This is a genomic window from Paenibacillus borealis (assembly GCF_000758665.1).
GTDB classification, from domain to species: Bacteria; Bacillota; Bacilli; order Paenibacillales; family Paenibacillaceae; genus Paenibacillus_AQ; species Paenibacillus_AQ borealis.
This window is the reverse complement of the sequence record NZ_CP009285.1, coordinates 7,836,896-7,894,566: the sequence shown is the minus strand read 5'-3', so window position 1 is coordinate 7,894,566 and position 57,671 is coordinate 7,836,896. Positions and strand designations below refer to the sequence as shown.

The following is a 57,671-nucleotide window of genomic DNA, read 5'->3' as shown; positions in this document are numbered from 1 at the left end:
GAAGCTTGAGCTTCTGCTGGTTCCGATGCGTACCGAAGGTTAAAGAACAATATCAGGAAAGGAGGGCCCAAGTTGGCAAAAGACGAAAATGTTAAAGAACCAGTTGTAAGCAGGCTGTTCACCCCTGACGGCAAGCCGATCCGCGTGTTGTCGACCTCGCTCGGCATTGCCTTGCTGGCCAATGCGTTATTTATTCCCGGAGGCGCCGGTGCCAGCGGGAGCACCGGCACTACAGGCGATGAACCCAAGCTGGTATCCTGGTCTACCGAGGAAGTTAAGAATTATTTCGATAAGAATGTAGACTGGAATATCCCCTATCCGGATGAGAACCAGGAAGAGACTGTCCAGGAAGGGCAGGGCGCGGTAACATCAGGCGGAACAACAGTAATCAACAACTACGGCGGTTATAACTCAGGATTCGGCTGGGATGATGTGCTCCTGTACCACATGCTGTTCAACAGCGGTTCGTTCTACTCTTCAAGAGGCTGGTACAATGACCGGCCGACGTATTACGGAGGCACACGGACTGCCTATAAGCCGCCAACCTACAGCAGCGGCAGCTTCCAGAATAAGCCGGTAGCCGGCTCTGTGGTGAAACCGAAGACCTCAACTTCATCCACCGGCTCCATCACCAGAAGAAATACCTCTTCGAAATCAGGCGGAATCGGCGGCACCTCCAGCGGGCTGGGCTCTAACAAATCAAGCTCGTCCACTTCGAAATCCAGCTCAAGTAAAAGCTCCGGCAAAAGCTCAAGCAAGAGCGGCTTCGGCGGATGATCCCGGCAGAGAGCGTTTTCGAATTTCTGGATCAGTCCGCTCTGGAGCGGGCGCCCCGGGTACAGCAGCTGCATAAACTCGGTTTCACCTGGGCTGACCTGGAGGAAGAGGAATATTGGCTGGATGCGATAGCTGTGATGCGTGGAGAGACCTATCAGGAGTTGAAAAAAGCCTCTTCAGGACTGTGGATGGTTCTGGATAAGGCGGTCCGCTATGTTCATCTCAAACATGACTTGTATGATCTGCTGGGAATTCCCCCGGTGCTGTGGCAGATGCTCGACGACTGCCCAATGCCTGAGCCGGGGCTGATCAGCCGGTATGCCCGATTTGACTTTGCTGTAGCCGGAGACGGGACTATTAAGCTGCTGGAGCTGAATGCGGATACGCCGACCGGCTATGTGGAGGCCTCTATTGCCACGCCGTGGATCTGCGCGGAGGCGGGCATCGGGAGTCCTAATGCCGCAATGAAGCAGCAGCTTGCCGCGGCCTGGGGTGTGGAACGGCCGGATACGGCAGCCTGTGTTGCCTACGGCAGCCATCAGGAGGACACCGGAACGATAGATGCACTGGCAGCACATAGCGGGCTGGATATCCGCTGCGTTGATTGTCTGGACCTTTGGATTGATGAGGGTACAGTGAAGGACGGGGAGGACCGGATTATTGAGCGGATGTTCGCACTCTATCCGAAGGAGTGGATGGCTGTGGATGAAGGCGGTGACGCCCTGGCCTACGCCATCGAGACCGGGAAGCTCCAGCTGTTCAACGGTCCGCACAGTATCATCCTGCAATCCAAGGGGCTGATTGCTGCCGTATGGGGGATGTATGAGCTGGGCCTGCTGTTCAGTGAAGAGGAACGCCAGGTAATCTCCCGCTACATCCTGCCTACGTACAATAAGGCGGTGTTCTCCGAGAGCTTTGTGTCCAAGTCCGTATTCGGACGGGAAGGCGGGTCCGTGCGGATTTTCGATGACAGCGGTACGCTTGAAATAGAGGATGAAGAAGGCTATGACAGCAGCCAGCTGTTCCCTGTGGTCTATCAGAAAAGAGCCGAAATGGCCCGGATTATGACGGCGGAAGGTGAGCTTCACCTGCTGACCGGCATGTTCGTGATTAACGGAACGCCCTGTGGGCTGCTCGGCCGGGCCGGCGGACCGATTACAGGCAATGCCAGTCATTTTATCGCGCTAGGAGTGAGGGGGCTTGAAGATGAACAAGGGTAGAGAGGGGCATGCCGCTGGACGAAGATTCCGGGGCGGGGCGCTGGCCGCAATGCTGCTTCTGGCAGTTATGCTGCTAAGCGCATGCTCGGGAAACAGCAACAGTGTGTTCCATACCGATACCGAAACGACCGACAGCGTGTCTCGGGTGCCATGGGATTACCGGGTGGTCGAAGGCAAGGTGGGCGATCTGATCGGCAGTGACATGACGGTACTGCCGGATAATGAGCTGCTGCCGAACGACGGGAATTATGCTACAGGCGACACCGTATGGACACTGCAGTTCATGGACGCGGAGCTGGTGACGGATGCCGATCAGAAGAACGATATCCGGTTGTCCTCCTGGACCACGCTCAAATCATACGGTGAACAGAAGACGGCAACGGAGGATCTGGCGAATCTGAAGGTATCCATCACGACGGATGTGGATCTTGTCGGGGTGTACAAAACCCAGTATCAGGATAAAACCAGAAACTTTGCCGTACTCGAGCTGCCTTCCGGCAACCGGATCAAGCAGCCGATTGATGACAAGCGCTATACAGCGCTGGAGAAACAAAAGACAGCCTCCGTCGTGCTGGAGGAAGTACATGATTTCGCCGACTATGATTCGGCCTATGCGAAATTCCGGGGGTGGGCTAATTGACGATCGTTATTAATCTGGTGGTTAGTATTCTGACCATTGTTCTGCTTCAGGTACTGGGTATGGTTATATTCACCCTGATGACTCCTTTTAAGGATATGGAGGAGCTGAAGAAGGGGAACGTCGCTGTATCGCTGGCCTTTGGCGGCAAGTTTCTGGCCACGGCGATCATTCTCGGCGTAGCGGCATATACGAATACCTCCATCTGGTTCATGATGCTCTGGTTCGCTGTAGGTTATGTGTGTCTGGTTGCGTCCTACTGGATCTTTGAGCTGTTCACGCCCGGCTTCCGGATTTCGGAACAGCTGCAGAAAGGGAATGTTGCAGTAGGCGTAACACTCTGCATGGTATTCATCGGAACAGCGTTTGCGGTCAGCAGCCTGATTATTTAGTAGACCGGCCGGGCAAGCGGACAGCTGCCAAGCTTGGAATGTTCAAGCGGCAGCCGCTCTGCCTGCTTAAGCTGTCTACCCGAAAGCAGGGATGAGCGTTGCATTTTCTAATCCGAATTTCCGGTAAGCTGCTTCATTTGAAAAAGAAGTCTATAGGTCTGATCATCCTGGCCTTTATCATTCTGAGTGCATCCACTGCCTTCCTGCTGGAGCCGGACACTTTTCACAGCTGGTTCAACGCCTTTTATTGGGTGATGACCACAATGGCTACCGTAGGCTACGGCGACTATTTCGCTACTACAGTCACTGGCAAGGTATTTACGATATTCTTATATATCTTTGGCATCGGTCTGCTCAGTCTGGTCATCGGTAAGATTATCGACGCCATGGGAGAGATGCAGCGCAGGAGAGGAGCCGGAACCTTGAGCTTTCACGGACATAATCATGTCGTACTGATTAACTGGAACCGCAAAACGCAGGCGGCTGTGGATGAAATTCTGTGTTATGACGGGAGTTGCAAGATCGTAATTATCGATGAGAACGGCCGCCATCCGCTGGAACAGCTGGAGCAGGTTCACTTCATTAACGGTGATGCCTCCAGTGACGATATCCTGCTGAAGGCGAACATCGGGAGCGCCAGAGCCGCGATCGTGTTCGGCGATACCCGCATAGACGAGGCCTCGCTGAGCGACGGCAAGACGCTGCTGATTGCCTCCAGCATTGAACGGATCGCCCCGCAAGTACATACCACCGTAGAAATCATGCAGGAGAAGAACATTCAGAACTTCAAGCATGTTCAGGTGAACGAGTTCGTGCTCTCCCATGATGCCATCTCCAGACTCGCGGTAAGATCTGCCCTGCAGGAAGGTAATTCCGAAGTAATTACCCAGCTGCTCAGCCGCCAGCACGGCGATGATATCTATGAGATTCCGCGCAGCCGTGCCTGGAATACCTATGGAGACGCCTTTCAGGATCTGCTGCGTCAGGGGGCAACCCTGCTGTCCGACCGTGGCGACCTTGGTATTAACCGCAAGCTGGAGCAGCCGATTCCGGGAGATGCCAGACTCTATATTGTTGCCGATGAGGTGACTTACCGGAGAATTAAAACAGGCTAAAGTATATACTGTAAACACAAGCAGGGCTGTTGGGGTCATTTTGATCCAAGCAGCCCTGCTTTTATTTGAAATAATGGGATTATCTATAAATTAGACACATATTGTTTGATAAAATAGTAAATAATGTGACATAAATTACCGTTATATTATTATGGCTGATATTAAGAATTGTCTTCTAAGGATGTGATGAATTGGGAAGCACGTTTAGCAAGGCTGCTGCTCTGGGGATATCGCTGCTCCTCTTAACCTCATGCAGCGGTAATCAGGCCCGGCCAGTGCCTTCTTCTGCGGTTACTCCTACGGGAACAATCAGGCCGGATGAGCCGATGCTTGACACGGCGGCTGAAGAACAGCAATTACTGAAATTCATAGATACGCAGCTTACTGGACCCTACGGGGTATACACGAATTGGCAGGAGACCGGTGAAGCGGCGGAGATGGCTACAGGCCATGAGATTCTAAGCGAATCCGCATCCCTTATGATGAGGGCGGCCGTGCTTAACGGCGATCAGGAGAGGTTTGACAAGCAGTGGACGCTGGCCCGCGATACCTTCGATATGGAGGGCGGCTTCAGCTACAGGTTCAGTCCTAAGCAACAGAAGCAATACACCGTCAATGCAGCGGTAGACGATCTGCGGCTGATCGGCGCGCTGTATGAAGCAGGACAGGCATTTAATCAGCCGGAGTATACGGAAGCAGCCGATAAATATGGCCGGAGATTCTATGATAATAATGTAAAAGATGGATATATGTATGATTTTTATGACAATATTTTCAAAACAACCAACGGGTTCGTAACTTTGTGTTATATTGATCTGAGTGTGTTGCGAAAATTGTCGATACCTAGCGAATTAAGCGGTATATTGTTGAATAATATGAGCGGTATTCTGGAAGACGGATATTTGTCCGACTCTTTCCCGTTCTATGAGACAAGATTTGATTACAAGACAGGCCAGTACAGTTCCGAACATATCAACACAGTAGAATCTTTGCTTACCATTCTTCATTTGGCCGAGAGCAACCGGCAGAAGCCGGCGAGTATCCGCTATATCAAAGAGCAGGTTGCGTCTGGAACGCTGTACGGGCAGTACACACGTGACGGCCAGCGGACGAATGATATCCGTTCTACGGCGATTTATGCACTCACGGCCATGATTGGCGCTGTGCTGAGAGATCAGTCTCTGTATGCGGCCAGTATTGAACGGATGAATGAATTCAGAGCCGTGAATGCTGCAAGTCCGCTGTATGGCGGATTCGGTGATGAGGCTGCCGGCCAGGCGTATTCTTTTGACAACCTGATGGCACTCCTCGCTTATTCCTATTCCAACCAACAACAATAGTAACGAAGGTGAATCCGTATGATAGACAACCCAGTGAAAACATCAATCCGGCCCAGCATAATGCTTGCAAGCCTTCGGATTACCCCGGCGTTTGCCGCGGCTTTTGGCGTATTGCTCATAACAGTCATTGCTCTCTTTACTGCGCCTTATGTGGGAATGGCGGATAACGGTGACTTTTTCCGGATTATTTATAGCAACGGACTATACTTCAACCTCCCGGATTATGACAGCCAGTATTTCGGGTATTTCGTGAAGCAGTTTGGAATCTACCAATACTATAACGAGAACAGCTCGATGCTGGTCTCCTCCCAGTCGCTGTTTATCAAGCTGGCGCTGCTCGTCAATAAGCTGATATTCAGCAAGGAAGTGTTCGATATCCGCTTTCAGGCCGCGATTTATACGCTCCTGTATGTGGCTGCTGTCTACCTTCTTATTGAAGCCGTCACGTTCAAAATGTCCCGGAAGCGGGGGATGGTTGTTGCGGTTCTGGCGATAGTTGTCTTCGGGGACACGGGGTATACCGCTTATTTCAATTCTTTCTTCGGCGAAAGCCTGGTAATGGTCACAATGATCCTGGTGTTTGCCTCATGGCTGCTGCTGTACCGCAAAAGATACAACGATTACGCCATGCTGGCGGTCCTTCTGGTCAGCACGCTGATACTAACGACCTCCAAGCAGCAAAATGCTCCGGTGGGCATGGTGATTTCCCTGCTCTCTGTCTCCCTTTTCTGGATCCGCCGGGATAAGCTGTTCCGCTGGATCACGCTTCTGTCCGCCGCTCTGATGATGTTCGCCGGTATTGCCACCTATCTTAATATCTCCAAAGAGTTCGTAAATATTAACCAGTATCATGCCATGACGCGCGGGGTGCTGATGGAATCAGAGAATCCGGAGACTGCGCTTCAATCCTTCGGGATCAATGAACAGTACGCGATCCTCAAAGAGAATACCTATTATGACCAATACGGGACAGTGGATGTGAAATCCGATTTGCTGGAGAAGGATTTCTACAGCCAATACGGTTTTGTCTCCATCCTGAAATATTATGTTACGCATCCGGACCAGTTGGGCTCGATTCTCGACACGGCTGCCGAAAGCGCCTATACAATCAAGCCGGCTGCCATGGGAAACTATGAAAAATCGGCAGGCAAGGAGTTTCGGGCGCAGAGCCATTTCTTCACTGTGTACAGTACGCTGAAGGAGAAACTGGCTCCCCGCACCTTTGCCTTCATCCTCCTCTGGATGGCTGTGATTACAGGTGTCTATATGCCTTCCTTCGTAGCAGCAGTCCGGGCGCGGGACTACCGGGGAATGCAGCGGCTGTTCGTGATTCTGGCCACAATGCTTGTCGGATTGTCCGGCATTGTAGTCTCCATTATCGGAGCAGGCGATGCCGATATTGCAAAGCATGAATTCCTGTTCACCTTAGCTTTTGACCTGATCACTTTCCAGGCCATAGCCAGCGTTATTGGCCGCGGAATCTCATCCCGGAAATCCATGCCGGCTGCACCGCCTTCCGTGCCGGCCCAGGATTATGCAGCCCTGAACAATGGGGTGAGCATTTGAAGCGCGGGGGGATCATCATTCTGCTGCTGCTGCTGGCAGGGAATCTTCTGCTGCCCGCCCCGGCAGCTTCCGCCGCCCCGGCAGCTTCCGCCGCCGCGCAGCATATTCTGCTGCTGTATGACAGCCTGGCAAAAGGTACGGGGAAGGAAGGGAATGTGGCAGAGCTGCAGCGGCTGCTCGCCGCCTACAGTACACAGGTTACGCTTAAGAATATATCCGATTATGAGCAAGGCAGCATGTCTACCTACTCCGGCATAATCACCGTCGTGAACAGTGCGGAGCTGAAGATTACGAATAGTGCTTATCTGCAGGACGCAGCCGGCTATAAAGGGTCTGTGATGTACGTCGGATACCAGCCGCCGGCCCGGGTACAGCAGGCTTTGCAGCTGAAGACAGAGGTATGGCATGGAGCAAGCGCAAGCCTCTCCATCGGCAGGTTCACCGGCATGCCGCTGGAAGTGGAAGAAATGCCGTATATCGCTGCTTCACAGGGCGACCGTACGTATGGGGAATGGTCTTTTGAAGACGGCGGGGCGAAAGTGCCTTATGCGGTAAGCAGCGGCGAAATTGCTTATGTGCCCTATCTGAAGCAGGGGGATTTAAGCAGCATGGCTGCGGCTTATGTATTGAAGGATTGGCTGAAATCCTCCGCCCAGCCCCGTACGTATCTGGTGCTCAAAGAAATCTACCCCTTCTCTGATCTGAGTCTGCTCGAGAAGACGGCAGACAAGCTGTATCAGAGCGGAATTCCATTCATCGCCAGTGTCCGGCCGGTGTTCGGCAACACCGACTTTCCGGCGATGAAGCGGTATCTGGAAGCCCTGAGAGCTGTGCAGTCCCGCAACGGCAGCATTGTAGTTAATGCTCCGGCGGTCAGACCGCCGATCAGTCTTAGTGACCGCAGTCTGCATGCGAAGATGAACAACTTCATCAATGTGCTGGTAGAGGGCGGTGTAGCCCCGCTGGGTATGGCTGCAGAAGGTTACTGGACGTATGACAAGGAGTATTCCACGGCGGGCATGGGCTTCTTCGACTCGGCGGTACTCTACGCGGATGAAGAAGCCCGATATATGGAACAGATGGACACTTCGGCGGTCTTCCCGTCCACCTTGTACAGTCTGCCGCTGGAATTCCTGCAGGGGATCAGCAGGACCGGCAAGGCGATGCCGGAGCTTCCGCTGAATGCGGCGGTTACGGTCGACTTGCCTGAGGATGAGGCTGCACTCGATAACCTGATGCAGAGTCTGGGTGAGGAGTGGTATACATTTGCCGATTATAAACGGGAAGTCCATAACGTTGCTACAGATATCAACACCATCGAAGCAGCGGATGGGGTAATTCACATCAACGGCAACAATCTGAATGTGGACTATACCCCGCAGGCAGTCATAGCTGATTACCAGTATCAGGAGGAGCAGGCTACAAGCTTCAACAGGCTTTTCAGCGTGCAGAACCAGTTTTTTATTATTGTGATCCTGATTGCACTGCTCTTGTTCGGAGGGCTGCTTACGATCGGTTACAGGCTGTACCGGAGGAAATATTTGAAATAAGGGAATCCGGAAAAATCAAACAACATTAGGAGAATAATATGACGGTCTCAGACGTGCTGATGGTCATTGCGGTGATCTGCATCTGGTCACTGCTGCTGGTGAATGTAGCGCTGATTATAGCGGGATACCTGTACTATATTGAAACTGAAAATAAGGCAGTGCCGGAGATCAAAGGTGAGTATCCGATGGTCACGATCATGGTCCCTGCACATAACGAGGGCGTGGTCATCAGCAAAACCGTTGAATCCCTGCTGGCGCTGGATTATCCGCATGACCGGTATGAGATCATCGTCATCAACGATAATTCTTCAGACAACAGCGCGGAGCTGCTGGGTGATATCCAGCGGAGGAACCCGCAGCGTAATCTGATCATCATCAATACCGATGCAGTTACCGGCGGCAAAGGCAAATCCAATGCGCTGAACATTGGCTTCACCCGCAGCAGGGGGGAGCTCATTGCTATCTACGATGCCGACAATACACCGGAACGCACAGCTTTGCGGTATCTTGTAGCGGAGATCATGAATGACTCCACACTGGGAGCGGTGATCGGCAAGTTCAGAACCCGTAACCGTGATGCAAGCCTGCTGACCCGGTTTATTAATATTGAGACCCTGTCGTTTCAATGGATGGCTCAAGCCGGGCGCTGGAAGCTGTTCAAGCTCTGTACGATTCCGGGAACGAATTTCATTATGCGCAGGTCGATTGTAGAGAGTATCGGCGGCTGGGATGTCAAGGCAATTGCTGAGGATACAGAGATTAGCTTCCGCATTTATATGATGGGATACCGGATCAAGTTCCAGCCCAAGTCGGTCACCTGGGAGCAGGAGCCGCAGACGGTGAAGGTCTGGTTCAAGCAGCGGACACGCTGGGCGAAGGGGAATATCTATGTCATTGTGAAGAATCTTCCGCTCCTCTTCGACAGACAGGCAGCGAAGATCCGCTTCGATATCCTCTATTATGTCTCGATTTATTTCCTGCTCCTGATCTCGCTGGTCACCTCTGATGTTCTGCTCGTTCTCCATGCGATGGGGTATGTTCATACGACCATTGCCGGACTCAGCAGCTTCCTGTGGCTGCTCGCCATTGTTCTGTTTGTAGTCGGGATCTTCGTTACACTGACGACGGAGAAAGGCGAGATGAGCCTGTCCAACCTGTGGATCATTCTGCTGATGTATGTTTCGTACTGTCAGCTATGGATGGTGGTCGCCGCTTACGGACTATATAACTACTTCAAAGACGTCATTTTCAAACGGGAAGCCAAGTGGTACAAAACCGAGCGCTATTAAGTGCCGGAGGAGAAGAAATAAGCGATACAGGAGATTCGGAACATGATGAAAAAACAGATATTGATAGGGCTGATTTGCCTCTCCCTTTTCCTGGTTCACATTCCTGCGGCACTGGCAGCAGCAGTGCTTCCCGGTGGCGCCAAGATGACATACGAGACTTCATTTACAGGCAGCGAGATCTCTCTCTCGGGCACAAGCTCCCAGCAGCAGTATTTCACGGTCATGGATTACTGGAACATCGATGCGGTGATGATTAATCTGCATTATCAGGTATCACAGATCAATGCGGATCAGCAGTCAAGTGTGACGCTGTCGCTTAACGGTATTCCGTTCCACTCCTTCAGACCATCTGGTGAGAATAACGGGGAGCAGAGCCTGAGCATTACGGCACCCAAAGGCTTCCTTAAGCAAGGCAGCAACACGCTAACCATTCAGGGCAATCTGAAGACGGGTACGGATGACTATCAGCTCTGCAGTGTAGATAATACGCAGGACAGCTGGCTGCATCTGTTCAATACCTCCAATATTGCCGTAAAGTATACGCCTAAAGTGATTACGGGCGGAATTGCGGATTTCAGTGCCAGGTTCTCGGGCATGGATACGGTAAAAAAAGGGGAAAGCCTGCTCGCGGTACCGGAGAATGCCAGCGGTTCTGAGCTGGAGAGCGCGACGTACGCCCTGTCAGGCTTCGCCAAAGGCAATACGCTGAACGACAAGACGATTCCTTTGCTGCCCTACCGCGAGGATACCATTGCGGACAAGCATGCAGTGGTGCTTGTAGCGATGTATGATCATCTCCCGGCCAGCTTGAAGAATCTCGTGAGCACCACGGCCGATCTCGGCACCCATGCCGTGATCCAGCTGGTGAACAAGGATTCCTCGCCGGTGCTGATCGTTACCTCCAAGGATGAGAGCCTGCTGATCAAGGCCGGACGCTTCATGGCCAGCGGGGAGCTGATGAGCCAGATCAGCAGCGACTTGAAGCTTGTGGATGATGCTACCGGTGTAGCAGACCCGGCGCCATCCATCAGCTCGAATGTTACGTTCACGGAGACCGGGGATAAGCTGAACGGACCGAACCATCAGGAGCAGACTTATTTCGTTTCGCTGCCGTCCAACCGCTCAATAGCGGATGACGGCAAAATCAGTCTCGATTTGCGCTATGCGGGGAATCTGGATTTTGAGCGCTCGCTGGTAACGGTAAGCATCAACAATACGCCGGTCGGCAGCAAGAAGCTGACGAAGGAACTGGCCAACGGTGATGTGCTGAATCTGGATGTGCCGCAGAGCCTGAACATTTCCGGCAATTTCTCCGTCACGGTAGCTTTTGATCTGGAGATGGCGAATACCATCTGCACACCTAATACGGAGCAGATGCCCTGGGCCTATATCAGCAAGGAATCCATGATGCGCCTGAATACCAAGGACCGCACAGAGCTGCTGCTGAGTAACTATCCGTACCCGTTCCTGCGCGACGGCATCTTCAACCGTGTGGCGGTTGTTCTGCCGCAGGAGATGGATGATTATTCCTATCAGAGCCTGGGCAATATCTTCAACATGCTCGGCCAATACGCCGGAGGCAATACCGGGGATGTCCATTATTACAGCGACGATGTGGCTGCTGATAATCTGAAGGACAATAATATCATTGCCATCGGTACCTATAAGAACAACAAGGTAATCCGGGACAACAATGACAGCCTTTTTTTCAAGTACAACAAAGACGGATCAACCCTGCTGTCCAATGAAAAAATAGCGATCGAAGAGCAGTACGGAGCCGGCATCGGAACGCTTCAGCTGCTGGATTCACCTTATGAGAGCGGACGGGGTCTGCTTGCGGTTACGGCGGTCAGCCCCGAGAGCTATTACCTGGCCTCGAAGCTGATTGCCAGCGAGAAAGACCGCTGGAAGGTATACGGGGACGGTGTAGTTACAGACAAAGACGGCCAGGTTAATGCTTACCGCTTCAAGACCCTCTCCGGTGCGGCAAAAGATTCAACGATCGCGCAGATTATCGAGCGTTCAGACGTTCTGGGCTTTGTGGTCGCGGCCGTACTCATCATCACGCTGGTCATAGTATCGCTGCTTCTCCTGCTCCGCAAACATATGAAGAAACGTGGTGATAAGCGTGAGACGTAACCGCAGCAGCCTGATCTCCGATCTCGGGTTTCTGGCCTTCCTGGTCCTGATGTTTGCCTGCACCGTGTTCATTGCCGGCTCCCCCGATCACTATATACAGAACATCATTATTCTGAATGTGGCCTTCCTGCTTGCGCTGGTCACATATTTCACCACGGTAACTGCGGGACTGACGCTGAATCTGGCGTTTATCTTCGGCTACGGCTTCTTCGTGGTCTATCAGACGGTGTCCGAAGGGGCAACGATTGGCGTAAATACGTACTTCTGGCTGATTATGACCCCGCTGATTACAGTCGTCATCTGGGTCTTCACCTCCAGCAGCCGTGAGCTGCAGGCCGAGAATGAGCGCCTGCAGAAGCGGACGGCCAATCTCGCCACGGTGGATGAGAACACGGATCTGCGCAACAGCATTTCGTTTCAGAAGGATGCCAGCCTGTTCACCGGGATATCGACACGTTATCACATTCCGCTGACACTGCTTGTCGTCAAGGTGAAATACTGGAATGAGATCCGCCGTCTGATTCCGGAGGAGCAGCTGTCCGAAGCGATCTATGATGTTTCCCAGCTCAGCCAGTCCAGTATCCGCACCAATGACGCGCTGTATCTGCTGGACAAGGAGGATGCCACCTGGGGGCTTCTGCTCTTCACGGACCGTGAAGGGGCCAAGATTGTCATTGAGCGGATCAAGCTCCGGCTGCAGGATCTGAATGATACCGAATTCTCCGGGAAGTATAAAGTGAACCTGGGTCTGAAGATCGGTGCGGTGGAGTACGAGGCCGACAAGATTGAGAACCCGCTGGATTTCATTGTTCAAGCCAAAAAACAGCTCGAATACGATGTATAATGCAGATTAGAGGTTCTTGTTTCAATCCAATCTGACAGGAGGACATCATTATGGATTTGGGTCTTGGAGGAAAGTCGGTACTAGTATCCGCCGCCAGCAAAGGGCTGGGGCTGGCAACCGCACTGGAATATGCGCGTGAGGGCGCGCGCGTGACCATCGCGAGCCGGAGTCTGCCGCAGCTGGAAACGGCGCGGCAGGCAATTCTGGAGGCCACGGGGCAAGAGATTGCCGTGGTGGACATGGACGTGACCCGCCCGGAGGATATTGTACGGGCGGTACGGACGGCCGCCGAATATGGAGGCGGCCTCGACGTGCTTGTCACGAACGCCGGCGGGCCTCCGGGCGGCGGCTTCGGGGATATGGCCGACGCGGACTGGAGCGGCGGCTTCGAGCTTACGCTGATGAGTACGGTCCGCCTGATCCGTGAGGCGCTGCCGCATATGCGCAGCGCTGGCGGAGGGCGGATTGTCAGCATCAGCTCGGTCTCGATCAAGCAGCCGATTCAGGGGCTGATTCTCTCGAATGTGTTCCGCGCAGGGGTGAACGCGCTGAACAAGAGCCTGGCCACAGAGCTTGCGCCCGAAGGCATTCTAATCAACAGTCTGGCACCCGGACGCATTGGTACAGACCGGATCCTCCAGCTTGACGGCAAACGTGCGGAAGCGGTGGGAACTTCCCTTGAAGAGGTTCAGGCGGAGGCGCTGAAGGGCATTCCTCTTGGGAGAACGGGGACGCCGGAGGAGTTCGGTAAGGCTGCGGTATTTCTCGGTTCTTTTGCCAACACTTATATTACCGGCCAGTCCCTGCTTATCGACGGCGGAATGGTGAAATCGCTCTAACGTTCATCTCTAAGGGAGTTGCGGAGCGGCCCGGTTCGGATGCTGATTTGCAGGGTGACAAAGTCTCCGATTTCCGGCTCAAAAGGTTGACTCCAGGCCCGCTTTCACGTATGATAGTATGGCGTGTAAAAATCGGAAGATTTACGCATCTCCCTTTGTCTAACCAGAATTATTAAATAGACCAAGAGATGGCTTCATAATACTATAGAAGTTGTATTAGTACGGAAAGGAGGTTATTACAATGAAAGAAGGCATACACCCTAAGTTCAACCAGGTTATCTTCTTCGATGCAAGCGTAGGCTACAAATTCCTGAGCTCGTCCACCAAGTCTTCCGGTGAAACGATGGAATGGGAAGACGGCAACACTTATCCAGTGATCCGTGTAGACTCCAGCTCCGCATCCCACCCGTTCTACACAGGTAAACAAAGAGATACCGAAACTGGCGGCCGTGTTGACAAGTTCAAACAACGGTTGGCTCAGAAGAAATAATGGTATTCCTACTATAGAGGATATTCCCGCATCCATGCAGATGGTGAAGGAGTGTCCTCTTTGTTTATATACGCTTGTTTAAGCGGCCTGTATAGCGGGTATTAATGCTTAGGTGGGAAGTGGAAGGTATCAATTGACGTTTGGAAGGGCATGCCTGCGTGTTTTCCGAAAGGTAGTTGATTAACCCATGTACTACTTGAAAAGACGGAGAAGATCGAGATTACGCCGATTCTACTCCGGTTTAGCACCCTAGCAACTGGATCCCTGCATAATTATAAATTCGCTTCTCACCTTTTGAAGGCTCTACGGGCTGCCCGTAGGGTCTTCGTGTATGTTCGGGCATCTCCTTCGGGCATCTCCATAGAAACGGCAGGCGGATGATTGTACTTTGGGTACAGATAGTATATTTTGACAGAATGATTCATTTGTACGAAAGAGTAGGATATAATAAGGCAAAGCTATCTCAAAAATAGGAGAAATATGACATGCCGTGGATGCAGGGTTATCCTTATTATTTGGTAATGGGCAGCGTTCTAAGTCTCTACATGGGCATCGGTTCTTTCAAGCACCGCCACACCCCGGGAAGATGCTACTTATGGATATTAATGCTGCTGGTCAGCCTGATATTCGCGGCTACGGCCGGAGAGATTCTGTCGGATTCCTTTCAGGTCAAGCTATGGTGGAAGAATTTGCAGCAGGGCCCGCTTTTTTTGAGTGCGATCTTTACCTATGTCGTTATTAAAGAGTATGTTTCCCGTTCCTCTGAGGGTTTGGCCAAGAGGCTTATTTACTTTTGTATCCCGGTTGTGCTTGACGTTGTGCTGATCTTTACCGATTCCTATCATCATCTGATGCGCAGTGAAGTCGGCCTCGCAACGGTGGCAGGGATTACGGGAATTGCCGTGAAGCCTACGGTATTAAGCATGACCCTTATCGCGTACGACCAGCTGTTTGGATTGTATGCTGTTTATTTGCTGGCGATCTCCCTCCTGAATGCTCCCAAATATTATTTCCGCCGTAATCTGATGCTGCTGTTCGGGCTGCTGATTCCTGTACTGTCGGTCTTTCTGCTTCCGCTGCTCAAAATTACGATTACCGGGTTCACCGCATTTACCTATCTTCCGCCCATCGTCGCTGCGTACCTGTCTTTGTTCCGTGATCCGCGGCTCTCCTTGTATCCGCTTGCCAAGAATAAGATCTTCGAGAATATGAAAGACGGCATTGTGCTGACGGACCGCTATGACCAGATTATTGATGTCAATGAAGCTGCGGACGCGATGCTCTCCGAACTGCTGGAGGAGAAGGCGGAAACCTGGAGGGGCCGAAGCATACATCTGCTGCTGAAGCGGTACGGCCAGCTCTCCGACCATTATGCCAAGCGGATTGAAGGGCAGTTCGAGATTGAGCCTTCCGGCAAGGATGGTGCCTGCTTCGGCATCGCACTCATTGCCACGGAGCGTACCCGCGCAGAGACCACAGGCATGCTCATGGTCTTCAGTGATCTAAGTGAGAAGAAGAGGTATGAACGCGAGCTGCTGCATCAGGCTACGGTTGATGATCTGACCGGACTGTACAACCGCAGGCATTTCATGAGGCTGGTGCAGAATTATTCTGTGCAGCACGGGGCGGGAATGGCGCTTCTGCTGTTCGATATCGATGATTTCAAGTTAATTAATGATACATATGGACATCTGGCCGGTGATCAGGCACTGGTAGATTTGTCCCGGAAGATTATGAACGTGTACCAGAATAACGGAATTTCCGGCCGGGTGGGGGGCGAGGAGTTCGCGGTCTGCTTCTTTGCCGGCAGCGAGGCCGAAGCCCTGAGGGAAGCGGAGAATTTCCGCGCTACCATGGGCAAGCATGTCGTCCTGCTGGAAGAGGGGTACAGCATCCAGCTGACCGTCAGCATTGGCATCGCCTTCACAGAGCGCAGCGACGTGACCTTCGAGGATTTATACCGCGAGGCGGACGAAGCCCTGTATCAATCCAAGGCTAAAGGCAAGAACAGGGTGACCCTAGGCCGCCAGCCCGCTGTGCGGCAGGCGGTCAAGGGTTAGCCGGGTTCGGACAACATACAGCAAAGCCCCCGGTTTCTGCCGATGCAGAAGCCGGGGGCTTTTTAATGAAACTGTAATCATTAATATTCTTTAGGGCTGTACGGTCTCCACGACGACTTTGAGCGCGGTTCCGATCGGTGGCAGACTCCGGGTCATTACAGGGGAGTAGAAGCCGATAACGGTATTACCTTGAACCAGAGCAGACTGCTCAACAGCCTCTCCGCTCTCATTCACCAGCAGCGTATCGTCCGTCAGGCGAAGCACGATCTCGCTTTGCGACAGGTCGCTGAGGGCATTGCCTTTGATGCGCAGGCTGAGTGAGCTGTCTTCGGCCTTGATAATCTCTTCAAGAGAGCCTTCCGTACCCAGCACATCAGCCTGAACCTTGGTATCCTGGACGGTTATCCGGTAAGCCGGGGTTTGCGGCGGCAGGCTGAGGGTGGCGAACATTGCATGCTCGGCCTCTACCGTCATACCGATCTGAAGATCGGCCAAAGCCAGCTTGGTGCCGTCGGCCTTCTCATATACCGTATCTCCGCTGACATTCAGTACGATCCCGGCTGTTCCGGTACCCTTGATCTGAATGGAGGAAGTGTTGCCGGAGTTCCGGATGGCGGTGATGACACCTGTCTCAAGGACATGCTCTGCGGCTGAAGTGATCACGATATTCTTCCCCTCCACACTAACTGTCTGATGCAGCACCTCACTTACAAAGGATGCGGGAACATACAGCTTGTCTGCCTTAGTCAGCGGTGCCGTTCCAAGTGAGGTATACATTTTATTGATCACATATCGGTCTTGCCCGCTCTTCACGGTTGTAAATATATTTCCTTTATTCAAATCTACAGCTTTGGTTGCCGTGTTCCAGGTAATCTTGAAGCCCAGTGACTCAGCGACGGTGCGCAGCGGAATCAGCGGTTCTTTGGTGCCGGAAGGCTGAAAGCCGGTGTCTGTGATGGCTGCGCCGTTAATGGCAATGGAATACGTGCTTAGTGAGGTGCCGGCTTTGCTCTGGGCAGCCTTGGTCTGATTTGAGTTTGTTGCTGCAGGGGCAGCGGAGACCACTCCGGTAGTGAGGGCCAGCGACAGCGTCAATAGTGCTGCGCTTGTTCTTAGAGAAGTTTTCATGGGACAGCTCCTTTAGTCAAGTTAGTAGGATGAATATGTGTTGTCTCTCTAACGCAGGCAGGGCTCAATATGTTGCACTGGATTACCTGGGCATATATAGTAAAATGAAAATATTAACAATTGCTGATAGCAGGCACTGGGGGGCGCTATGGAGGATTTCAGAGATCGGCTGAGGGCTGTACAACAGCAGCAGGACGGGCTTTTGAAAGAATACCAGGCTTTGATTGAGGAGTATGAGAGCAGTGATTTGGTTCATGAGAACGAGGCGCTGAAGAAGGAGAATGAAGAGAATAAGCTCATTCTCAGGGAGCTCAAGATTCAGGCTTCTATACTGCGGCAGGATAACTCGGAGCTGCGGACCGCACTGACGGAGCAGATTCTGGACGAGAAGCTAGGCATTCTGCGGGTATCGCGGCAGAAGCTGCAGACTTACTTTGCCTCGCAGAACAATGCCTACCTTGACAGGCTGACCTCCTTCGAGCTGGAGACCAGGCAGCGTATCGAGGTTACGTTCAGACGAGCCAAAGCCGGGCTCGGGCAAGACCAGGCGCAGATTGCCGCCATGCTGGGAGCAGTGCAAGGGAAGCTGAACGAGAGCATTCTGCTGCGCAGAAAGTGGCAGCGGGAGGCGGAGCAGTCACTGACTGGAACGCTTGACAGCCATATGGATGCCTTTGCCGCGGAGGGAGTCAGTGAGGAGACGCTGCTGCGCCGCCGTAAGCAGAACCGGATTGAAATGAAGATCGGGCTGAACTGGATCAACCGTCTGGGAATTCTGCTGCTGATTCTGGCGGTGGGTGCCGGGTTCAGATACAGTTACTCCACCTGGTTCAACGATTATATGAAGGGCAGTGCCTTCTTTCTGCTGGGCGCCATCATGCTGGGGGGCGGCGAGTGGCTGTTCCGCAAAGGCAGAGGGGCTTTTGCATTGGGTCTGATTGGAGGCGGAGTGTCCGTACTCTACGGCTCGGTCTTTTACAGCTACTTCTTATTGGAGATTATCGGTTTATGGGCCGGGATCGGTCTATCGGTACTGGTCACTCTATCCGCTGTGCTGCTGTCGCTGCGTTATGAGTCACGGACGATCTGTTCCATGGGACTTGTCGGCGGTTATCTGCCGCTGTTCTCTTATATAGGGGCGTTCGGGCTGGAAGGCAGCGCAGTATACGTGGCGATGGGGTATCTGTTCGTGCTGAACCTGCTCATTCTGCTGATCTCCCTGCGCAAGCGCTGGGTGATTGTCAGTTACATCAGCTTCCTGTTCAATATACCCTCCATGCTGCTGCTGATTAATCTCTCAGACAGCAGTGCAGCAGGTATGCTCTGCGCTGTGCTGACCTTCGCCATGTACCTGGGCATCACGCTCTGGTATCCGTTCAAATACAAGACGAAGCTTGCCTGGCTGGATTTCTGCCTGCTCGGCTGCAACACGGCCATCAGCTGTGCAACATTGTATATTCTTTTTCTGGATGCAGGTCTGGGCGAATTCAAGGGTGCGCTTGCCTTGTTCTTCTGTCTGATGTACCTGGGACTTGGCGTTCTGCTGGAGAAGCGGATGCCGCAGGAACGGGAGAGCAGACTGCTCTTCTACGCCACCTCTCTGACCTTTGCCGTACTGATGATCCCGTTCCAGTTAGGGACTGCCTGGTGGTCCATCGGCTGGCTGGTGGAAGGGGTGGTATTGACGGTCTACGGCCATCTGTACCGTTTCAAGGAGGTAGAACGCTCGGGCTGGGGGATTCTCCTGCTCTGCCTGGGGACGTTCTTCGGCATCGACGGGCTGCTGCGCGTGTCCGAGCTTAATCCTGTGGTCCGCTACAGCAATCCGTATTTTGAGCTGAAATACACCTTTATTACTGCGGGGATGGCTACTGTAGCCTTGTTCTATGCGGTCCGCCACTCCCGGGAGGAGAACCTGCTCCGCAGCTCACCTGCCGAGGTGCAGGCTATAGTCTGGTTCAAATATGCTGCGATCCTGAATTTCTATGTATATCTTGTGTATGAAGCCTTGCGTCTGTTCGACCGGGCAGTTCCGGAAGATATGGGACACAGTGCGTTCTACAAGCTGCTGCTGGCAGCCTTGCTCACGGCCGGCCTTGCCTACGTGCTTCCGAAGGTTAAGGTGCTCTATGATACGGCGGTCGGCTATATGGTCACGCTGATGTACGGGATCACTTATGCTATCTGCATCGGCATCACGCTCGGCATACCCAGCCTGCAAGGCGGATGGTCCGGAAGCTCCGGGGCAGATCTTCTGGTGCTGGGCCTGCTTATCCTCTTCAATCTGTTCGTGTGGTTCAGCGGCGGAAGACTGCTGCGGACAACGCTCCTGCGCGATTACAAGAACATAGAGCTGGTTCCGGTGGCTATGGGCATCTATCTGCTGGTGATGATTACTGCTTTCCTTGGGGTGCAGATCCGGCTGCATGATGGCGGACTGGCTTTCAGTCTGGTCTACCTGCTGCTCTCGGTGCTGTTCATTATGTACGGCTTCCGCAAGCGGTATCTGTACATCCGCCGTCTCGGACTGGGGCTGTCGCTGCTGGCAACCGGCAAGCTGCTGCTCTATGATCTGACCCTGCTGAACACCGGCAGCAAGATCGTTGCTTATTTCAGCTTCGGACTCTGCCTGCTGGGGATTTCATATCTCTATCAGCGGATATCGGCCAGAATGGAGGAAGCTTATGCGCTCGCAGAGAAAGACCGGCTGGAGAGCTAGAACGGCAGTGCTGCTCGCGGGGCTGGGCGGAATGATGCTGTTCACCTCCGCCTATCCTGCACAGGGCATGGCAGCGTCCGGCTGGGCGGAGAAGGCTGAGAGCGGACAGTGGAAGGTCTCGCGGGCCATCGGGATTCCTGAGCCGGCCCCTTATTATGAGCTATATCTGGATGAAGGCGTATACGCCTTGGCAGCAGAGGATTTGCGCGATCTGCGTATTACCGGCAGCACCGGGGAGCCGGTTCCTTATTATCTGGAGAGTGGAGAGGAGACGGTGGAGGCGCGCAGCACAGCCTATTCATCGATTCTGATTCACCGGGCGGACAAAGGGGCGGACACCCTGCTGGATTACCGGATTACACCGCTTGCCGAGCATGTGGATATTCAGGGAAACAAGCTGGTGTTTGAGCTTCCGGACGAGTCTTTCCTGAAGCATGTGGAGGTGTGGGGAGGTTATGACGGGAATGCCTGGGAGCCGCTGGCCAAAGGGGATTTATACGCTACGAATGGGTTAAGTGCGGACAGCATTGAGCTGGAGGGCAGCTACAAGTTCAGCTTTTACCGGCTCGTGGTAAAGAGCAATCCGGAGGGGCTGGATTTCCCCGGCCTGACCCTGGTGGACAGCAGCCGAGAGGTAAAGATGGCCGGATTCATGCGGCAGAAGACACCTCCGTATGAGATCAGCCAGGCGGAAAACCGGACCGAGATCGTCATCAGCAATAAGGACCGGCTGAAAATTACCAAGCTGACGCTCGGCAGCACCGGGAATTTCTCACGGCGGTATGAGCTCTATGACAGTGAAGGTATAAGGATACCAGTGGCAGGCAGCGGGGAACTGTACCGGCTCGATTTCAAGGATACCCGGATTTCGCAGACGGACATCCGGCTGCTTAACGCATCCTCTTCCTCCGCCCTGCGGATTCTGATTTATAATCTGGATGATGCCCCGATCTCCATTGCCGGCCTGAAGGCCGAATATCTGGTGGACCGGCTTGTCTTTGCGGGAGGAGAGCAGGAGACCGGGTCTTATTCGCTGATCTACGGCAATGCCCTGGCACTCGCTCCGCAGTATGATATTATTAACTTCAAAGACCAGATTGCAGGGGGCAAGCTGGTCACAGCCACGCTGGGTGCCGAGAATATTATACCCGAAGCAGCAGCAGAGCCTCCGGCACAAAGCGGATGGTTCCAGAGTGAGTGGGGATTCAACCTTATTATTATCGCGGTCTCCCTGCTGCTTATTCTCATAGTGGCCCGTAAGCTGGGCCGGACGAAATAGGGAGGGATGCCGGATCTATGTACCAGACTTATATTTTCGATCTATATGGAACATTAATTGATATTGAGACCGATGAAGAGCATCCGGGGGTATGGAAGCGGCTGGCCCTTCATTTCAGTTATCACGGGCTGCGCACGTCAGGGGCGGAGCTGGAGTCCCGTTTCCTTGCGGAGCGTGACCGTCAGCTTCAAGCCGCTGCACAGAAATGCCGTTATCCCGATTTTGTCATGGAAGAGGTCTTCCGTGCCGTGGCCCGCGACTTAGGGGGGAATCCCGGGCAGGCCTGGCTGCATGAGACGGTCAGATGGCTGCGGACCTTATCCATGAAGCATATCGCGCTCTATGACGGAGTACCGGAGATTCTCCGGACCTTGCGGTCGGGCGGCAAGAAGGTCTATCTGCTCTCGAATGGCCAGAAGACCTTCATTGAAGCGGAATTAACCATGCTGAACATTCTGCATTTTTTCCATGGTGTCGCCATTTCCTCCGAAGCCGGGATAAGCAAGCCTGACCCGCTTTTTTACCGCTACTTAGCGGATAACTATGGTGCCGATCTAAGTTCGGCGATTATGATCGGCAACGATCCGCGTACGGATATTGCCGGAGCGGAAACAATCGGCATTGATTCGTGTTATATTCATACAGCCTCCTCTCCGGATAACGTTCCGGTGAAGAGCACGGTGCAGATCTGGGATGGGGATATCCGCAAAATTCCGGGCTGGAGCCTGCAGAAATGAACTGGCAGAAAGAAGGATTACCGCATGACTCTGATTGTTATTGATATTGCAGCTATACTGGTGATACTTGTTGCAGCGGCGTATCTGCTTATGACCCTCTATCCGGCGTTTGGGCGGAGGGCAGGGAAGCAGGAAAAGGCACTGAACAGCCGCTCGCTTAATTATAGCAAGGGCAAATTTGCTTATCCGCAGATGACTGAACTCTTCGGCGAGAGAGCCGGCGGAGGCGGCGTGTCCATTCTGAAGGATTTCATTAAGGGCAATCCGCGGTCCAGACCGGCAGAGCCCCTGCAGCCGCTGCCGCTGCTCCCTGCATCCATCGGGCAGAGCCCGGGGACCCGTGTCACCTGGTTCGGCCACTCTGCGGTATTGCTGGAGATGGACGGGGTTACACTGTTCCTGGACCCTATGCTGGGTAACGCCCCGTCTCCGTTTCCGTTCATCGGCGGCCGCCGCTACAGCAGGCAGCTGCCGCTGGAGATTTCCCTGCTTCCGCAGATTGATGCTGTTGTGCTCTCCCATGATCATTATGATCATCTGGACTACGGCACCATCCGCAAGCTGAAGGATAAGGTGGGCCTGTTCATTGTGCCGCTCGGTGTCGGTGCCCATCTGCGCCGCTGGGGGGTAAGCGCAGAGAAAATCCGGGAGCATGACTGGGGAGATGAGCTTGCGTATGCAGGCCTGACCTTCACCAGCGCCCCGGCCCGGCATTTCTCCGGCCGGAGTCTGCTGGACCGCAACACTACACTATGGTGCTCCTGGGTGATCCAAGGGAAGAATACGAAGGTATTCTACAGCGGGGACAGCGGTTACGGGCCGCATTTTGCCGAAATTGGACGCAAGTATGGTCCGTTCGATCTCACGCTGATGGAATGCGGCCAATACGATCCGCGCTGGGCCGATATCCATATGCTGCCGGAACAGACGGTTGAAGCACATCTGGATGTGCGGGGAGGTCTGCTCATTCCGGTTCATTGGGGAGCCTTCACCCTGTCGATGCATGACTGGACCGATCCGGTCGAGCGTGTCGCAGCTGCGGCAGCAGCTAAAGGGGTGCGGCTGGCTACACCGAGAATCGGAGAGACTGTAGTAGCCGGGTCCGCGGAGTATCCTGCTCTTCCCTGGTGGAGATGAGGCTGCGCGCCTTGAAGGGACTTGTGGTACAATCATTGTGCATAAATGCCAAGGAGCTGACTAACGAAGATGAGTAATGAAGTGAATGAGCAGGAACTGGTGGAAGTATTGTCCGCACAGACGAAGGTTGATCCGGCCGTAATCCGGCTGGTGCTGAAGCACGAGCAGGCCTTCATCAACAAAGCCAAGGCCAATGCCAAGGGCGAGGTTGATATTGATAATGATGATTTGGTCGATTATGTTACTGCGCAGCGCGATGTTAAGCTGGACGAGCTGACTGTAGAGACTATTCTCGATGCTGAAATGGATTATTTGATGGACAAGGGACTGGCCGGATATATCGACTGAAACCCTATAGCTGCCGTGCGCGCGGTGCTCATGAGACACCGTGCGCACGGCACGATATTTTTATTTTGAAGTAATCCTTTGCTTTTAGAGAATTAGTGTGCTACAATGAAGTCAATCATAAATTTAACCCTTAATTCACATATTGTAAAAGGTTATCATTTGTGCGTATGAATCCTTTTCCAATGTGTGAATTTTTATTTGTTCGTACAATACGTAGGAATAAAAGGACATGTGTTAAATAAAACTTGGAGGTAATATCATGCAAACAGGTACAGTAAAATGGTTCAACGCAGACAAAGGTTTCGGTTTTATCGAGGTTGAAGGCGGAAGCGACGTATTCGTACACTTCTCCGCAATCACTGGCGACGGCTTCAAATCTTTGGACGAAGGCCAACGCGTTGAGTTCAACGTAACTCAAGGCGCTCGTGGACCACAAGCCGAAAACGTTGTAAAACTGTAGTATTAAAAAATAGACTGCCCTTAACACAAGTTGAGGGCAGCTTTTTTTTTGAACAGGCCAGAACAAGCTACCATCCTGCCACAACAGCCCTAGCGGGCTGGAAATATGTCTTTATTCGAAGGATATCCTTCCGAAGCGGGCTTTGTATGAACCGCATCAGGAAGTATGTGCTAACAAAGCTATTAGGAGGGGTACTTATGTATTTTCGTAAAAAAGCGCTGGAGGATCTTCCGCAAGAAGACACAGCCATTTGGTCCTGCACCAAGGAAGATTGCTCCGGGTGGATGCGCGACAACTTCGCCTTCCAATATGTCCCTACCTGCTGGCAATGCAACTCGCCGATGACCAGAAGCATGAAGATACTGCCTATGCTTGTGAATACGAATTTTGACATGAAGGCGATCAAGAAGGGCATTACCATCCGGTAAACTGCCACTTCCCGACGCTTTGTACAGAATCAGATTATAGCGCCAACACCATAGCAGTCAGTTCCCATCCGGGGACGGGCTATTTTTTTTGCCCAGGCAGCGGATGGGCCTCCGGGTTGACAATAGCGGGGAATCAAGGGATAGTTAGAGTGAGGATGAAGAATACATAATTGGAAAAAGGTCTCAATGGCGAGGGTGTGGTGTATTTATGAACAAATATCTTAGGCTTCTGCTCCTGGTTATGGTTATCTTGAATGCAGTTAATATTAAATATCGTCATCCAGTCCTGATTGTAGCAGTACCTGCTATAGCAATTATAATCGTTATTCTTGATATTTACCTGGAGCCCACCCGCAGGAAGGTGTTGATGTACAGCATCACCGCCGTCCTCCTGGGCTTGCTGTGGATAGCCTTGGATCGAGAGTGGATCACTCCTCCGCTGATGTTCATTTAGTCCCTTCTGCTGCAGCCCTTAAACAGCTCCTGGAATAAGGAGCTCTGCTTAAGGGCTCTTTGCTGCCCGGCGCCAGGCAACGATTTCTCTTGACAAACCCCGGGACTTTTGGAGAATAGAGTTGGAAACGCTGCCAAGGAAAGAAGGAATTCCGATGTTCCAGAGATTCAAAGAACTCAACACGCTGCGCAATCAAATATTCATCGGCTTTGTGCTGGTTATGCTAATCATTCTTCTGGTTTCAGGGGCGTTTGTATATGACCGGGTATCGGTTCTACTCAAAAATAATGCAGAGCGGCATATCCAGCAGACGGCGGTCCAGGCGAACGGACGGCTGAATGCGCTGATCGGCCAGATTGACAGCCTGATGGAGCAGGTGGCTAATCATCCTACGGTGCAGCAGCTGCTGCTGGAGGAGCTGAACGGCAATGAAGTGTCATTCAACCAGCGGCAGTCGCTGCTGCAGATTATCTCCAGCTATCAGGCGTATATGCCGAGCGTAGGATCTCTTGAGCTGTACACCGCCGACTACAGGCTGCTCTTCCCGATTAAGGATGGCAGTCTGGGGACAAGGATCAACGAACCTTATATCAGTGAAGCAAATATTCAGAAAGGCCGTCTGGTCTGGATCGGCGTCGATCCGCATGACAGCCAGAGCCTGCTGGCGATCCGCCAGGTCAGCCTGATGGACCGCTGGTTCTCGCGGGGGGGTTATCTGATGGCGCGTATCCAGCGCAGCTACTTCCAGCTGGATGATCCGATCTCCGGCAGTGACGGAGGCGAGTCCGTACTGCTGGTGAATGATGAAGGCCGGCTTCTGGGCAGCAGTGAAACGCCGGAGGCCGACCTGCTGCCGCTGCTGGAGAGCGTGGATCAGACGGTAAGCTTCCACGGCAAGGAGTATGTGCAGGTTAAGCTACGCTCGGATAAGACCAACTGGACACTGCTTGTGCTGACCCCGGTCAGTTATGTCACCAAAGGCTTATCCGTGCTGCGGACGGTTCTGCTGCTGTCAGGGGGGCTTGGAGCGCTGCTCTTCCTGATCATATCCTTTCTGCTGTCGACGATGATCACAAGGCCGATTATTCATCTGATCCGGGCTATGCGTAAATCGCGCTTAGGCGTGCTGACACCCAACTCGCAGAAGGTATCCACGATGGAGCTGAGGGAGCTGAACTATACCTACAACGGCATGGTGGCCAATATGAATGATTTGATCCGGGTCGTCTACGAGAAGGAAGTATTACAGAGCCGGACCGAGCTCAAAGCCTTACAGGCGCAGATTAACCCTCATTTTCTGTTCAACACCCTGGAAGCCTTTAACTGGTCGCTCGAAGAGAAGGGGGAGGAGGAATTAGCCGGATTGGTCGTAGTAATGTCCAGGCTGTTCCGCTATATCATTGGCACTCCCAATAACAAAGACGAGTGGGTTATGCTTAGTGAAGAGGTTGAACAGATCAGGCGGTATTTGAAAATCATGGAGATGCGGATGGGCGAGCGCCTGTCCTGGGATATCGTGCTGGACCCGCGCGAGGCAGCTGTTCCGGTACCCAAGCTGCTGATTCAGCCGATCGTGGAGAATGCCATCCTTCATGGAGTAGAGAGCCGCGTCGGCAACGGCAGTGTGGAGGTTACGATCACTCCTTCACCCCGCGACGGGTGGACTTCGGTGAAGGTGTCGGACAATGGGCCTGGTATGGATGAGGATACGCTGCGGGCGCTGCGCAATACACTGGAGGGCGGCCCATCGATCTCCGCCAAGGGCAACGGGGTCGGCCTGGTGAATGTGCAGCGGCGGCTGAAGCTGTATTACGGGGAAGAAGGCGTCAAGACGGAGGGTCTGATTATTGAGAGCAGGTTATCCGAAGGGACCGTTATTACTTTTGAAATTCCAAGCAATGGAGGATATACCTATGAGCCTGAGCAATAGGACGATTCTGATCGTGGATGATGAACCGAGAACACGGCAGGGAATTAAGCAGACGCTGGAAGTATGGGCGGCAGGCCGGTATGCCGTAGAGACCTGTGACAACGGGGTTGAAGCGCGCGAGCGGCTACGGCAGGAGCGGGTCCATCTGCTGATTACGGATGTGCGCATGCCCGAAGTCAGCGGACTGGACCTGATCCGTTCACTGCAGGACTCGGCGTGGAAGCCCGTTATTATTGTCATATCCGGCTATGCCGAATTTGATTATGTGCAGCAGGCAATGCGGCTGGGGGCCGTCAACTACCTGCTTAAGCCGCTGGACAAGTCCGAGCTGTTGTCCGTGGTTGAGGATGCGCTGAAGCGGGAGGAAGAGCAGCAGCGCCACGTGAAGCTGGAGAAGCTGGTGGATCACAAGCTGATGGAGATTGACCCGGATCAGGCGGGTATGGGACAGCCGGTCAAAGATGCGATCGCCTATGTGGAGCAGCATCTGCATGAACAGCTGACGATGGCAGAGGTAGCGGGACTCATCCATCTGAATGCCAGCTATTTCAGCGTGTTGTTCAAGGAGCAGGCCGGGGTATCCTTCAGCGAATATTTGGCACGTCTGCGAATTCAGCGGGCTAAGGAATTACTGCTCCAGACCTCACTGTCTATAGGGGAGATCGGGGAGCGTGTGGGCTACCGGACGGATAAGTATTTCATTAAGGTGTTCAAGTCACTGGAACAGTTAAGCCCAAGCCGCTATAGGCATAAGATGAAGGGCGGATCGCAGGAAATCCATTAAATGTGGAATTTTAGCCAATAAGTGTGGTCTTATATACCTCCGGGTACGGTGCTAGAATTTGATTGGTAGCGATTACATCAGGCCGCGTGATGTGAAATGGGAGGCTATAGCAATGCTGAGGAATAACATAACCAGGGGTCTGTTCCTGACACTTACATTGGCCCTTGTTCTGACAGGCTGCAGCTTTACGCGGGATAATAATAGTGCGGCGGCAGCCACCGATGCTTCGGCCCCAAAAATAACGATTCATATGATGCACTTATGGCCGGCTGGACTCTCCGCTCAGCAGAATAAGCTGGTTAGCCAGATCATTGAAGAATACGAGAATGAGAATCCTAATATTGTAATCCAGCAAGGCGTGCTGGAGAATGAGCAGTACAAGAATAAGCTGAAGGTGCTCTCTGCCTCAAATGACCTGCCTGATGTGGGGATAACCTGGGCTGCAGGCTTCATGGAGCCTTATGTAAAAGGCGGATTATTCGCTCCGCTGGATGACATCCTGCACGGTACCCGGCTAAAGGGTAAATTCGTAACAGGTACTACCGAAGCCTATGTGGTCGATAATAAGACCTATGCACTGCCGATTGAGCTGAACATCTCGCCGATATACTATAACAAGGATATTTTTGCAAAATATAATCTCCAGGTGCCTGCTACTTATGAAGAATTCAAGCAAGTGATAAGAACGTTATCCCAGCATGGCGTGGCTCCGGTTGCCCTTGGCAACAAGGACCGCTGGACCGGCTCGCTATGGTATATGTATCTCGCTGACCGTATCGCCGGCAGTGATACGCTGAAGCGGGCGACTAAGGGGACAAGCTATTTCGATGACCCCGGACTGGTCCGGGCTGCGGCTGAAGTGCAGACGCTGGTGGATATGAACACATTTAACAGCGGTTTCAACGGGCTATCCAATGATGAGGGCAAATCGGAATTCTTGAATGAGAAGGCGGCAATGTATCTGACGGGTACCTGGGAGCTTCCCAATTTCACGACCAATCCGGAGATCCCGCAAGACTTCAAAGATAAAGTAGGGTTCTTCAAATTCCCGACGGTGGAAGGCGGTAAGGGCAATATCAACAGCTGGGTTGGCGGTCCGGGTGTCGGACTGTTCGTAGCCGAAGCTTCCAAGGTTAAGGAAGAAGCGAAGGCATTTGTCGAATATTTCGTATACAAATGGGGAGAGGCCTCTGTAACCAGTGCAGGTGTGATTCCGGCGACCAAAGTGGATACCACGAATGAAGAGCTGCCGCAGCTGTATGTTGATCTGCTGAATGAATTAAACCATGCGAGCAGCATCACCCTGTTTGCTGATATCCAGATGAAGCCGAACGCCGCCCAGGTCCATCTGGATATGATTCAGGCGCTGTTCGGCAAAGCGATTACACCAGAGCAGTTCGCGGCCAAGCATAAAGAGGCTGTAGCCAAAGGAACCTGATAAGCTTACAACCTTAGTACTAAGGGATGCCAATTAGCCGGATTACACGGCCGGGGCATCCCTTATTTGCGAATCGGATAATTAGGGCAGTCAGACGTTCCTGCGGCAGGAGAAGCAGAAGAATTCCCCATCGCTATATTCAGCCTGTCCGAAATTGTATTTGGCCGCAAGCGCGGCCAGCACAGCATCCGCAGGGATCGGCTCACGCTCACTCGTATGGCCGATTCGTGCATGATGCTCCCGCAGGCCCTGGCGGGTTCTGGAGTGGGCAATCATGAAGGTCCCTCCGTCTTGCAGATTCCTCTCTGCATTGGCGAACAGCATATCCAGATTGGAGAAATGGGGGATGCTGTTATAGATCAGCACATACTGAGCAAGCATTCCGCCGGAGAATGGCTCCTCGAAATCCGCGCATGCGGTCCCGGCATCCGGGAAGCTCTTGCGCAGTTCTTGCAGCATGGCCGCTGAGATATCGAGCGCAAGGTAGCGGCTGGGGGTTATCTCCAGCTTATGGAGCGCTGCGGGGATGACCCCGGTACCCGAAGCTACATCCAGCAGGCTCTGGCCACTGCGGATGCCAAGCCTCTGCAGGACCTTCCCGGCCATGGACACATCCTCTTCGCTGTTGCTCCATAGTGGGGCCATTGCGCTGAAATGGGCAAGGTCGTCTTCTTCTTTGTGCCGGTTGGTTGTCATAGTCTTCATCATCCTTCCTGCCAGATCAATAGGATTAAGTATTCAAAAGGCGGCCCGCCCCAATCGCAGAGATCAGGGTGAACCGCCGATTTGTTGTTGCAGATTAATGCGCCGGCGCAGCACTCAGCGGCTCTGCCGCCTCATGCTGGATCAGGCCGTGCTTCTCCCAGGCTCTGCTCTTCCAGCGGAAGTACATGATAACCGCCCGCACCCATTCGTCGAACGCAGTGGCCAGCCAGACGCCGGCCAGACCGAGATCAAGCGTAAATACCAGGAAATAGCCCAGCGGCAAGCTCATGCATACCATGGAGATCAGGCCCATATAGACCGGGAATTTGGCATCACCGGAAGCGCGCAGCGAGTTGATGATGACCAGGTTGCAGGTGCGTCCGGTCTCAAGGAAGAAGCTGAGCAGGATGACCTGGGCGCCCATGGTTATAATCGTCTGGTTATCGGTGAACAGGCCCATCAGCGGCACGCGGAATAGAATGACAACCGCGTCCATAATTACGGTGACCAGCAGCGCCCATTTCACACTGGAGAACACCCGCGAGTAAGCTTCCTTGGGCCTTCTTGCACCCACGAGATGGCCTACAATGATCGAGGTGCCCATTGAGACCGCGACGCTGAACAGGAAGATGTAGCTGGAGATGTTCAGCGCGTACTGGCGGGTAGCCATGGCTTCAGCACCCAGATAGGTGATATATAAGGTGAAGACCAGCTGGCAGCACTGATAGATCACCGATTCAAAAGCGGACGGGATACCGATTTTGAGAATCTGCAGCACGTATTTTTTGGAGAGATGAATGTAATAGGTCCATTTGACCCGCACCTCCATAATCCGGTAGAGCAGCAGGAAGAACAGAATCAGACAGATGAAACGGCTGGCAACCGTTGAGATGGCTGCACCTTCCACACCGAGTGCCGGCAGTCCGAAATGTCCGAAGATCAGCAGGTAATTGCCCCCGACGTGGATCACATTCATCAGCAGAGAGACTACCATCGTCTGTTTCGTGAACCCGTGCGTCCGGATGGTGGTGGCCAGGGCGTTCAGCAGTGCCTGAAGGAAGATTCCGCCCCCGACAATATGCATATACGATTTGGCATAGACGAGAATATCGCCCTGCACATTCAGTGCCGTCAGCAGCGTGCCTCCGAACAGCAGCAGCACGGTGCTCAGAATAATCCCGACTGCCAGATTTAGCGTAACGGCATTGCCGGTTACCTTGGCTGCTTCTTTGGGCTGCTTGGAGCCGAGATACTGCGACACGACAATTGCTGCACCGTTCCCGATGACACTGAGCACGAGGATTGCTATGGCAATAATCTGATTGGCCGCCCCGACACCGGAGACTGCATCATCGGATACAGAGCTGATCATGAATGTATCTACACTCCCCATGAGCATAAACAGGAACAGCTCGAGGAAAATCGGCCAGGTCAGCTTAATTAAATTGAACTCTTTGGGTTTGCTTTCTTCCATAATAAACCTTACACCTTCTTGTAGTTAAAATAGGATTGCCGCCGGAGAATTTGTAAATCTAATGTATGGTAGCACAGCTTTTGTGAAAATGCAGTAAATTTAAGAAAATCCTGAATAAAATCAACCTTCGTTTTCAAAAAGACGCAGCGGACAGCCCGGCCCCCGCCCAATAGTATCCTTCAGGTAACTACATCACAATAAAGTGCCTACTTCCCTTATCGGCAGTATATCCCTAAACTTAGTACATCACTTACTAAAATATATTAACGACGAGGAGATTCTAAACATATGAAATTACAGCTTGCACTTGATCTGGTGGATATTGCGGGAGCCAAGGCTATTGTTGCGGAAGTGGCCGAATTTATAGATATCGTGGAGATTGGAACACCGGTTGTTATTAATGAAGGGTTGCATGCGGTAAAAGCGATCAAGGACGCTTTTCCGGCACTGACCGTCCTGGCCGATCTCAAAATCATGGATGCGGGCGGCTATGAAGTAATGAAAGCTGTAGAAGCGGGAGCAGGAATTGTTACCGTGCTTGGCGTGTCCGATGATTCAACGATCCGCGGCGCGGTGGAAGAAGCCAAGAAGACAGGCGCGGAAATCCTGGTTGATCTGATCAACGTGAAGGATCTGAAGGCCAGAGCGGCTGAAGTGGACGCACTTGGCGTTGATTATATCTGTGTGCACTCCGGTTATGATCATCAGGCAGAGGGCAAGAATTCCTTCGAGGATCTGAGAGCGATTAAGAGTGTGGTTACAAAAGCAAAAACAGCGATTGCCGGCGGAATTAAGCTGAGCACGCTGCCTGAAGTAATTGCTGCGAATCCTGATTTGGTAATCGTGGGCGGCGGTATTACCGGCGAAGCGGATCAGAAAGCGGCTGCGGCAGAAATGAAGCGCCTTGTAAGCCAGGCCTAAGCAGCTATGGATACGCTGGATTACGCACGGGAAATTGTGAAGGAGCTGCAGGGCTCGGTCTCCGGGCTGGACGCCGCAGAAGGTGAGGCCATGGCGGAGCTGCTGCTGCGCTCCGGGCAGATCTTTGTAGCCGGCGCCGGCCGCTCCGGCCTGATGGGCCGGGCATTCGCGATGCGGCTGATGCAAGCCGGGCAAGCTGCGTTTGTCGTCGGGGAGACGGTAACCCCGGGCATCGGCCCCGGCGATGTGCTTGTGCTGGGCTCCGGCTCCGGCGAGACCAAGGGGCTGGTGTCCATGGCGGAGAAAGCCAAGGCTATCGGCGCGGCTGTGGTGCTTGTGACCATCAGCCCGGATTCGTCACTGGGTCGTCTCGCTGATTATACAATCAAGCTGCCGGGTTCGCCCAAGGATCAGACTGGCGGGAGCTATGCCACCATCCAGCCGATGGCCTCCTTGTTTGAACAGACGCTGCTGGTATTCTACGATGCCGTCATCCTGCGGATGATGGAGCAGACGGGGCAGACCACCGGCAAGATGTTCGGCAAACATGCGAATCTGGAATAACGTAATGTAAAGACAGCCTGTCCGGAACTTCCGGGCAGGCTGTCTGCATTTTAAGGGTGCCAGGCGATGGCACTGCTGATGTTGATGCTGCTGCCGGAATTGGCAGCAGCACTGTCTATTATGGCAGGTGGCAGGCGGAATCTGCCTGTCAGGCACCTGGATCAGCTTACCGCTTAAGCAGATCCTCGCGGATCGGTGTGAACACATCAAGCAGCGCCGAATCAGCTTCAAGCGCGGTTACCCCATGCTTGGCGTTAGGCGGAATATCTATGCTCTGGCCTGCCGACAAGGCGTATTCCTTGCCGTCGATGCGGAAGACGAAGCTGCCGCGCAGACAGTAGCTCATCTGCTCATGCACATGGCTGTGCTCATAGCCCTCAGCGCCTTCCTCGAAATGAACCTCCATCATCATCAGACTGGCTGCCGCATTCAGAATGCAGCGTTTGACGCCCGGCTCAGCCGGTTCCCATACTCCTAAATTACTCATTGTTTACTTCCTCCTTGTAGGTGTTGTAGTGCCAAGCCGCGTGAACGGGACGAAATACTGCCTTTTATACAACACTTTTGGATTAGGGCAGATATTATCAGGGAAATGTTGTATTCCGTGCAGGATTATATAGAAGTTACTGGAGCCCTGCCGCAAATAGCGGATCAATCGGGAAATTCCTTATTGCGGGACGGCAATTTGGATCGTTCCCGGCTCAAGGGTCAGGATATCCTCCGCCGCATGGCCGTCAATCGCGGCTTCCGCACCCTCCGTGCCGAGCACCCGGAGCGGGACGCCGCCGGGAATACGGACGCGGCGGGTGTGCCCTGAGCCGTTGATGGCGGCAACGCACCATGCACCGTCTGCGCGGGAAATCTTATATACCCGCACGCCTCCGCCGGCGTCTTCGCACAGCAGCGGCTCCAGCCCCAGCAGGGGCGCTGTTGCTGTGTGCGGATGCAGCAGCACCACATAGTCTTCGCCCGCGTTGCCGTGCACCCGGAAATGCTGCTGCGCCGCCAGCGGATAGGCACCGCCTACGGCACCTTCTCCGGCAGTGATGACCGGACTAACCGGTTCTGCAATATGCGCACTCAGCCTCATGCCGCCTAGAGCTGCGGCCTCAATTCCCTGCCCCGAGATATCAGCCTCTGTACTCAGGGTATGCAGATTCCACACGCTGTCTGCCCCGCCCTCAATCCGGTCCCAGACCAGATAAGCGTCAAAGCCTGCTTTGATATACAGGAAATTCCGCTCGTACTCACCAGCAAGTGTATCCGGGATCAGGCTTCTGGCATAATCCAGCTCCTCTGTGAATAGGACCTCCCGGCAGACGCTTTGCAGCGGGCCGTCAGCGTAGCCGCCTGAACCGTCAGCAAACTGGACGATATTATGCGCCGCGCCTGATACATACCAGTGCCGGTCCCCGTTGTAATAACCGCCGGTTCCGGCATCAAGCGTCAGCGGAACCCCGTCCGCCCAGATGGAGAAATGGCCTTCGTCATGATGGGCGTGATAGGTCAGCGGCGAAGCCTCGTAGATGGCATAGTTCCGCAGGTTCTGCTCCCCGCTGCGGAAGATGGCGTAGCCGATGCCGGGATAATGGACGGAGTGGAGGGCGGGCTGCTGCTCCGGCAGATCCGGCTGCGAATACAGCAGTGCGACCAGCGGCAGAGGGAAAGCTCCGGTATCCTGGACCGGTGCGCCGCCGTGCTTCCAGGTCCAGACCATTTCCGCTGACAGATGCGGATCTTCCTCTGCATAGAATGGAGCCGCGTAGCCGAGCAGGCGGAACCATTTCTCCTGTACATTGGCATCACCGACGGCAGGCGTCAGCAGAACAGGTCCGGCATCATGACCGCCCTGAATGATATCCTCTGCGGTCACGATGCCGATCAGGAAGCGGTACATCGCTTTTACCTTAGGGTGCCTGAAATAATCCATACCCTGAAGCCGCTTCAGCAGCACGAAGAACAGGAAGTACCGGTGCAGAACAGCGCCGTGATAACGTACATTCTCCGGCCAGGCCCCCTCCTGATCCACTACTTCCGCCAGCTGCCAGTCTACTACGGAGCAGGCATGCTCCAGGTAGCCGGCGCTCTCAGGCTCCTGCGGGAAGAGCAGCGCATAGACCCCAAGCCCGGTTGCCCGGTCCGCATTCCAGTTGCTGCGTTTGCCGCCCTTCTCGTCCGGGAAGGTCTCCAGATCGAACCGGTAGTAGGCAGTGTCCATCATCATCGCTGCAATATAGCGGAGATCAGAGTGCAGCACCTCTATTTCCCCGGCAGTTAGCGCTCCGCTTCCGGCAATCTGGTCATAGATGACCGAGACCGCGGCCAGTCCCCGGCCGATATGCACAGCGCCATAGGTATCATCATCATGCCAGCCGTCCCGGCGGAAGATATCCATGCCCTGCCTCATATCGGCCAGCATGTACTGCAGCTTGCGCCCCGCCCGGGCGGCATAATGATCTTCACCGCTCACCATATACAGGTTGCCCTCAGCACCGGCAGCCTCCAGCAGATAGGCCCAGTTGGTCAGCGTGGGCCGGTTGAAAAGCGGTCCGCGCTGCTCCGGCCCGAGCGGCAGTCCGTCTTCGTCCAGAAACGTAACCCCGGTGCGTATGCCGCCGTTATCAAGCGGAGCTTCCAGGCTGAGCTCCGTCTGGATGCCGTAATAATCGCCTGCGGTTACCGGCAGGCGTTCTTCGTACCGCAGCACAGTAATGCCATCCTCCGCCTCATTGCTGATCCGCACACAACGCACTTCTTCCTCCGGCTCACCTCCAGCCGGAGTTATACCGGAGGGCTGCAGGCCGCTTCCGCCGCCGGCCAGCTGTTCAAGCGCCACTCTACTGCCGCTTCCCGGCTCCTGCGTCCAGCCCTTCAGCGCCTGGCGGAAGTCGCCGTTAATCAGCGCCACCGGCAGGCCAAGCTGGGAATGCGTCAGCCGTACGCCACCGATCCGGGCAACGCCCCGGCCCTGAACCTGCACGGCCAGCTTCAGAAAGGCAGTACCGTCAGGTACCTTGAAGACAAACGGCTCCACCCGGAAAGCGCCAAGCCCGCTAAGCGGAACTGCCGCCTCACGGGCGGCAAATTGCCCGGCCAGCTGCTGCTGCCTGCCGTATTCTTGCGAAACCGCAGGATACAGCGATATTCTGGCGCGGATGTTCTCCAGTTGCCCATGTTCATAACAGCCGAAGGGGCGTGCTCCGGCTACGTCGTTAGATGCTGGATTCATTGGCAGATTTGAGCCTCCCTGTAATTGGTTAGTTCAGTTGACTTTCTTCTTTAAAGTATAGCGGTCTGAACGCGGACCCGGGATGGGTAAACGGGGGAAGGAGAGGGGACAAAGCAACTGAAATCATCCCGCAAGGCAGGGCTCCGGCTATGAAGCCGGATTTCATGAAAAAGTGAATTTCTCCCCCTTAGTGCAGTCGCTTTCTCCCTAACTGTGTCTGCACAGCGGGACTTATGATTAAGGAAAGAAACGCGAGCCGAATAGACAGGAGGAACAATCAATGAATGGAACGAAACGGCAGATAAACGCCTGGACCTTTGTAGCACCGAGTTTGATTCTGACGCTGATTTTTGGAGTGTATCCCGTCTTTTGGGCATTGAAGTACATGTTCTATGATTATCAGGGCTTTGGTACACCGCTATTCATCGGCCTGGATAACTTTGAGCGCCTGTTCCGGGATAAGGATTTCTGGCAGTCAGTGGTGAACACCTTCATCTACGCTGGTGGCAAACTGATCATTACGATCCCGTTGTCCTTTGTGCTTGCTGTAGTGCTCAACCGCGCCCTGAAGGGACGCCAGCTGCTGCGGGCCATTTATTTCCTGCCTACCGTAATCAGTGCTTCGGTAATGGCGATTGTGTTCTACGTTATTTTCAACTCCTACAACGGAATGGTGAATCAGCTGCTGATGGGGGCCGGAATTGTATCCGCTCCCATAGACTGGCTGGGCGCCAAGCATGCCCTGGTCACGGCAATTATTATCGCGATCTGGGGCGCAGTCGGCAACTATATGCTGCTCTTTATCGCGGGGCTGCAGAATATCCCGGAGGATCTGTATGAAGCTGCTTCCCTGGACGGCGCCGGGCCGCTGCGCAAGATGTGGAGTATTACCGTGCCGATGCTGGGACCTGTGCTGCAGATGATCATCATGCTGGCGATTACCGTATCCCTGAAGGGCTACGAGAGCATCATGGTGCTTACGGAAGGCGGGCCTTACGGCAAGACGGAAGTCATGTATCTCTATCTCTATAAATTGTTCTTCCCGGTATCCAGCGGAGGATCAAGCATCCAGCAGTTCGGTTACGGCAGCGCGGTCGGATTTGCTACGGCGGTTATCGTCGGCATCATCACCCTGATTTACTTCTATGTATCCAAGAAACTGAATGATATCTACTAAAAGAGAGGAGAATGAACAGTGAGCACAATGCATGCGGAAACGAAAATGGCTTCTGCGCAGACCAGCCGTTCATTAAAGAACAAGGCGCTGCTGTCCCGGATATTGTTGTGGATTTTCCTGCTGATCGTAGCAGCGTTTGCATTATTCCCCATCATATTGGCGTTCTTCGGATCACTTAAGTCCAATCTGGAGCTGACGACAGGAACTACTCTGCTGCCGAAGGAATGGATCTTCGATAACTATGCGCAGGCCTGGACATCCGCTAATTTCGCAAGGTTTACCTGGAACAGCGTATTTATAAGTACCTTTACGACATTAGGGACTTTATTGATAGGAACGATGGCTGCCTACGCGGTAGCAAGGGTGGATTTCTACGGGAAACGCCTGTATGTGGTCATTCAGTCCTGCACCCTGTTCATCTCCATCGGTGCCGTTGTGCTGCGCCCACAGTTTGATCTCATGGTCTCACTGAATCTGCAAAAATCGCTCTGGGGCGTCATCATCATCCTGATCAGCGGTCATGCCACTGCATTCTTCATGCTGATCGGTTTTGTGCGGGCAATCCCGAAGGAACTGGATGAGGCGGCGTTTATTGACGGCTGCAACTTCTATAGCGTATACTTTCGTGTTATCTTGCCGCTCCTGACACCGGCACTCGGCGTTACAGCGCTCTGGACCTTCCGCGGAGCCTGGAATGAATACATTCTGCCGCTGGTATTTACGATGACGCAGCCTGGATTACAGACGCTCACCGTAGGCCTGGCCGGGTTGAAATATGGTGTCGGCGATGCGGCGCAGCCCCAATTAATGCTTGCCGGCGCATGCCTGTCGATGCTGCCGATGATCATTGTCTATATTTTTGCCAACAAATCATTCATGCAGATGACAGCGGGCTCCGTGAAGGGCTAAGCGGGCTAAGGCTAACGCGGTGCTCCACCGGCAGCCAGTCTTAACGAAGGATGTGTAATCATGCTGAAGGCCTGGCTGTACCGGACCTCGCTGAAGAAAAGAATATGGCTGACATTCACCGGGCTGACCGTCTTTTGTATCTCGGTCACCGGCCTGTGGGCCTATTCGATTGCTTCGCGGGCCATGGAACGCAACTCCATCGACCTGAACCGCAATGTGCTGAACCAGTCCGTTAACGTACTGGACCAGAAGCTGAAGCAGATCATTGTGGCGTCCTCCACCATGATGCTGAGTGAAGCGTATAAGCAGACGATGCGGGATATACAAGCGGATAATACCGACCGGTTCTTTGCGAACTTCTCCTTATTGCAGGGCCCCTTCACACAGGCGGAGCTGACAGAGAACTCCATTGAATCGATCCTGGTCAGTACACCGGACGGGGATTTCTACTCCGCCGGCAATCTGCGCAGAACAGCGACTCCATTTATGGAGTCTTTGCTGTATCAGCGGATCAAGGATAATCCCGAATCGAATTGGGTGGAGAGCCATGAGGACGAGCTGTTCGCGGGCAATCATCATGTAATCTCCCTGCTGCTGCAGCCGCTGACGGAGAGCTATGTGCCGGATGTCTTCCTGACCGTTAATGTTAAGGAGGATATTCTGGAGGATGCCGTCAGCGGAGGGGCGAGCCTGGGTAGTGCCAAATTTCTGCTGATCAACAAGGACGGAGCCAGTGTCTTCGGAGATAAGGAGCGGCCGGAGTGGTCCCGCTCAGCGGTATTTATGAACAAGCTGCTTCAAGCGGACAGCGGTAACTTCGAATATGCTGCAGGGGGTGGGACGATGCTGGTCAGCTATGCGGACTCGCGGTATGCAGGGGACTGGCGGCTGGTCAGCTACCAGTCGAAGGAGGAGCTTCTTCAGCCTGTGCGCAGCATTCAGTGGCTGGTGCTGATGATCATGGCCGTGTGCATTGTTATCGCGCTGCTGCTGGCGAGATACCTCTCGGCACTGCTGCTCGGGCCGCTGCTGAAGCTGCAGAAGACGATGTCGCGGGTGGAGCATGAGGATCTGGACGCCCGCTTCCAGAGTCCGTTCCAGGATGAGATCGGGGAAGCGGGCCGCAAATTCAACCAGATGCTGGACCGGATCAGCGGGCTGATTCTTGAGGTCAAAGATACGGAGAAAGAAAAACGGAAGGCGGAGATCAAAGCGCTGCAGGCGCAGATTGAACCCCATTTTCTATATAACACGCTCAATACAATCTTATGGAAATGTGAAATGGATGAATATGAAGATGTGAAGAAGATGGTCATTTCATTATCCGCGCTGTTCCAGCTGGGGCTGAACAACGGGCAGGAGATTACAACTCTGGGCAAGGAGCTGGAGCATGTCCGCCAGTATCTGAACCTCCAGCAGCAGTGTTATGAGGGAATGTTCGAATATACGATAACTGCGGGAGCGGAGCTGCTGGAGCTGCCTGTCCTGAAAATTATTATTCAACCCCTTGTGGAGAATTCCATTCTCCACGGGCTGAAAGAGCATCGGGGCGAAGGTATGATTACGATTTCCGCGGCCGTAGAGGCGCAGCATCTCGTGATCCGGGCCACTGACAACGGGTCGGGCATGGATGCGGAGAAGCTGAATGCCTGCCTGAAGGAGCCATCCGGCAGCGGAGGGTATGCACTGTCCAATATCTGCAGCCGTCTGCAGTTATATTACGGCAAGGAAGCCTCGTTAACCTTCCGCAGCCGCCCGCACATAGAGACTGAAGCTGTCCTCTCAATTCCAATGGAAGGTGGAGTTTATCCTGAGCCACGCTGAACCTGTAAAAATATGTATTGTAGATGATATTCCGGCTGTGGTCCGCGGCTTGTCCCAGCGGATTCCCTGGGAGGAGCATGGTATCGCCGTCGCGGCAACGGCGGCCAACGGCGAAGAGGGACTGCTGCAGATCCGCAAGCACCGTCCGGATATTGTGCTGACCGATATCCGGATGCCGTTTACGGACGGGCTGGAGATGATGAGGCTGATTCTGGCGGAGCAGCCGGGGATCAAGCTGATCTTCCTGACAGGCTACTCGGATTTCTCTTATGCCCAGGAGGCGGTGAAGCTCGGGGCTTTTGACCTGATCGTCAAGCCCTTTACCAAGCCGCAGGTGCTTGAATCTGTTCTGAAGGCCAAAGAGGTGCTGGAGCGTGAACGCTCGCAGGCTGAACAGATGCGGGGGATGGAGCAGAAGCTGCGGGAGAGTATGCCCTATCTGCGTCAGGAGTATATGCGTCTCCTGATCCGTTACGGCAGCAGGCAGCAGCACCGCAGCCAGCAGTGGGATTTCTATGCGATTACCATGAACAGCCGCGACTTTTGTGTAATGGTGGCGGAGATCGATTTTTTTGCCGAGCGTACAGCTGCCCTGGGGATATCTGAGGTTGAGCTGATCCGCTTCGCGGTGCAGAACATTCTGGAAGAAACGATTGGCGGGTATACGCAAGGGCTCGTGTTCCGCGAGCATGTCAATCAGTTCATTATCGTTATGAATCCCCCGGCGGAGCTTGATGCGGAGCAGCTGGCCGAGCAATGCCGGGAGAACGTCTGCCGGCATACGTACCAGACCGTGTCTATCGGACTCGGCGGGGAAGTGGAGGAGGCCGGTCAGCTATCGGTATCCTACGCCCAGGCGCTGTCTGCGCTGACCAATACGTTCCTGACCGGCGGGAACAGCGTATACCGCTATGTGGAATCACCGGAGAGGGATGCCGCGCTGCCCAGATACTCTTTTGACAAGGAGAAAGAACTGCTCTATTGTCTGCGTTCGGCTAATCTGGCTAAGGCGGAAGAGCAGCTGGACAATATTTGGAGTGAGTGGCTAAGTGCTCCCGTGCTGCCCGATCCGGCGATCGTCAAGACGATGTGTCTGGAGCTGGCCCATTCGATCCACCGTGTATTCTCTGACAAAGCATCAGACGCTGAGGTCAAGCTGCTGGAGAAGAAGCTGGCAGATATGAATACCTCCGCCTCATTCGAGGAGCTGCGGGGACAGATCCGTGAATTCTGCCGCCAGGGCTGCTCTTATGTGCAGATCCGCCAGTTCAGTGATGCGCGTGTGCTGGTGGAGCGTGCCATCGCCTACATCAATGAGAACCTGCACCGCAACCTTGCGGTTGCCGATTGTGCGAGAGAGGTTCATCTCAGCCCCAGCTATTTCTCCAATCTGTTCAAGAAAGAAATGGGGATGACACTCGCCCAATACATTATCAGCCGCAGAATGGAGAAGGCCAAGGAACGGGTGCTCGAGGGCATGCAGGTTCAGGATATTGCCATCTCGCTGGGCTATGAGGACCGTCCTTATTTCACTGAGCTGTTCAAGAAATATACCGGCATGACGCCGACCGACTTCCGCTCCAAATACACTTCGGAGGTACAGCGCGGAAACAGTGATTTCGTCTCCCCTGAATAGTTGTTTTCTCCTTCACTTACAAACGCGCAGTCATTCTATAATTTTTATATGAAATGAATGCGATTACACAAAGAAAAGGGAGGGTTTCAAGATGAAAAGAAATCAATGGATGCTGGCAGGTGCTTCGCTGCTGCTGGCAGGATCGCTGGCTGCATGCTCCTCGTCAACTGCTTCAAATAATACAAAGGCGGAGGGCGGGGATACCTCCGCCGAGCAAACCAAGCTGGTCTACTGGTCCATCGACCGTCATGATTCTGATTTCATTGAGCAGAAGATCAGTGAGTACGAGGGGCTTAATCCTAATGTAGATATTGAATTCAAAGTGATGGCTGACAACTACGCCCAGTCGGTGGATATCGCCTTCTCCAGTAAACAGGCGCCGGATATTCTGCGCGTGGATACAGGCAATGTACCGGCCTGGGTCAAAAAAGGCTATCTGGAATCGTTCGACAGCTATATCACGCCGGAAATGAAGAGCCGGTTCGAGAGCGTGCTCATTAATGAGAAGAATATGGTTGACGGCAAAATCTACACCCTGCCGAATATTGGCCAGTTCTGGCGCCTGATCTATAACGTTGATCTGTTCGAGAAGGCCGGGATTACAGAGCCGCCAGCTACACTTGCGGAAATGGTGGAGGATGCCAAGAAGATTACTGAGGCGGGTAAAGACAGCGGTGCATACGGCTTCGCCGGTAATTTCAAGAGCGGAAGCGGATTTGAGCGCATTGCCCATCCGATCACAACCCTCAGTAAAACAGAAGGAACGGAAGGCTTCAACTTCCAGACTGCTAAGTTCGACTTCGGCATGTACAAGGAGACGCTTGAAGCCCTGCGGCAGATCGTAGTGGACGGCAGCATGATGCCGGGTTCGGAATCGCTCGATATTGATCCGCTGCGGGCACAGTTCGCTCAAGGTAAAATCGGGATGTATTTCAACCATTCTGTTGAGCCTAGCGTGTACAAAACTCAATTCCCGACGGAAATCCGCTGGGCGGCAGCACTGCCTCCGACCGTAGACGGCCAGCAGAACGGTGCCAGCCAGGTCATCTCCGGCAGTTATCTGGCGATGAGCAAAGACTCCGGGCAGAAAGAAGCCGCCTGGAAGTTTATCGAGTGGATGTACAGCGATGAGGTGCAGATCGCTTACCAGGAAGGCGGATACGGGGTTTCTGTTATTCCTTCCGTTGCTGCCGCAGCGAAAGCTCCGGATATTCCGGGAATCGAGGACTTCCTGCCGACGAAGTTTGACGGAATCTACCCGGCAACTCCATTCACAGCTACCGAAGGACGTCTGGAAGGAACGAAGAAGATGGACGTGTTCAACAGATATATTTTTACCGGCGGAGATCTGGACAAGGATCTTCAGGATCTGAACACACGTTATAACGCGGCCCTGGACAAAGCCAAAGCTGCAGGCGACACTACGATTGAAGCCCAGCCGGACTTCAGTGCAGCCAGCCTGCAGGGAAGCCTGGTCAAGGAATAGTAATAATTCCCATATGCAGTATACAGACCGCAGGCCGCTGGCCTGCGGTCTGCTTGCGTATATAGAGTCTGCACCGGGAGCGTCTGCCGGCGGGTGTGCAGTCCCCGGGTGTATTGTAGTATGATATTAAAGAACGAAAGGAGGGACTTCTATTGGCAACTGAGATTAAAGACCGTATCAATCTGAAGGAAATCAACTGCGAGAAGGAGCTTACGCTTGCTGTCATCGGCGGCAAATGGAAGCTTATCATATTGTGGCACCTGGGTCTGGAAGGAACCAAGCGTTTCAGTGAATTGAAGAAGCTGATTCCGCATATTACCCAGAAGATGCTGACCAATCAGCTGCGTGAGCTGGAAGAAGATCAGCTGGTATTCAGGCGGGTGTATGCTGAGGTCCCGCCGAGAGTAGAATACTCTATGACGGAATATGGGCATACGCTGATGCCTGTGCTGCGCATGATGTATGACTGGGGCAAGAATTACGGGGAGAACGTTATTTGGAAGGATGATCCTGACCGCGACAGATCGATGAAATGAAGTTCATATAGATATAGACAAATGGAGGAGATGGATAATCATGCTGAAGACAGAATACAGCCTGCTGCTGGAGTCGTTCAAGTTCGCGAACGGCATTGAATTGAAGAACCGTGTTGTGATGGCGCCGATGACTAATTTCTCCTCAAATGAGGATGGAACCGTGTCCCGGCCGGAAGTGGAGTACTACATCCGCCGTTCCAAAGGTGTTGGAATGGTCATTACCGCATGTGTATATGTATCACGCGGCGGGAAAGGCTTCCCTGGAGAATTCGGTGCTGACCATGACGGGCTGATTCCGAGCCTGCGCGGGCTGGCCGAGGCCATTAAGGGTGAAGGGGCGAAGGCGGTTCTGCAGATCTTCCATGGCGGGCGCCAATGCCCTCCGGCGCAGCTGCCGGACGGGCAGACAGTCAGCGCAAGTGATGTGCCTTCCGAGCTTCCGGGCGGCGGACAAGGACCGGTTCCTCGCGCACTGACGGATGAAGAAATTACCGGAATTATCGCTGATTTCGGAGAAGCTACACGCCGGGCGATCGAAGCCGGATTCGATGGTGTGGAAATTCACGGTGCCAACGGCTATCTGCTGCAGCAGTTCTTCTCCCCCCATTCCAACAGACGTGAAGACCGCTGGGGCGGCGATCTGCAGAAGCGCCTGGCCTTCCCGCTGGCTGTTCTGCGCAGTGTCAAGGATGCTGTGAAGCAGCATGCACAAGGGGAATTCCTTGTGGGGTACCGTTTCTCGCCTGAAGAACCGGAAACTCCGGGAATTACGATGGCTGAGACCTTTGCGCTCATTGATGCGCTGACAGGAGAAGGGCTTGATTATCTGCATGCTTCCCTGATGGAGCTGTGGTCGCTGCCGCGCCGGGGAACGGAAGACAGCCGTCCGCGGATCGAGCAGATTGTAGAGCGTGCGGGAGGCAAGGTTCCGGTAATCGGAGTAGGCTCGCTCTATACTGCCGCTGATGCGCTGAAGAGTCTGGACAGCGGAATCAGTCTGGTCGCTCTGGGCCGTCCGCTCCTGATTGAACCGGACTGGGTTCAGAAGGTTGCCGAAGGGCATGCAGAGGAGATTAAGACTGAGCTGGACCCTTCTGCTCAAGCTGAGCTTGTTATCCCGGACCCGCTCTGGAATGCACTGATTCATACGCCGGGCTGGCTGCCGGTGAAGCAGTAAATATAGACGGCGGCTGGTCTGCGTCTATAACATATCTATAACCTCTGGGCGCCTTTATTTAAGGCCTCCAGAGGTTTTTTGCCATATTGGCATAAACGTGGAAATACATATATGATACAATCGTATTAATTAACGGGGCATCCTACAATGAGGAGTTTGCAGATATGAATGTACAGGGGAGAAACGGGAGTTCAGGCGATGCGGAAGAGATGAGGCGTGAGGGAGAAATGGATTCTTTTCAGCGGACGCTTGAGGTTATCGGCGGTAAATGGAAAGGAGTTCTGCTCTACCATCTAATCAGCGGTACGAAGCGGTTCAATGAACTGCGCAGATTGTGTCCGGGAATTACGCAGCGGATGCTGGCCATGCAGCTGCGGGAGCTGGAGCGTGATGGTCTGGTTCATCGTGAGGTGTACCCTCAGGTGCCCCAGAAAGTGGAGTACTCTCTGACGGAGTGGGCCCGGGGCCTGGAATCCGGCCTGCTTAGTATCAAGCACTGGGGAGAAGGATACAGGGAGGTGCTGGCCCAATGTGAACCTGAGCAGCCGCCTGCCGGCGGCCGGGCGGGAGAAGACTCTGCGGGAGAAGCGCCGCGCAGCACAAATAGCCCCGAATAAGCGAGGTGCGCTTTATCCGGGGGGATTTGTGCTATGCAGGAGGCTTTAAGCTTGTTGCTCAGCCAGACGGGCGATCTCTACGATAACCTGAACAGCCTTCAGCATTACGTCTGCAGAGGCATATTCAAATTTGCCGTGGAAATTCTCGCCGCCGGTGAAGATATTCGGTGTCGGCAGTCCCATATAGGACAGCTGTGAGCCGTCAGTCCCCCCGCGGATCGGGCGGATCACCGGCGTAATTCCCAGACCCTCCATCGCTTCCCGGGCGATATCAACGATTTGGCGCACCGGCTCGATTTTTTCACGCATATTATAATACTGGTCATTCATCTCCAGCACTACATTGTCTGCTCCGTAAGTAGACTTGAATTCATCCACAATGGCGGCGATATGGGCTTTGCGGTTCTCGAAATTCTCGCGGTCAAAGTCACGGATGATATACTGCAGCTTGCTGTGCTCGGCGTTGCCCTGCATGGAGATCAGGTGGTAAAAGCCCTCATATCCATCCGTGAATTCAGGCGCTTCACCCGCAGGAAGCCGGAGGTGGAAGGCCATGGCGATTTTGGACGAGTGGATCATCTTGCCCTTGGCGGTACCTGGATGCACGTTGACCCCATGGAAGCTGATTTTGGCGGCAGCGGCATTGAAGCTCTCGTATTCCAGCTCTCCGAGCGGACCGCCATCTACGGTATACGCATAGGAAGCGCCGAATGCCGCAACGTCGAACTTATGCGGGCCGCGTCCGATTTCTTCATCCGGGGTAAAAGCGACTCTGATCTTGCCGTGTTTGATCTCCGGATGTGCGAGCAGATACACCATCGCCGTAACGATCTCCGCGATACCTGCCTTGTTATCTGCCCCCAGCAGGGTAGTGCCGTCAGTGGTAATCAGCGTATGCCCCTTGTAGCCGCTCAGCTCCGGGAAGCTCTTCGTAGTCAGAACGATGTTCAGCGCCTCATTCAACACAATATCGTTCCCGTCATAGTTCTCGACAATCTGCGGCTTCACATTCGTGCCGGTGAAATCGGTCGCCGTATCCAAATGGGCCAGGAAGCCGATCACCGGAACATCCTTGTCCGTGTTGGCCGGAAGTGAAGCCATGACATAACCATGCTCGTCCACTGTAACTTCCGTCAGTCCGAGCTCCTGCAGCTCCTCTACCAGCTTATGGGCAAGCACCATTTGGCCGGGGGTGGAAGGGCAGGACTCACTATCCTCATTCGATTGGGTATCCATTTCAGCATAGGAAATAAAACGTTTGATCAGCTCTTGTTTCAATTCAGGTCATCTCCTCTTTATCTTCGTATGTCTATATTATCACGATCCGCCAGAGGTCTCATCCCCGTGCGGCCTTCCAAAGAGAGAAATGCCTGTTTACGGCTGCTGTACCAGCGGCTGGCTTGCAATCAGCTTAGCCGAGAGCAGATAACGGTCAGGAGCTGAACCAACATATGAGAAGGGATAGCAGGTTATCAGGGTAAGGACGGGGTGTTCGCTTGCCTTAATCGCTCCCCGTGCTTCTGCGTCTACAATCCTGCTCCCTGTGATTTCATAGGTGAACTTCCCGTCCGCCGTCTCGAGCTCAATGATATCGGACTCCTCCAGATTCCCGAGGCTCCGGAACACCGTATCGCGGTGTCCTGCCAGTACGCTGTTGCCGGGGGAGCCGATGGCTGCACTCCCTTCGTCATGCCCTGCCCCTTTTTTTAGAGCTGCCCGTCCGGTCCCTTCCAGAATAGCCACCCGTTTGTCCAGCTTTGGAAAATAAATCTCTCCAATAACCTCTCCCTCCGTATACGCGGGATTGGCACCGCCTTGTTCTGCAGGAGGGCTGATCATACCGTCAGGCAGCGGAGTCTCTTCCTCTGTTGCTGGGGGGAGCTGGGCTTCCTCCCTCTTTTTCTCCCAGGTTTGCAGGGCTTCGCGGGCTTCTGCGGGCGCTTTGAAGATCTGGACGGCGGAATACAGCATGACGCATAAAGAGAGTATGAAGATTAGCTTCACGGCCATGGATATACCGGAATGCTTCTTCATACTCTCTCCTCCAGCCTTCTGTGAAATATTATTTCTTCGATCCCAGCTTGCGGATGGCAATCAGACTGATAATAGCTACGGCCATGCTGGCCAGAATCAGATTGTACCAAGGTTCCGCGGTATCCGGCAGCTTGCCGTCCTCATCCGGACCAGCGAGCGGAAGCTCGTCATCCGTAAGGTTTACCCCATCCTCCGGTGAAGGCGCCGGTGTACTGCCGGCAGTGACCGCTCCGGCATCTGGCGTAGCAGACGGGCTGTTGCCGCCACTGCTATCCCCGCCGCCCAGCGGTACCGGCGCTTCACTTACAGCCACCTCATCAACTGCCGGTGTTGCCGCAGCGGTTGGAGAAGGAGATGGTGTAACTACAGGTGCCGTGCTGGATGGTGGATCCGTCGGTGCTGGCGTTGCTGTTGGCGTTGCTGTCGGCGTGCTGCCAGGTTCCTCTGGTGTTACCGTGGCAGTCGGTGTTGCCGTAGGCTCAGCTGTAGGGACTGGTGTAGGGACTGGTGTCTCTGACGGTACCGGCGTTGCCGTGGGCTCAGCTGTCGGTGCAGGCTCTGCCGTAGCAGTGAATTCAAAGGCTACACTCACTGTCTTCCCCTGAAATTCATTGCCGGCTTCAGGCGGGAACAGCACATCCATCTGGATGGCCTCTTGCTCCGCTCCTTCAAGCGAGCCGATAGTCACCCGGCCTGCTGCCTCGCTCATTACCCCTGAATAGATGATTACTCCCTCTTTTTGCAGGGTCATCTGCAGAATATCGTACAATTCAGCATCGCCGGAGAGGAATTTGAAGTCTACAGAGTAGTCAAACGGGTCATTTCCGTCATTGATGATCTTATAATCTGAAGCCATGTTATCTCCCGGCTGCATATTGTTCATAGTCGCAGTGCTGGTCGTATGCGAATTTACGGTCAGCTTAATCGTGTCCTCAGCGCTGACCCCTCCGGCATGCCACACAACACCTGCCAGCACGACTAGAATATAAGCGCCTAACAAGGACGCGCGATAGCTCTTCTTCACTTTCCCGCCCCTCTCTTCTGGGAAGTCATCTTTACTCTATTTCTAGTTCACTGCCCGCTTACAGTCCGCATTTCTTATCCTACAACCGCCTAATTCTGCAGTTTCCAGCCACGATCCGCCACGATTCATGCCTGCCTGCGCATGCTTTGTCGAATAAAGTGGTTTTTCAGAGAACCACTACGAAATAGGGCGATAGTATCCGCTAGAACGATTATGAGGAGCGTAAAACGGCGTCTGTTCGTTATAACGAATAACTACAGTATAATCAAAATTCAAGCTAATTAAAAACAGTGAAATTGATTATAATCGGTTAGAAAAGGCGGTTTGTTGTGTGAAAATAGAGATTATTTCCTGAATACTGCTATTAACTCATTATTTCTACGTATATCAATAAATATTCGGTATTTTATAGAGAACGATGGATTGTTAATCTGCAAGTGAAGAGAACAGTGGCGTTTTCATACAAACAAATAGCCCATTTAAACTACATTTACGGAGTTTTCCGTGTGTAGTTAAATGGGCTAGGTATGTCTGATAGACAGGATCGGTTTATTTCTCCTGCAGCAGCTCAGATACCAGCTTATACGAGTGCAGACGTGCGGAGTGGTCATAAATCTGTGAAGCAATGATCCACTCGTCGGCAGCAGTCTCCTCAAGAATCTCCAGCAGCCGTTCTTTGATAAGAGACGGATCTCCAGCAATGGAATATTGCTGTTTGCTTAACAGCATCGACTTCTCCTGCGGTGTCCAGATACCATCCAGGCTGTCCACCGGAGGCTGGAGCTTGCCGGTACGGCCGCGGATAATATTCAGGAATTGCTGCTGCTGGGAGGTAGCCAGTCTACGCGCTTCCTCCACCGTATCTGCGGCGGTTATTCCCAGTCCGATCATGACATGGGGCTTATCGAGCACCGAAGAAGGCTTGAAGCTGCTGCGGTACAGATGCAGTGCCGGCAGCAGGTAATCCGGTGCAAAGTGGCTGGCAAAAGCAAACGGAAGACCGAGCTGGCCTGCAAGCTGGGCGCTGAAGCCGCTGGAGCCCAGCAGCCAGATCGGAATATTCAGTCCTTCGCCGGGAACTGCGCGTACACCGAGCGGGCGGCCGCCCGCCCCGTTAGCATCGAAATAAGCCCGGAGCTCGCTGAGTTGCTCGGGGAATTCGCTGCCGTCGCTGCCAAGACCGCGGCGCAGCGCTCTGGCAGCTGCCTGGTCGGAGCCGGGGGCCCGGCCGAGGCCAAGATCGATACGCCCGGGATATAAGGACTCCAGGGTGCCGAACTGCTCGGCGATAACAAGCGGTGCGTGGTTGGAGAGCATAATGCCTCCCGAGCCGACGCGGATACTCTTGGTTCCGCCGGCTACATGTCCAATCACAAGGGACGTAGCGGAGCTGGCAATGCCGGGCATATTGTGATGCTCCGCCAGCCAGTAACGGTGGTATCCCCATTCTTCGGCATGACGTGCTAAATCAAGTGTGTTATGAAATGAATCCGCGGCTGTTCCGCCCTCGCGAATAGGGGCTAAATCCAGCACGGAGAACGGAATGTCGTGCAATTGCTTCACCATAATCCCTCCTATAATGGATGCTTCAGCATCAGTAAGCAGTATTTGCAGCTATGGATTGATCTACCCGCCAATTATAACATGAAATAATATTATTTACACACTTTAAGTAAGCGGTGAGGGGAGGCGTGGAGAGGAAGAGGCGTGGAGAGGAGGGGAGAGGATAGAGGAGAGACGAGGAGAGGAGAGGGATATTCCAGATGAGCAATCTATGCAGGTTGAGCCGGTATTCTCCTGGATTAGCCCCGGGCTCATTGCTTGAATCCTCAGGCTGGCTGCGACGATAACCTTATCTAGGCTCTATATAGACTGAACTTAAGATTACAGCATAAACCTTCAACATAAACCTTCAACATGAACCTTCAAACATAAACTGACTAAGCCTTCATTCTTTGTTTATTTGATCTTCAAAGCGGCTACTGTTACCGCAGGGATTTCCACGGTTTTATTCGCTTTCTGTGGCAGAGAGTCAGTAACTTATTATAAAATCCTGCCCAAAATACAACATTTTCCTCCACATACTGGCCCAAATCCAGAATTGTTGTACAAAAGGCAACATTTCACCTTTTTCAAGCGGCTCAACAGGATTATTCTTGTATTTCATACAACAATCCTTCCGATCACCCCGCTATCCATCAATCAAAGTTGCAGAACGTACAACATTTCTGTCTACAGTGCTTCCTAAGCAGTCTCCACTCTGCCGCAAAAGAATCATGTGTAAGGCATTGATGCATTACGCCAGTCCGCAGCGACTGACCGGTAATTTGAATGGTTGTTGTCTGAAGTGCGGTTTATATAATTGTATTGTGTGCGACTGTAGCGAACGCTCATTATGCTGCGGGAATTATTAAAAATGAACTAACCACTGTTTTTAGTTGTACAGAATACATTTCACCCGGCGAATCCGGTCTTTCGGCGGTTTTAACTGCTGAGCTTTCAGACTCGTTACTCTCAACAGCAAGCGTTGTTCAGCAAGTTATCGCTACATTCGTAAGTTCACTCCATATAGCTGTAGCGATTAATGTGCTAAAGCTACATAATAATCTGCGGCGTAAGGGTAAGAGGTAAGAGATAGCGTTTAATTGAGAAGCTTTTCAAATAGACAGATGAGCTTAAGAAAGGCGCGTTATCCATTAGCCGAATAAGCATAATCCGCAGCGGGGGAATACAATTCCGGGTAATAATCATCTGATATACCTCCCGGATAAAATGAAATGTAAGCGCATAATAAAGGTATTGCCAATTTACGGATGCCTTGCTATAATCGCTTTGAAAAGCTTTTCTAAAAAAGGAAGTCAGAGCTATGAAGCCAACAATTAGAGATGTAGCCAAGATGGCTGGTGTATCTATCAGCACGGTTTCCCGTGTAATGAATGCGCCGGACACGGTAGTTGAGAGTAAACGCAGCCGGGTGATGGAGGCCATAGAAGCGCTGAAGTATCAGCCTAATGCGTTTGCGCGCGGTTTGATTTACAAGAAGTCTTTTACACTGGGGCTGCTCATTCCCGATATTGAGAACCTCTATTTCGCAGGGGTGATCCGGGGGATGCAGGATGCCTGCATTAAGCTCGGGTACAGTCTGATGATCTGCAATACAGACCGTGACAAGGAGCGGACGCTGTCTTATATCGATACCTTCCATGAGAAGCAGGTGGACGGAGTCGTATTTGCCAGTGACGTGTTGTACACGGAGTATTACGAGAAGCTGGTAGGCTGCAGAATTCCGTTTGTGCTGGTCTCCTCCCACTCTGATGAGTATGAGGTGGCTTCGGTGGAGGTCGATGATGAGAAGGCAGCTTATGATGCGGTGAAATTCCTGATTGAGCTGGGGCACCAGGAGATTGGAATGATCGGCTTCAATCATGATAATTCGGTGTCCGGTCCGCCGCGTTTTGCCGGATTCGTCAGAGCGCTCAAGGAATTTGGTCTGGAGCGCAATGTGGAGAAGGTTAAATACGCCAATCACCGCTTTGAACAGGCCTATCAGGCATCGCATGAGCTGTTCAGTGAGTATCCGGAGCTGACCGCCGTATTCTGCGTGGCCGATGAGTTTGCCATGGGAACGATCTCTTATCTGAAGGACCGCAATATTCTGGTGCCGGGCCAGGTGTCAGTGATCGGTTTCGACAATCTGCGGATGTCCGGCATGTTCATTCCGAAGCTGACAACGATCGCACAGCCGATTTATCAGCTGGGTTACCGGGCTGCGGAGAAGCTGCATGAATTATTGACGACCGGCTCAGTGGCTGTCATGAAAGAAAAGATGGAGCATAAGCTGATTGTAAGAGAATCCTCGCGTGAGAAGTGAAACCTGCCTGTGATGGGATTGAAGCGCTGCTGCCTGGGTAATGGAAAGGCAGAGCGGGTTCTTTATCTGAATTTGAAAAGCTTTTCACAGAAATTCAGCAGATTAATGTAAGTTATTATGGTTAGTTTATACGGAAATCCGCTGAAAATACGGTTGCCAGAAGCTGAGCGGTGCAGGAATACCACAAATTAAAAATAAAACGTGGGAAATATGATTTTACAGTATTGGAAACGCATACAACATGTGATATTATGGAAAATGTAAGCGCTATATTTGTGATGCTGATCCAGGAAATAATCAATTTTTGCATACAAATTATCGTATTCTGAAAAGCTTTGCAAGGAGGTGGTCCAGTGCTCATCCGGTATTTATTCCGGGAATAAAGCTGACCTAATGCAGTCTCTAAAAACAATTAAAGGGGATGTATGAAACAATGAAGAAGGCTCCAGGACGTAAACTGTCACTCGCTATGGTGCTGTGCTTATCCTTCACCATGATGCTCAGCGGATGCGGCGGGAATAATAATAATGCTGCACCAACGAATGCACCGGCAGCAACAGAGGCTCCGGCAGCAACACCAGCTGATAACAACCAGGATTCGACAAATAATGCGGATGCTACAGCTGCCGGAAGCCCGCTGGACTTAGCGATGAAGGGTGAATATAAAGGGACTAAGGTAACCATGTTCGGCCCGTTTGTAGACGCCGACCAGGTGAAATTTGAGAGCAGCATTAAAGAGTTCGAAGAAAAAACCGGCATTGATATTCAATATGAAGGCTCTAAGGAATTCGAAGCTACGATTAACATCCGTGTCGACGGCGGCAACGCTCCGGATATCGCTGATTTCCCGCAGCCGGGACTTCTGGCTTCCATTGCCAAGACTGGTAAGGTGGTCGATCTGACCGGTGTGCTGGATCAGGAGAAGCTGACAGCTAATTACAATAAGAGCTGGCTGGATATGTCCACTATGGACGGCAAAGACGGCAAGATTATGGCCGGAATCTGGAACCGCAGTAATGTGAAGAGTCTGGTCTGGTATCCGAAGAAGCAATTTGACGATGCCGGATACACGGTTCCGCAGACTTGGGATGAGATGATGGCGCTGACAGAGCAAATTGCCAAAGACGGCGATCCTGCCTGGGCGATCGGCATTGAGAGCGGCGCGGCTACCGGCTGGGCAGCCACCGACTGGGTAGAGAACATTATGCTACGTACCACAACTCCTGAGAACTATGACAAGTGGGTAGCCGGAGAACTGCCGTTCACTTCTCCTGAAGTGAAGAATGCAGTAGACGTGATGTCCAAAATCTGGCTGAACAAGGATTATGTATACGGCGGCGCTAAATCCATCGTAACCACGGCCTTCGGGGATGCTCCGAAACCAATGTTCGAGAACCCTCCCAAAGCCTGGTTCAACTTGATGGGGAACTTCATTACCAGCTTCTTCCCGGAAACAGCCAAGGTTGATGTAGATTATGACTGGTTCTACCTCCCGCCGATTGATGAGCAATACGGCAAGCCGGTCCTGGTAGCAGGCGACATCTACGCGATGTTCAATGACCGCCCTGAAGTACGTGCAGTAATGGAATTCTTCACTACCGGCGAATCGATCAAGAGCTGGGTACAATCCGGCGGTGTAGTAGCTCCAATGAATGATGCCCCTCTGGACTGGTATCAATCCGAATCCGACCGCCGGATGGCGCAGCTGGTGCAGGATGCATCGACTCTGCGGTTTGACGGCTCTGACCTGATGCCGGGTAAGGTGGGTGCGGGCACGTTCTGGAAAGGCATGACCGACTATGTGAGCGGAACGGCTACTCTGGATCAGGCACTGGAGCAAATCCAGTCCGGCTGGAACAACTAAGAAACGTGTAAACGGACTTAGGAGCAAAAATGATGAAGAGGGGCAGACAGCAGTGATGAATCCTGCCCCTCTTTTTTTTGTTAAAGAATGCTTATGTAGAGAGTTTTGCTGCGCAAAACTTATTAGGAGGAACTGATATGGATGCACAAATAAAGCCGGAGGCCGGTGCCCCAGGTACGCAGGCCAAGCAGAGAATCAGCGGCCGGGCGGTGCTTTTATCGCTGGGGGTGCTGCTTGCCAACATTGTGATCAACGGGCTGATTTTCTTGTTTTTCCGCGATTCTACGCTTAATCCGCTGCTGACTGCGGTGCTTGCCGTGCTGTGGGGCGTGCTGGGTGTATATCTGATCTATTACACCTTGACCTGGGCGGTTGAGCAATATCCCGATCGTATCCGCAGGAAAGTGCTGCCCTACGTATTCGTCGGACCCGCGGTGATTATCCTCGGCTGGCTGTTAATTCTGCCTGCGCTGCGGACCCTGTACTTAAGCTTCTTCAATGCTTCTTCAGAGAAGTTCGTCGGACTCAGCAACTATGCCGCGATCTTCAGCGATCATCTGATGGCCACTGCACTGCGCAACAATCTGCTCTGGGTATTCGTAGGGACGCTGGCCTGTGTATGCTTCGGGCTGCTGATTGCCATCCTTGCCGACCGCAGCAGTTATGAACGTATTGCCAAATCGATTATTTTCATGCCGATGGCCATTTCTTTTGTAGCCGCAGGCGTGATCTGGAAGTTCGTCTATTATTATCAGCCGGGTGATGAGCAGATCGGACTGCTGAACGCGATCGTAACCTATTTCGGCGGCGAACCGCAGGCCTGGACGAGTATGCTGCAGCCCTGGAATAACTTCTTCCTCATTATTATCCTGATCTGGATGCAGACGGGGTTTGCCATGGTTATCTTTTCAGCAGCGATCAAAGGTGTTCCCGATGATATTCTGGAAGCCGCACGGGTGGACGGGGCCGGTGAGGTGAAGATCTTTTTCGGCATCATGATTCCGTTTATCTCCTCGACAATCCTGACCGTAACCACAACCATTATTGTCTTTACCTTGAAAATATTTGACGTCGTCATGGTGATGACGGGTGGTCAATACGATACAGAAGTAGTAGCGACGCAGTTCTACCGGCAATTCTTCATGTACCGCAACTTCGGTTACGGCTCAACACTGGCTATCGTACTCCTGATCGCGGTATTGCCTGTTATTCTTATTAATCTGCGGCAGTTCCGCAAGCAGGGGGGATTCTAATGGTCGGCAAAAAGAAAAGAAAAAGCAGCAAAACCGTTGTTAACCTGATACTGGGCGTCATCTGCTTCATCTGGATTCTGCCAACGTTCGGGCTCTTTGCTTCTTCCTTCCGTCCGGCTGCGGATATTCTGCAGACCGGCTGGTGGAAGGTATTCCCCCATCAGGAGTGGAAGGCCGGCGAAACGCTGCAGCTGTCCAAGGACGTCGATCTGCGGCAGCCGATTGAGGTGAACGGCAAGACCTACAGTGATGATCAGCTCAAGGCGGGCGTGAAGGCGGATGACAGCCGCCTGATGTGGGAGAACCGCAGAGCGCGCACGGTCAATGTGCAGGAGCAGGGCTGGAAGGCTACGCCTGACCTGACTCTCGATAATTATAAGAATGTGCTGTCCGGCAAGGAGTACAAACTCAAGGAAGCCGACGGAAGTGAAACGGTGCAGAAGGGCAGCGGATTATCGCAGGCGTTCTGGAATACGCTGACGATTGCCGTTCCGGCTACGGTGATTCCGGTGCTGATCGCCTCTTTTGCCGCATACGCCTTCGCCTGGTTACGCTTCCCCGGACGCAAGACGCTGTTCGTCATCATTATCGCGATGCTGGTCATTCCGATACAGGTTGCGCTGATTCCGGTGCTGAAGGATTACACGTCGCTGGGACTGAACGGCAGTTATCTCGGCATCTGGCTGGCGCACACGGCCTTCGGCCTCCCGCTGGTTACGTACTTTATGTACAACTTCATCAGTCAGCTGCCGAAGGATCTGTTTGAATCGGCCTTCATTGACGGCGCCAGCCACTTTACCATTTTTAGCAGACTGATTCTGCCGCTCTCTGTACCTGCGCTCGCCTCCATTGGAATCTTCCAGTTCCTCTGGGTGTGGAATGATTATCTGGTGTCGCTGATCTTCATCGGCAACCAGCCGTCGGTGCAGGTGATGTCGATGAAGATCGCCGATCTGGTCGGCTCACGCGGCAATGACTGGCATCTGCTGACTTCGGCTGCGTTTATCTCGATGCTGATGCCGCTGGCGATCTTCTTCCTGCTGCAAAAGTATTTCGTCAGAGGTCTGATGGGCGGCTCGGTGAAAGGCTGAGTTTTTGTCTTAACGGCAGATGCCGGATGTGCATGACTACCGCCATTGTAGGCGGCAACGTATAGAGCGGAGGTCTGTCCCCGGAGTATCCTGCCCGGCGGTCAGGAGAAGTCCGCAATCAGGAGGAGAATATAGAGATGAAGATGAAGCCCTATGAACATCCGCCGGCATTATATCCTTACCGCGAGTGGAGTCTCGGTGAGGAACACTACGAGGATGAGTACAATCAGCGGAGCGAGAGCGTGTTCGCACTCGGCAACGGATATATCGGCATGCGCGGAAATTTCGAGGAAGGGTATCATGGCAAGTTGGGCACTTCGGTAGCCGGAAACTATCTGAACGGATTCTACGATTCTGAGCCGATTGTCTATCCCGAAGGGGCCTTCGGGTTCCCTTCCCGGAATCAGGCGATGCTGAATGTGACCGATGCGCGTATGATCGAGCTCAGCATTGAAGGAAATGATTTCCGGCTGGACCACGGAACAGTGCACCGGTATGAACGCCGGCTGGATATGCAGAGCGGTATTCTGCACCGGGAGGTGGAGTGGGAATCCCCTGCCGGCCACCGGGTGCTGCTGCAGATCCGCCGGATGGTTTCACTTGCGCACAAGCATCTGGCCGCCATCGACTATGCAGTGACAGCGCTGAACTTCTCCGGCACGCTGAAGTTTGAATCGGCTGTGGACGGCGAGATCCGGCAGCCGGAGGCCACCGATGACCCGCGGCTGGGGGCAGGCAGTGCTGAACCGAGCCTGCTGCTGGAGGATACCGGCTATGACGCTGCCACCCGGAAGCTGTGGATGAAGCAGCGGACACGGCATACGCAGTTTGCGCTGCTGACCGCTGTAAGCCATGTGCTGCAGGCGAAGTCCGGGCGCGAGATGAGCCACCAGCTGATCGGGCAGCGGGTATCGGTATGTTATGCCGCGGCGGTACGCAGCGGTGAGACCGTGAGACTCACCAAATATATAACGTATCACACCTCCAAGGATTACATGGAGGAGGAGCTGCATAACCGGAGTGCCGGGGTATTGGAAATAGCCGGAGAGCTTGGGTTCACCGGTCTGGCTGAGGAGCAGCAGGGGTACCTGGACAGCTTCTGGGCACATACGGATGTGGAAATCAACGGTGATCCGGCGCTGCAGCAGGGCATCCGCTTTAATGCTTTTCAGCTGCTGC

Annotated in this window: 51 protein-coding genes (2 of these 51 running past the window's edge); 41 read left to right on the top strand and 10 right to left on the bottom strand. The window is 53.2% G+C overall.

Annotation, left to right across the window (positions count from 1 at the left end):
* The 15 genes from PBOR_RS33545 to PBOR_RS33475 all read left to right on the top strand — a co-directional run.
* Positions 1 to 43, top strand: partial view of a hypothetical protein gene (locus PBOR_RS33545; protein WP_042140406.1) — the end only. Its footprint begins 164 nt before the window's first position; 43 of the gene's 207 nt are visible here — the last part of the coding sequence; its start codon lies off the left edge, out of view; the stop codon is at positions 41 to 43.
* Between the two features lie 29 nt (positions 44 to 72).
* Positions 73 to 777: a hypothetical protein gene (locus tag PBOR_RS33540; RefSeq protein WP_042218375.1), complete on the top strand. Its 705-nt coding sequence runs from the start codon at positions 73 to 75 to the stop codon at positions 775 to 777.
* A complete protein-coding gene (locus tag PBOR_RS33535) occupies positions 774 to 1,997 on the top strand; it encodes a glutathionylspermidine synthase family protein (protein ID WP_042218373.1) in 1,224 nt (407 codons plus the stop codon). Before PBOR_RS33540 ends, PBOR_RS33535 begins: the two co-directional genes overlap by 4 nt.
* The gene (locus tag PBOR_RS33530; protein ID WP_042218372.1) at positions 1,984 to 2,637 is read left to right on the top strand and encodes a hypothetical protein; all 654 of its coding nucleotides are present in this window, start codon (positions 1,984 to 1,986) and stop codon (positions 2,635 to 2,637) included. The genes PBOR_RS33535 and PBOR_RS33530 overlap by 14 nt, the downstream gene beginning before the upstream one ends.
* Positions 2,634 to 3,026: a DUF350 domain-containing protein gene (locus tag PBOR_RS33525; RefSeq protein WP_042140402.1), complete on the top strand. Its 393-nt coding sequence runs from the start codon at positions 2,634 to 2,636 to the stop codon at positions 3,024 to 3,026. The genes PBOR_RS33530 and PBOR_RS33525 overlap by 4 nt, the downstream gene beginning before the upstream one ends.
* Before the next feature lie 98 nt (positions 3,027 to 3,124).
* Positions 3,125 to 4,141, top strand: coding sequence for a potassium channel family protein (locus PBOR_RS33520; protein WP_042218370.1), 1,017 nt, complete (start codon positions 3,125 to 3,127; stop codon positions 4,139 to 4,141).
* Positions 4,142 to 4,332: 191 nt separating this feature from the next.
* Entirely contained in the window at positions 4,333 to 5,481 is a 1,149-nt protein-coding gene (locus PBOR_RS33515; RefSeq protein ID WP_052429760.1) for a hypothetical protein, read from the top strand.
* A gap of 60 nt (positions 5,482 to 5,541) precedes the next feature.
* The gene (gene wsfD / locus PBOR_RS33510; protein ID WP_245647975.1) at positions 5,542 to 7,047 is read left to right on the top strand and encodes a glycan biosynthesis hexose transferase WsfD; all 1,506 of its coding nucleotides are present in this window, start codon (positions 5,542 to 5,544) and stop codon (positions 7,045 to 7,047) included.
* Complete coding sequence (locus PBOR_RS33505) at positions 7,044 to 8,597, top strand: hypothetical protein (protein ID WP_042218367.1); 1,554 nt, start codon at positions 7,044 to 7,046, stop codon at positions 8,595 to 8,597. The genes wsfD and PBOR_RS33505 overlap by 4 nt, the downstream gene beginning before the upstream one ends.
* 38 nt (positions 8,598 to 8,635) lie before the next feature.
* Positions 8,636 to 9,886, top strand: a complete 1,251-nt coding sequence (locus tag PBOR_RS33500; RefSeq protein ID WP_042218365.1) for a glycosyltransferase family 2 protein — start codon at positions 8,636 to 8,638, stop codon at positions 9,884 to 9,886.
* 42 nt (positions 9,887 to 9,928) lie between these two features.
* A complete protein-coding gene (locus PBOR_RS33495; RefSeq protein WP_052429759.1) occupies positions 9,929 to 12,025 on the top strand; it encodes a cellulose biosynthesis cyclic di-GMP-binding regulatory protein BcsB in 2,097 nt (698 codons plus the stop codon).
* Positions 12,015 to 12,869, top strand: coding sequence for a diguanylate cyclase domain-containing protein (locus PBOR_RS33490; RefSeq protein ID WP_042218363.1), 855 nt, complete (start codon positions 12,015 to 12,017; stop codon positions 12,867 to 12,869). The genes PBOR_RS33495 and PBOR_RS33490 overlap by 11 nt, the downstream gene beginning before the upstream one ends.
* Before the next feature lie 50 nt (positions 12,870 to 12,919).
* Positions 12,920 to 13,708 carry an SDR family oxidoreductase gene (locus PBOR_RS33485; RefSeq protein ID WP_042218361.1) on the top strand — a complete coding sequence of 263 codons (789 nt, stop codon included), beginning with the start codon at positions 12,920 to 12,922 and terminating at the stop codon, positions 13,706 to 13,708.
* A gap of 241 nt (positions 13,709 to 13,949) precedes the next feature.
* On the top strand, positions 13,950 to 14,198 hold the full coding sequence (locus PBOR_RS33480) for a type B 50S ribosomal protein L31 (protein WP_039304788.1): 249 nt from the start codon (positions 13,950 to 13,952) through the stop codon (positions 14,196 to 14,198).
* Between the two features lie 485 nt (positions 14,199 to 14,683).
* The gene (locus tag PBOR_RS33475) at positions 14,684 to 16,258 is read left to right on the top strand and encodes a sensor domain-containing diguanylate cyclase (RefSeq protein ID WP_042218358.1); all 1,575 of its coding nucleotides are present in this window, start codon (positions 14,684 to 14,686) and stop codon (positions 16,256 to 16,258) included.
* A 90-nt stretch (positions 16,259 to 16,348) separates the two neighbouring features.
* Here PBOR_RS33475 and PBOR_RS33470 read toward each other — a convergent pair whose 3' ends face one another.
* Positions 16,349 to 17,386 (bottom strand): copper amine oxidase N-terminal domain-containing protein, encoded by a 1,038-nt coding sequence (locus tag PBOR_RS33470; protein WP_042218356.1) that lies wholly within the window; start codon positions 17,384 to 17,386, stop codon positions 16,349 to 16,351.
* Positions 17,387 to 17,534: 148 nt separating this feature from the next.
* Here PBOR_RS33470 and PBOR_RS33465 point away from each other — a divergent pair, with 148 nt between their 5' ends.
* From PBOR_RS33465 to PBOR_RS33415, 11 genes are all read left to right on the top strand, one after another.
* A complete protein-coding gene (locus PBOR_RS33465) occupies positions 17,535 to 20,105 on the top strand; it encodes a DUF2339 domain-containing protein (RefSeq protein WP_042218354.1) in 2,571 nt (856 codons plus the stop codon).
* Positions 20,071 to 21,384, top strand: a complete 1,314-nt coding sequence (locus tag PBOR_RS33460) for a DUF3999 family protein (protein WP_042218351.1) — start codon at positions 20,071 to 20,073, stop codon at positions 21,382 to 21,384. Before PBOR_RS33465 ends, PBOR_RS33460 begins: the two co-directional genes overlap by 35 nt.
* Before the next feature lie 17 nt (positions 21,385 to 21,401).
* Positions 21,402 to 22,121: an HAD family hydrolase gene (locus PBOR_RS33455; protein ID WP_042218349.1), complete on the top strand. Its 720-nt coding sequence runs from the start codon at positions 21,402 to 21,404 to the stop codon at positions 22,119 to 22,121.
* Between the two features lie 24 nt (positions 22,122 to 22,145).
* On the top strand, positions 22,146 to 23,258 hold the full coding sequence (locus PBOR_RS33450) for an MBL fold metallo-hydrolase (protein ID WP_042218348.1): 1,113 nt from the start codon (positions 22,146 to 22,148) through the stop codon (positions 23,256 to 23,258).
* Positions 23,259 to 23,327: 69 nt separating this feature from the next.
* Entirely contained in the window at positions 23,328 to 23,606 is a 279-nt protein-coding gene (locus tag PBOR_RS33445; RefSeq protein ID WP_042218347.1) for a hypothetical protein, read from the top strand.
* A gap of 259 nt (positions 23,607 to 23,865) precedes the next feature.
* On the top strand, positions 23,866 to 24,066 hold the full coding sequence (locus PBOR_RS33440) for a cold-shock protein (RefSeq protein ID WP_019914790.1): 201 nt from the start codon (positions 23,866 to 23,868) through the stop codon (positions 24,064 to 24,066).
* A 197-nt stretch (positions 24,067 to 24,263) separates the two neighbouring features.
* Positions 24,264 to 24,494, top strand: coding sequence for a cold-shock protein (locus PBOR_RS33435; RefSeq protein ID WP_039304815.1), 231 nt, complete (start codon positions 24,264 to 24,266; stop codon positions 24,492 to 24,494).
* A gap of 208 nt (positions 24,495 to 24,702) precedes the next feature.
* Positions 24,703 to 24,948, top strand: a complete 246-nt coding sequence (locus tag PBOR_RS33430) for a hypothetical protein (RefSeq protein WP_042218345.1) — start codon at positions 24,703 to 24,705, stop codon at positions 24,946 to 24,948.
* Positions 24,949 to 25,102: 154 nt separating this feature from the next.
* Positions 25,103 to 26,878 (top strand): cache domain-containing sensor histidine kinase, encoded by a 1,776-nt coding sequence (locus PBOR_RS33425; RefSeq protein ID WP_042220221.1) that lies wholly within the window; start codon positions 25,103 to 25,105, stop codon positions 26,876 to 26,878.
* Positions 26,862 to 27,662, top strand: a complete 801-nt coding sequence (locus tag PBOR_RS33420) for a response regulator transcription factor (RefSeq protein WP_042218343.1) — start codon at positions 26,862 to 26,864, stop codon at positions 27,660 to 27,662. Before PBOR_RS33425 ends, PBOR_RS33420 begins: the two co-directional genes overlap by 17 nt.
* 112 nt (positions 27,663 to 27,774) lie before the next feature.
* Complete coding sequence (locus tag PBOR_RS33415; protein ID WP_042218341.1) at positions 27,775 to 29,100, top strand: extracellular solute-binding protein; 1,326 nt, start codon at positions 27,775 to 27,777, stop codon at positions 29,098 to 29,100.
* Positions 29,101 to 29,190: 90 nt separating this feature from the next.
* Here PBOR_RS33415 and PBOR_RS33410 read toward each other — a convergent pair whose 3' ends face one another.
* Positions 29,191 to 29,796, bottom strand: a complete 606-nt coding sequence (locus PBOR_RS33410) for a class I SAM-dependent methyltransferase (protein WP_052429758.1) — start codon at positions 29,794 to 29,796, stop codon at positions 29,191 to 29,193.
* A 103-nt stretch (positions 29,797 to 29,899) separates the two neighbouring features.
* Positions 29,900 to 31,279 (bottom strand): MATE family efflux transporter, encoded by a 1,380-nt coding sequence (locus tag PBOR_RS33405; RefSeq protein WP_042218339.1) that lies wholly within the window; start codon positions 31,277 to 31,279, stop codon positions 29,900 to 29,902.
* Between the two features lie 288 nt (positions 31,280 to 31,567).
* Here PBOR_RS33405 and hxlA point away from each other — a divergent pair, with 288 nt between their 5' ends.
* Both hxlA and hxlB read left to right on the top strand, forming a co-directional pair.
* On the top strand, positions 31,568 to 32,200 hold the full coding sequence (gene hxlA, locus PBOR_RS33400; RefSeq protein WP_042218336.1) for a 3-hexulose-6-phosphate synthase: 633 nt from the start codon (positions 31,568 to 31,570) through the stop codon (positions 32,198 to 32,200).
* A gap of 6 nt (positions 32,201 to 32,206) precedes the next feature.
* On the top strand, positions 32,207 to 32,764 hold the full coding sequence (gene hxlB, locus PBOR_RS33395; RefSeq protein ID WP_042218334.1) for a 6-phospho-3-hexuloisomerase: 558 nt from the start codon (positions 32,207 to 32,209) through the stop codon (positions 32,762 to 32,764).
* 166 nt (positions 32,765 to 32,930) lie between these two features.
* Here hxlB and PBOR_RS33390 read toward each other — a convergent pair whose 3' ends face one another.
* Together PBOR_RS33390 and PBOR_RS33385 are read right to left on the bottom strand one after the other, a co-directional pair.
* Positions 32,931 to 33,251, bottom strand: coding sequence for a cupin domain-containing protein (locus PBOR_RS33390; protein WP_042218333.1), 321 nt, complete (start codon positions 33,249 to 33,251; stop codon positions 32,931 to 32,933).
* Between the two features lie 180 nt (positions 33,252 to 33,431).
* Positions 33,432 to 35,993, bottom strand: a complete 2,562-nt coding sequence (locus PBOR_RS33385) for a heparinase II/III domain-containing protein (protein ID WP_042218331.1) — start codon at positions 35,991 to 35,993, stop codon at positions 33,432 to 33,434.
* Between the two features lie 280 nt (positions 35,994 to 36,273).
* Here PBOR_RS33385 and PBOR_RS33380 point away from each other — a divergent pair, with 280 nt between their 5' ends.
* The 8 genes from PBOR_RS33380 (at position 36,274) to PBOR_RS33345 (ending at position 45,355) form a co-directional block, all read left to right on the top strand.
* Entirely contained in the window at positions 36,274 to 37,170 is an 897-nt protein-coding gene (locus PBOR_RS33380) for a carbohydrate ABC transporter permease (RefSeq protein ID WP_042218329.1), read from the top strand.
* A 45-nt stretch (positions 37,171 to 37,215) separates the two neighbouring features.
* The gene (locus PBOR_RS33375) at positions 37,216 to 38,079 is read left to right on the top strand and encodes a carbohydrate ABC transporter permease (protein ID WP_042220219.1); all 864 of its coding nucleotides are present in this window, start codon (positions 37,216 to 37,218) and stop codon (positions 38,077 to 38,079) included.
* 60 nt (positions 38,080 to 38,139) lie between these two features.
* On the top strand, positions 38,140 to 39,903 hold the full coding sequence (locus PBOR_RS33370) for a cache domain-containing sensor histidine kinase (protein WP_042218328.1): 1,764 nt from the start codon (positions 38,140 to 38,142) through the stop codon (positions 39,901 to 39,903).
* Positions 39,878 to 41,539 carry a response regulator gene (locus PBOR_RS33365; protein ID WP_052429757.1) on the top strand — a complete coding sequence of 554 codons (1,662 nt, stop codon included), beginning with the start codon at positions 39,878 to 39,880 and terminating at the stop codon, positions 41,537 to 41,539. The genes PBOR_RS33370 and PBOR_RS33365 overlap by 26 nt, the downstream gene beginning before the upstream one ends.
* Positions 41,540 to 41,630: 91 nt before the next feature.
* Positions 41,631 to 43,025: an ABC transporter substrate-binding protein gene (locus PBOR_RS33360; protein WP_042218326.1), complete on the top strand. Its 1,395-nt coding sequence runs from the start codon at positions 41,631 to 41,633 to the stop codon at positions 43,023 to 43,025.
* A gap of 152 nt (positions 43,026 to 43,177) precedes the next feature.
* Positions 43,178 to 43,561, top strand: coding sequence for a winged helix-turn-helix transcriptional regulator (locus tag PBOR_RS33355; protein ID WP_042140377.1), 384 nt, complete (start codon positions 43,178 to 43,180; stop codon positions 43,559 to 43,561).
* Between the two features lie 40 nt (positions 43,562 to 43,601).
* On the top strand, positions 43,602 to 44,738 hold the full coding sequence (locus PBOR_RS33350) for an NADH-dependent flavin oxidoreductase (RefSeq protein ID WP_042218324.1): 1,137 nt from the start codon (positions 43,602 to 43,604) through the stop codon (positions 44,736 to 44,738).
* 209 nt (positions 44,739 to 44,947) lie between these two features.
* Entirely contained in the window at positions 44,948 to 45,355 is a 408-nt protein-coding gene (locus tag PBOR_RS33345; RefSeq protein WP_245648320.1) for a winged helix-turn-helix transcriptional regulator, read from the top strand.
* 45 nt (positions 45,356 to 45,400) lie between these two features.
* Here PBOR_RS33345 and pepT read toward each other — a convergent pair whose 3' ends face one another.
* The 5 genes from pepT to PBOR_RS38420 form a co-directional block, all read right to left on the bottom strand.
* Positions 45,401 to 46,633: a peptidase T gene (pepT, locus tag PBOR_RS33340; protein ID WP_042218323.1), complete on the bottom strand. Its 1,233-nt coding sequence runs from the start codon at positions 46,631 to 46,633 to the stop codon at positions 45,401 to 45,403.
* A gap of 96 nt (positions 46,634 to 46,729) precedes the next feature.
* The gene (locus tag PBOR_RS33335) at positions 46,730 to 47,389 is read right to left on the bottom strand and encodes a sortase (RefSeq protein ID WP_052429756.1); all 660 of its coding nucleotides are present in this window, start codon (positions 47,387 to 47,389) and stop codon (positions 46,730 to 46,732) included.
* A 28-nt stretch (positions 47,390 to 47,417) separates the two neighbouring features.
* Complete coding sequence (locus PBOR_RS36715; protein ID WP_042218322.1) at positions 47,418 to 48,413, bottom strand: hypothetical protein; 996 nt, start codon at positions 48,411 to 48,413, stop codon at positions 47,418 to 47,420.
* A 549-nt stretch (positions 48,414 to 48,962) separates the two neighbouring features.
* Positions 48,963 to 49,979, bottom strand: a complete 1,017-nt coding sequence (locus PBOR_RS33325; protein ID WP_042218320.1) for an LLM class flavin-dependent oxidoreductase — start codon at positions 49,977 to 49,979, stop codon at positions 48,963 to 48,965.
* Between the two features lie 466 nt (positions 49,980 to 50,445).
* A complete protein-coding gene (locus PBOR_RS38420; RefSeq protein ID WP_281192086.1) occupies positions 50,446 to 50,580 on the bottom strand; it encodes a hypothetical protein in 135 nt (44 codons plus the stop codon).
* 699 nt (positions 50,581 to 51,279) lie between these two features.
* Here PBOR_RS38420 and PBOR_RS33320 point away from each other — a divergent pair.
* The 5 genes from PBOR_RS33320 to pgmB all read left to right on the top strand — a co-directional run.
* Positions 51,280 to 52,284 (top strand): LacI family DNA-binding transcriptional regulator, encoded by a 1,005-nt coding sequence (locus PBOR_RS33320; protein WP_042218319.1) that lies wholly within the window; start codon positions 51,280 to 51,282, stop codon positions 52,282 to 52,284.
* A 433-nt stretch (positions 52,285 to 52,717) separates the two neighbouring features.
* Entirely contained in the window at positions 52,718 to 54,148 is a 1,431-nt protein-coding gene (locus PBOR_RS33315) for an ABC transporter substrate-binding protein (protein WP_042218317.1), read from the top strand.
* Positions 54,149 to 54,285: 137 nt separating this feature from the next.
* Entirely contained in the window at positions 54,286 to 55,401 is a 1,116-nt protein-coding gene (locus tag PBOR_RS33310; protein ID WP_042218315.1) for a carbohydrate ABC transporter permease, read from the top strand.
* Positions 55,401 to 56,492 carry a carbohydrate ABC transporter permease gene (locus PBOR_RS33305; protein ID WP_042218313.1) on the top strand — a complete coding sequence of 364 codons (1,092 nt, stop codon included), beginning with the start codon at positions 55,401 to 55,403 and terminating at the stop codon, positions 56,490 to 56,492. The genes PBOR_RS33310 and PBOR_RS33305 overlap by 1 nt, the downstream gene beginning before the upstream one ends.
* Before the next feature lie 137 nt (positions 56,493 to 56,629).
* Positions 56,630 to 57,671: the beginning of a beta-phosphoglucomutase gene (gene pgmB / locus PBOR_RS33300; RefSeq protein WP_099052507.1), read on the top strand. 1,970 nt of this gene lie beyond the right edge of the window; the window shows 1,042 of its 3,012 coding nt (coding positions 1-1,042); the start codon lies at positions 56,630 to 56,632; its stop codon lies off the right edge, out of view.

Excerpts from the sequence above, each read along its gene's own strand:
- PBOR_RS33320 (WP_042218319.1), top strand. The coding sequence starts at position 51,280 with ATGAAGCCAACAATTAGAGATGTAGCCAAGATGGCTGGTGTATCTATC.
- PBOR_RS33455 (WP_042218349.1), top strand. The coding sequence starts at position 21,402 with ATGTACCAGACTTATATTTTCGATCTATATGGAACATTAATTGATATT.
- hxlA (WP_042218336.1), top strand. The coding sequence starts at position 31,568 with ATGAAATTACAGCTTGCACTTGATCTGGTGGATATTGCGGGAGCCAAG.
- PBOR_RS33420 (WP_042218343.1), top strand. The coding sequence starts at position 26,862 with ATGAGCCTGAGCAATAGGACGATTCTGATCGTGGATGATGAACCGAGA.
- PBOR_RS33445 (WP_042218347.1), top strand. The coding sequence starts at position 23,328 with ATGAGTAATGAAGTGAATGAGCAGGAACTGGTGGAAGTATTGTCCGCA.
- PBOR_RS33500 (WP_042218365.1), top strand. The coding sequence starts at position 8,636 with ATGACGGTCTCAGACGTGCTGATGGTCATTGCGGTGATCTGCATCTGG.
- PBOR_RS33370 (WP_042218328.1), top strand. The coding sequence starts at position 38,140 with ATGCTGAAGGCCTGGCTGTACCGGACCTCGCTGAAGAAAAGAATATGG.
- PBOR_RS33435 (WP_039304815.1), top strand. The coding sequence starts at position 24,264 with ATGTATTTTCGTAAAAAAGCGCTGGAGGATCTTCCGCAAGAAGACACA.
- PBOR_RS33315 (WP_042218317.1), top strand. The coding sequence starts at position 52,718 with ATGAAGAAGGCTCCAGGACGTAAACTGTCACTCGCTATGGTGCTGTGC.
- PBOR_RS33390 (WP_042218333.1), bottom strand. The coding sequence starts at position 33,251 with ATGAGTAATTTAGGAGTATGGGAACCGGCTGAGCCGGGCGTCAAACGC.
- PBOR_RS33460 (WP_042218351.1), top strand. The coding sequence starts at position 20,071 with ATGCGCTCGCAGAGAAAGACCGGCTGGAGAGCTAGAACGGCAGTGCTG.
- PBOR_RS33305 (WP_042218313.1), top strand. The coding sequence starts at position 55,401 with ATGGTCGGCAAAAAGAAAAGAAAAAGCAGCAAAACCGTTGTTAACCTG.
- PBOR_RS33470 (WP_042218356.1), bottom strand. The coding sequence starts at position 17,386 with ATGAAAACTTCTCTAAGAACAAGCGCAGCACTATTGACGCTGTCGCTG.
- PBOR_RS38420 (WP_281192086.1), bottom strand. The coding sequence starts at position 50,580 with ATGAAATACAAGAATAATCCTGTTGAGCCGCTTGAAAAAGGTGAAATG.
- PBOR_RS33495 (WP_052429759.1), top strand. The coding sequence starts at position 9,929 with ATGATGAAAAAACAGATATTGATAGGGCTGATTTGCCTCTCCCTTTTC.
- PBOR_RS33465 (WP_042218354.1), top strand. The coding sequence starts at position 17,535 with ATGGAGGATTTCAGAGATCGGCTGAGGGCTGTACAACAGCAGCAGGAC.
- wsfD (WP_245647975.1), top strand. The coding sequence starts at position 5,542 with ATGCTTGCAAGCCTTCGGATTACCCCGGCGTTTGCCGCGGCTTTTGGC.
- PBOR_RS33360 (WP_042218326.1), top strand. The coding sequence starts at position 41,631 with ATGAAAAGAAATCAATGGATGCTGGCAGGTGCTTCGCTGCTGCTGGCA.
- PBOR_RS33475 (WP_042218358.1), top strand. The coding sequence starts at position 14,684 with ATGCCGTGGATGCAGGGTTATCCTTATTATTTGGTAATGGGCAGCGTT.
- PBOR_RS33380 (WP_042218329.1), top strand. The coding sequence starts at position 36,274 with ATGAATGGAACGAAACGGCAGATAAACGCCTGGACCTTTGTAGCACCG.
- PBOR_RS33405 (WP_042218339.1), bottom strand. The coding sequence starts at position 31,279 with ATGGAAGAAAGCAAACCCAAAGAGTTCAATTTAATTAAGCTGACCTGG.
- PBOR_RS33440 (WP_019914790.1), top strand. The coding sequence starts at position 23,866 with ATGCAAACAGGTACAGTAAAATGGTTCAACGCAGACAAAGGTTTCGGT.
- PBOR_RS33345 (WP_245648320.1), top strand. The coding sequence starts at position 44,948 with ATGAGGCGTGAGGGAGAAATGGATTCTTTTCAGCGGACGCTTGAGGTT.
- PBOR_RS33450 (WP_042218348.1), top strand. The coding sequence starts at position 22,146 with ATGACTCTGATTGTTATTGATATTGCAGCTATACTGGTGATACTTGTT.
- PBOR_RS33530 (WP_042218372.1), top strand. The coding sequence starts at position 1,984 with ATGAACAAGGGTAGAGAGGGGCATGCCGCTGGACGAAGATTCCGGGGC.
- PBOR_RS33430 (WP_042218345.1), top strand. The coding sequence starts at position 24,703 with ATGAACAAATATCTTAGGCTTCTGCTCCTGGTTATGGTTATCTTGAAT.
- PBOR_RS33350 (WP_042218324.1), top strand. The coding sequence starts at position 43,602 with ATGCTGAAGACAGAATACAGCCTGCTGCTGGAGTCGTTCAAGTTCGCG.
- PBOR_RS33410 (WP_052429758.1), bottom strand. The coding sequence starts at position 29,796 with ATGACAACCAACCGGCACAAAGAAGAAGACGACCTTGCCCATTTCAGC.
- PBOR_RS33480 (WP_039304788.1), top strand. The coding sequence starts at position 13,950 with ATGAAAGAAGGCATACACCCTAAGTTCAACCAGGTTATCTTCTTCGAT.
- PBOR_RS33310 (WP_042218315.1), top strand. The coding sequence starts at position 54,286 with ATGGATGCACAAATAAAGCCGGAGGCCGGTGCCCCAGGTACGCAGGCC.
- PBOR_RS33325 (WP_042218320.1), bottom strand. The coding sequence starts at position 49,979 with ATGGTGAAGCAATTGCACGACATTCCGTTCTCCGTGCTGGATTTAGCC.
- PBOR_RS33425 (WP_042220221.1), top strand. The coding sequence starts at position 25,103 with ATGTTCCAGAGATTCAAAGAACTCAACACGCTGCGCAATCAAATATTC.
- PBOR_RS33485 (WP_042218361.1), top strand. The coding sequence starts at position 12,920 with ATGGATTTGGGTCTTGGAGGAAAGTCGGTACTAGTATCCGCCGCCAGC.
- PBOR_RS33415 (WP_042218341.1), top strand. The coding sequence starts at position 27,775 with ATGCTGAGGAATAACATAACCAGGGGTCTGTTCCTGACACTTACATTG.
- PBOR_RS33385 (WP_042218331.1), bottom strand. The coding sequence starts at position 35,993 with ATGAATCCAGCATCTAACGACGTAGCCGGAGCACGCCCCTTCGGCTGT.
- PBOR_RS33335 (WP_052429756.1), bottom strand. The coding sequence starts at position 47,389 with ATGAAGAAGCATTCCGGTATATCCATGGCCGTGAAGCTAATCTTCATA.
- hxlB (WP_042218334.1), top strand. The coding sequence starts at position 32,207 with ATGGATACGCTGGATTACGCACGGGAAATTGTGAAGGAGCTGCAGGGC.
- PBOR_RS33375 (WP_042220219.1), top strand. The coding sequence starts at position 37,216 with ATGGCTTCTGCGCAGACCAGCCGTTCATTAAAGAACAAGGCGCTGCTG.
- PBOR_RS33535 (WP_042218373.1), top strand. The coding sequence starts at position 774 with ATGATCCCGGCAGAGAGCGTTTTCGAATTTCTGGATCAGTCCGCTCTG.